The 56185-nt window shown below is 59.5% G+C and carries 57 protein-coding genes, 1 tRNA gene and 5 pseudogenes (1 of these 63 only partly in view); 28 read left to right on the plus strand and 35 right to left on the minus strand.

From position 1 onward, the window contains the following. Nucleotides 1-143, plus strand: a pseudogene (locus KQH55_RS11145) (sugar ABC transporter ATP-binding protein) (its annotated part extends 4 nt beyond the left edge of the window); the annotation flags it as partial. A 209-nt stretch (nt 144-352) separates the two neighbouring features. Then, nucleotides 353-859, plus strand: coding sequence for a homoprotocatechuate degradation operon regulator HpaR (gene hpaR, locus KQH55_RS11150; RefSeq protein ID WP_076786232.1), 507 nt, complete (start codon nt 353-355; stop codon nt 857-859). Nucleotides 860-963: 104 nt separating this feature from the next. Here the strand turns inward: hpaR and KQH55_RS11155 are convergent, their stop codons facing one another. Then, on the minus strand, nt 964-2181 hold the full coding sequence (locus tag KQH55_RS11155; protein WP_235090934.1) for a Bcr/CflA family multidrug efflux MFS transporter: 1218 nt from the start codon (nt 2179-2181) through the stop codon (nt 964-966). Between the two features lie 127 nt (nt 2182-2308). Here KQH55_RS11155 and hemL point away from each other — a divergent pair, with 127 nt between their 5' ends. The 3 genes from hemL to KQH55_RS11170 are packed head-to-tail and all read left to right on the plus strand — an operon-like array spanning nt 2309 to nt 5406. Next, nucleotides 2309-3592 carry a glutamate-1-semialdehyde 2,1-aminomutase gene (gene hemL / locus KQH55_RS11160; RefSeq protein ID WP_076787737.1) on the plus strand — a complete coding sequence of 428 codons (1284 nt, stop codon included), beginning with the start codon at nt 2309-2311 and terminating at the stop codon, nt 3590-3592. A 15-nt stretch (nt 3593-3607) separates the two neighbouring features. Then, entirely contained in the window at nt 3608-4756 is a 1149-nt protein-coding gene (gene ribD, locus KQH55_RS11165; RefSeq protein WP_235090944.1) for a bifunctional diaminohydroxyphosphoribosylaminopyrimidine deaminase/5-amino-6-(5-phosphoribosylamino)uracil reductase RibD, read from the plus strand. A gap of 14 nt (nt 4757-4770) precedes the next feature. Next, entirely contained in the window at nt 4771-5406 is a 636-nt protein-coding gene (locus KQH55_RS11170; protein ID WP_235091007.1) for a riboflavin synthase, read from the plus strand. A 17-nt stretch (nt 5407-5423) separates the two neighbouring features. Here the strand turns inward: KQH55_RS11170 and KQH55_RS11175 are convergent, their stop codons facing one another. Next, on the minus strand, nt 5424-5624 hold the full coding sequence (locus KQH55_RS11175; protein WP_235090945.1) for a hypothetical protein: 201 nt from the start codon (nt 5622-5624) through the stop codon (nt 5424-5426). A gap of 267 nt (nt 5625-5891) precedes the next feature. Between KQH55_RS11175 and KQH55_RS11180 the strand changes: the two genes are divergently transcribed. The 6 genes from KQH55_RS11180 (at nt 5892) to KQH55_RS11205 (ending at nt 10409) form a co-directional block, all read left to right on the plus strand. After that, a complete protein-coding gene (locus KQH55_RS11180; protein WP_076786227.1) occupies nt 5892-6239 on the plus strand; it encodes a hypothetical protein in 348 nt (115 codons plus the stop codon). Nucleotides 6240-6242: 3 nt separating this feature from the next. Next, a complete protein-coding gene (locus KQH55_RS11185) occupies nt 6243-6764 on the plus strand; it encodes a hypothetical protein (protein ID WP_235090947.1) in 522 nt (173 codons plus the stop codon). A gap of 198 nt (nt 6765-6962) precedes the next feature. After that, nucleotides 6963-8114 (plus strand): bifunctional 3,4-dihydroxy-2-butanone-4-phosphate synthase/GTP cyclohydrolase II, encoded by a 1152-nt coding sequence (gene ribBA, locus KQH55_RS11190; protein ID WP_076786225.1) that lies wholly within the window; start codon nt 6963-6965, stop codon nt 8112-8114. Nucleotides 8115-8197: 83 nt separating this feature from the next. Beyond that, complete coding sequence (gene ribH, locus KQH55_RS11195; RefSeq protein ID WP_076786224.1) at nt 8198-8716, plus strand: 6,7-dimethyl-8-ribityllumazine synthase; 519 nt, start codon at nt 8198-8200, stop codon at nt 8714-8716. Continuing rightward, a complete protein-coding gene (nusB, locus tag KQH55_RS11200) occupies nt 8713-9147 on the plus strand; it encodes a transcription antitermination factor NusB (protein WP_076786223.1) in 435 nt (144 codons plus the stop codon). Before ribH ends, nusB begins: the two co-directional genes overlap by 4 nt. 32 nt (nt 9148-9179) lie before the next feature. Further along, nucleotides 9180-10409 (plus strand): pyridoxal phosphate-dependent aminotransferase, encoded by a 1230-nt coding sequence (locus KQH55_RS11205; protein ID WP_235090949.1) that lies wholly within the window; start codon nt 9180-9182, stop codon nt 10407-10409. A gap of 46 nt (nt 10410-10455) precedes the next feature. Here KQH55_RS11205 and KQH55_RS11210 read toward each other — a convergent pair whose 3' ends face one another. Beyond that, nucleotides 10456-11622 (minus strand): lytic transglycosylase domain-containing protein, encoded by a 1167-nt coding sequence (locus tag KQH55_RS11210; RefSeq protein WP_235090960.1) that lies wholly within the window; start codon nt 11620-11622, stop codon nt 10456-10458. A 578-nt stretch (nt 11623-12200) separates the two neighbouring features. Here KQH55_RS11210 and KQH55_RS11215 point away from each other — a divergent pair. After that, entirely contained in the window at nt 12201-13775 is a 1575-nt protein-coding gene (locus tag KQH55_RS11215; protein WP_235090962.1) for a UbiD family decarboxylase, read from the plus strand. An 83-nt stretch (nt 13776-13858) separates the two neighbouring features. Here the strand turns inward: KQH55_RS11215 and KQH55_RS11220 are convergent, their stop codons facing one another. Together KQH55_RS11220 and KQH55_RS11225 are read right to left on the minus strand one after the other, a co-directional pair. After that, nucleotides 13859-14158: a hypothetical protein gene (locus KQH55_RS11220; protein ID WP_235090964.1), complete on the minus strand. Its 300-nt coding sequence runs from the start codon at nt 14156-14158 to the stop codon at nt 13859-13861. A gap of 632 nt (nt 14159-14790) precedes the next feature. Next, nucleotides 14791-14952, minus strand: a complete 162-nt coding sequence (locus tag KQH55_RS11225; protein WP_170872422.1) for a hypothetical protein — start codon at nt 14950-14952, stop codon at nt 14791-14793. A 247-nt stretch (nt 14953-15199) separates the two neighbouring features. On the opposite strand from KQH55_RS11225, the gene KQH55_RS11230 reads away from it, so the two are divergent. The 3 genes from KQH55_RS11230 to KQH55_RS11240 all read left to right on the plus strand — a co-directional run bounded on the left by KQH55_RS11230 (nt 15200) and on the right by KQH55_RS11240 (nt 17299). After that, nucleotides 15200-16159 carry a Rossmann-like and DUF2520 domain-containing protein gene (locus KQH55_RS11230; protein ID WP_235090966.1) on the plus strand — a complete coding sequence of 320 codons (960 nt, stop codon included), beginning with the start codon at nt 15200-15202 and terminating at the stop codon, nt 16157-16159. 57 nt (nt 16160-16216) lie between these two features. Then, nucleotides 16217-16780, plus strand: a complete 564-nt coding sequence (locus KQH55_RS11235) for a YggT family protein (protein ID WP_076796061.1) — start codon at nt 16217-16219, stop codon at nt 16778-16780. Between the two features lie 444 nt (nt 16781-17224). Further along, nucleotides 17225-17299 (plus strand) — tRNA-Gly (locus KQH55_RS11240). A gap of 305 nt (nt 17300-17604) precedes the next feature. On the opposite strand, the gene KQH55_RS11245 is transcribed toward KQH55_RS11240, so the two are convergent. Further along, nucleotides 17605-17859 (minus strand): hypothetical protein, encoded by a 255-nt coding sequence (locus KQH55_RS11245; protein ID WP_076796065.1) that lies wholly within the window; start codon nt 17857-17859, stop codon nt 17605-17607. 310 nt (nt 17860-18169) lie between these two features. Between KQH55_RS11245 and trmB the strand changes: the two genes are divergently transcribed. Further along, nucleotides 18170-18958, plus strand: a complete 789-nt coding sequence (gene trmB / locus KQH55_RS11250) for a tRNA (guanosine(46)-N7)-methyltransferase TrmB (RefSeq protein ID WP_076787733.1) — start codon at nt 18170-18172, stop codon at nt 18956-18958. Between the two features lie 10 nt (nt 18959-18968). Here trmB and KQH55_RS11255 read toward each other — a convergent pair whose 3' ends face one another. From KQH55_RS11255 to KQH55_RS11275, 5 genes and pseudogenes are all read right to left on the minus strand, one after another. Further along, the gene (locus tag KQH55_RS11255; RefSeq protein ID WP_235090968.1) at nt 18969-19814 is read right to left on the minus strand and encodes an undecaprenyl-diphosphate phosphatase; all 846 of its coding nucleotides are present in this window, start codon (nt 19812-19814) and stop codon (nt 18969-18971) included. Nucleotides 19815-19867: 53 nt separating this feature from the next. Beyond that, on the minus strand, nt 19868-20470 hold the full coding sequence (locus KQH55_RS11260; protein WP_076797258.1) for a DUF1439 domain-containing protein: 603 nt from the start codon (nt 20468-20470) through the stop codon (nt 19868-19870). A 66-nt stretch (nt 20471-20536) separates the two neighbouring features. Continuing rightward, a pseudogene (locus KQH55_RS11265) lies at nt 20537-20964 on the minus strand (YeeE/YedE family protein); the annotation flags it as partial. Next, a pseudogene (locus tag KQH55_RS11270) lies at nt 20961-21173 on the minus strand (ArsR/SmtB family transcription factor); the annotation flags it as partial. The pseudogenes KQH55_RS11265 and KQH55_RS11270, both read right to left, overlap by 4 nt. A gap of 121 nt (nt 21174-21294) precedes the next feature. Then, on the minus strand, nt 21295-21555 hold the full coding sequence (locus KQH55_RS11275; protein WP_076796069.1) for a YkgJ family cysteine cluster protein: 261 nt from the start codon (nt 21553-21555) through the stop codon (nt 21295-21297). A 188-nt stretch (nt 21556-21743) separates the two neighbouring features. Between KQH55_RS11275 and KQH55_RS11280 the strand changes: the two genes are divergently transcribed. Together KQH55_RS11280 and KQH55_RS11285 are read left to right on the plus strand one after the other, a co-directional pair. After that, a complete protein-coding gene (locus KQH55_RS11280) occupies nt 21744-22397 on the plus strand; it encodes a protein-L-isoaspartate O-methyltransferase (protein ID WP_076796072.1) in 654 nt (217 codons plus the stop codon). Between the two features lie 3 nt (nt 22398-22400). After that, nucleotides 22401-22724: a rhodanese-like domain-containing protein gene (locus KQH55_RS11285; protein ID WP_076786212.1), complete on the plus strand. Its 324-nt coding sequence runs from the start codon at nt 22401-22403 to the stop codon at nt 22722-22724. 113 nt (nt 22725-22837) lie between these two features. Here KQH55_RS11285 and KQH55_RS11290 read toward each other — a convergent pair whose 3' ends face one another. Next, the gene (locus KQH55_RS11290) at nt 22838-23908 is read right to left on the minus strand and encodes a hypothetical protein (protein ID WP_139337391.1); all 1071 of its coding nucleotides are present in this window, start codon (nt 23906-23908) and stop codon (nt 22838-22840) included. Nucleotides 23909-24407: 499 nt separating this feature from the next. Here KQH55_RS11290 and KQH55_RS16540 point away from each other — a divergent pair, with 499 nt between their 5' ends. After that, nucleotides 24408-24533 carry an urease accessory protein UreG gene (locus KQH55_RS16540; RefSeq protein ID WP_139337392.1) on the plus strand — a complete coding sequence of 42 codons (126 nt, stop codon included), beginning with the start codon at nt 24408-24410 and terminating at the stop codon, nt 24531-24533. Nucleotides 24534-24564: 31 nt separating this feature from the next. Here the strand turns inward: KQH55_RS16540 and waaA are convergent, their stop codons facing one another. From waaA to KQH55_RS11310, 4 genes are all read right to left on the minus strand, one after another. Next, the gene (gene waaA / locus KQH55_RS11295; protein ID WP_076796080.1) at nt 24565-25902 is read right to left on the minus strand and encodes a lipid IV(A) 3-deoxy-D-manno-octulosonic acid transferase; all 1338 of its coding nucleotides are present in this window, start codon (nt 25900-25902) and stop codon (nt 24565-24567) included. An 18-nt stretch (nt 25903-25920) separates the two neighbouring features. Beyond that, entirely contained in the window at nt 25921-26805 is an 885-nt protein-coding gene (locus KQH55_RS11300) for a Kdo hydroxylase family protein (RefSeq protein WP_076796082.1), read from the minus strand. Between the two features lie 12 nt (nt 26806-26817). After that, nucleotides 26818-27816 (minus strand): lipopolysaccharide heptosyltransferase I, encoded by a 999-nt coding sequence (waaC, locus tag KQH55_RS11305; RefSeq protein ID WP_076797259.1) that lies wholly within the window; start codon nt 27814-27816, stop codon nt 26818-26820. A 209-nt stretch (nt 27817-28025) separates the two neighbouring features. After that, nucleotides 28026-29408 carry a phosphomannomutase/phosphoglucomutase gene (locus KQH55_RS11310; RefSeq protein ID WP_076796085.1) on the minus strand — a complete coding sequence of 461 codons (1383 nt, stop codon included), beginning with the start codon at nt 29406-29408 and terminating at the stop codon, nt 28026-28028. 235 nt (nt 29409-29643) lie between these two features. Here KQH55_RS11310 and KQH55_RS11315 point away from each other — a divergent pair, with 235 nt between their 5' ends. The 6 genes from KQH55_RS11315 (at nt 29644) to KQH55_RS11340 (ending at nt 36015) form a co-directional block, all read left to right on the plus strand. Further along, complete coding sequence (locus KQH55_RS11315) at nt 29644-30900, plus strand: oligosaccharide flippase family protein (RefSeq protein WP_076786207.1); 1257 nt, start codon at nt 29644-29646, stop codon at nt 30898-30900. Beyond that, nucleotides 30897-31721, plus strand: a complete 825-nt coding sequence (locus tag KQH55_RS11320; RefSeq protein WP_076786206.1) for a glycosyltransferase — start codon at nt 30897-30899, stop codon at nt 31719-31721. The genes KQH55_RS11315 and KQH55_RS11320 overlap by 4 nt, the downstream gene beginning before the upstream one ends. An 8-nt stretch (nt 31722-31729) precedes the next feature. Then, the gene (gene galE / locus KQH55_RS11325; protein WP_076786205.1) at nt 31730-32752 is read left to right on the plus strand and encodes a UDP-glucose 4-epimerase GalE; all 1023 of its coding nucleotides are present in this window, start codon (nt 31730-31732) and stop codon (nt 32750-32752) included. 24 nt (nt 32753-32776) lie between these two features. Then, on the plus strand, nt 32777-33877 hold the full coding sequence (locus tag KQH55_RS11330; protein WP_076786204.1) for a glycosyltransferase: 1101 nt from the start codon (nt 32777-32779) through the stop codon (nt 33875-33877). A gap of 171 nt (nt 33878-34048) precedes the next feature. Then, the gene (locus tag KQH55_RS11335; protein WP_235091013.1) at nt 34049-34429 is read left to right on the plus strand and encodes a hypothetical protein; all 381 of its coding nucleotides are present in this window, start codon (nt 34049-34051) and stop codon (nt 34427-34429) included. A 371-nt stretch (nt 34430-34800) separates the two neighbouring features. After that, nucleotides 34801-36015, plus strand: coding sequence for an O-antigen ligase (locus tag KQH55_RS11340; RefSeq protein WP_235090970.1), 1215 nt, complete (start codon nt 34801-34803; stop codon nt 36013-36015). 563 nt (nt 36016-36578) lie between these two features. On the opposite strand, the gene KQH55_RS11345 is transcribed toward KQH55_RS11340, so the two are convergent. The 12 genes from KQH55_RS11345 to rfbB all read right to left on the minus strand — a co-directional run bounded on the left by KQH55_RS11345 (nt 36579) and on the right by rfbB (nt 48839). Then, nucleotides 36579-38471, minus strand: a complete 1893-nt coding sequence (locus tag KQH55_RS11345; protein ID WP_235090972.1) for a nucleoside-diphosphate sugar epimerase/dehydratase — start codon at nt 38469-38471, stop codon at nt 36579-36581. Continuing rightward, complete coding sequence (locus KQH55_RS11350) at nt 38458-39510, minus strand: glycosyltransferase family 4 protein (protein ID WP_235090974.1); 1053 nt, start codon at nt 39508-39510, stop codon at nt 38458-38460. Before KQH55_RS11350 ends, KQH55_RS11345 begins: the two co-directional genes overlap by 14 nt. A 5-nt stretch (nt 39511-39515) precedes the next feature. Beyond that, a complete protein-coding gene (locus KQH55_RS11355) occupies nt 39516-40472 on the minus strand; it encodes an NAD-dependent epimerase/dehydratase family protein (RefSeq protein WP_076786198.1) in 957 nt (318 codons plus the stop codon). After that, entirely contained in the window at nt 40469-41290 is an 822-nt protein-coding gene (locus KQH55_RS11360) for a glycosyltransferase family 2 protein (RefSeq protein WP_076786197.1), read from the minus strand. Before KQH55_RS11360 ends, KQH55_RS11355 begins: the two co-directional genes overlap by 4 nt. A 186-nt stretch (nt 41291-41476) precedes the next feature. Further along, nucleotides 41477-42496 carry a glycosyltransferase family 2 protein gene (locus tag KQH55_RS11365; protein WP_076786196.1) on the minus strand — a complete coding sequence of 340 codons (1020 nt, stop codon included), beginning with the start codon at nt 42494-42496 and terminating at the stop codon, nt 41477-41479. A gap of 399 nt (nt 42497-42895) precedes the next feature. Then, the gene (locus tag KQH55_RS11370) at nt 42896-43648 is read right to left on the minus strand and encodes an ABC transporter ATP-binding protein (RefSeq protein WP_076786195.1); all 753 of its coding nucleotides are present in this window, start codon (nt 43646-43648) and stop codon (nt 42896-42898) included. Between the two features lie 11 nt (nt 43649-43659). After that, nucleotides 43660-44442 carry an ABC transporter permease gene (locus tag KQH55_RS11375; protein WP_076786194.1) on the minus strand — a complete coding sequence of 261 codons (783 nt, stop codon included), beginning with the start codon at nt 44440-44442 and terminating at the stop codon, nt 43660-43662. A gap of 60 nt (nt 44443-44502) precedes the next feature. Beyond that, complete coding sequence (locus KQH55_RS11380) at nt 44503-45369, minus strand: glycosyltransferase family 2 protein (protein WP_235090976.1); 867 nt, start codon at nt 45367-45369, stop codon at nt 44503-44505. Between the two features lie 46 nt (nt 45370-45415). Continuing rightward, the gene (rfbD, locus tag KQH55_RS11385; RefSeq protein WP_076797260.1) at nt 45416-46312 is read right to left on the minus strand and encodes a dTDP-4-dehydrorhamnose reductase; all 897 of its coding nucleotides are present in this window, start codon (nt 46310-46312) and stop codon (nt 45416-45418) included. Between the two features lie 11 nt (nt 46313-46323). Continuing rightward, nucleotides 46324-46875, minus strand: a complete 552-nt coding sequence (rfbC, locus tag KQH55_RS11390; protein ID WP_076796102.1) for a dTDP-4-dehydrorhamnose 3,5-epimerase — start codon at nt 46873-46875, stop codon at nt 46324-46326. Further along, nucleotides 46860-47759: a glucose-1-phosphate thymidylyltransferase RfbA gene (gene rfbA / locus KQH55_RS11395; protein WP_076787726.1), complete on the minus strand. Its 900-nt coding sequence runs from the start codon at nt 47757-47759 to the stop codon at nt 46860-46862. The genes rfbC and rfbA overlap by 16 nt, the downstream gene beginning before the upstream one ends. 18 nt (nt 47760-47777) lie before the next feature. Next, a complete protein-coding gene (rfbB, locus tag KQH55_RS11400) occupies nt 47778-48839 on the minus strand; it encodes a dTDP-glucose 4,6-dehydratase (RefSeq protein ID WP_235090978.1) in 1062 nt (353 codons plus the stop codon). 148 nt (nt 48840-48987) lie between these two features. Between rfbB and KQH55_RS11405 the strand changes: the two are divergent. From KQH55_RS11405 to KQH55_RS11415, 3 genes and pseudogenes are all read left to right on the plus strand, one after another. Next, a pseudogene (locus KQH55_RS11405) lies at nt 48988-49338 on the plus strand (transposase); the annotation flags it as partial. A gap of 135 nt (nt 49339-49473) precedes the next feature. After that, a pseudogene (locus KQH55_RS11410) lies at nt 49474-49839 on the plus strand (IS30 family transposase); the annotation flags it as partial. Between the two features lie 266 nt (nt 49840-50105). Next, nucleotides 50106-50996 (plus strand): symmetrical bis(5'-nucleosyl)-tetraphosphatase, encoded by an 891-nt coding sequence (locus KQH55_RS11415; protein ID WP_255710775.1) that lies wholly within the window; start codon nt 50106-50108, stop codon nt 50994-50996. On the opposite strand, the gene KQH55_RS11420 is transcribed toward KQH55_RS11415, so the two are convergent. The 7 genes from KQH55_RS11420 to KQH55_RS11450 all read right to left on the minus strand — a co-directional run bounded on the left by KQH55_RS11420 (nt 50997) and on the right by KQH55_RS11450 (nt 56166). Then, entirely contained in the window at nt 50997-51872 is an 876-nt protein-coding gene (locus KQH55_RS11420) for a lysophospholipid acyltransferase family protein (protein WP_235090980.1), read from the minus strand. It abuts the gene before it with no gap. Next, nucleotides 51869-53158: a dihydroorotase gene (locus tag KQH55_RS11425; RefSeq protein WP_235090982.1), complete on the minus strand. Its 1290-nt coding sequence runs from the start codon at nt 53156-53158 to the stop codon at nt 51869-51871. The genes KQH55_RS11420 and KQH55_RS11425 overlap by 4 nt, the downstream gene beginning before the upstream one ends. 46 nt (nt 53159-53204) lie before the next feature. Further along, complete coding sequence (locus KQH55_RS11430; protein WP_076786188.1) at nt 53205-54299, minus strand: aspartate carbamoyltransferase catalytic subunit; 1095 nt, start codon at nt 54297-54299, stop codon at nt 53205-53207. A 111-nt stretch (nt 54300-54410) separates the two neighbouring features. Further along, the gene (pyrR, locus tag KQH55_RS11435; RefSeq protein ID WP_076797261.1) at nt 54411-54920 is read right to left on the minus strand and encodes a bifunctional pyr operon transcriptional regulator/uracil phosphoribosyltransferase PyrR; all 510 of its coding nucleotides are present in this window, start codon (nt 54918-54920) and stop codon (nt 54411-54413) included. Nucleotides 54921-54931: 11 nt separating this feature from the next. Beyond that, nucleotides 54932-55345, minus strand: a complete 414-nt coding sequence (gene ruvX / locus KQH55_RS11440; protein ID WP_076786187.1) for a Holliday junction resolvase RuvX — start codon at nt 55343-55345, stop codon at nt 54932-54934. Next, nucleotides 55342-55920: a YqgE/AlgH family protein gene (locus tag KQH55_RS11445; RefSeq protein WP_076786186.1), complete on the minus strand. Its 579-nt coding sequence runs from the start codon at nt 55918-55920 to the stop codon at nt 55342-55344. The genes ruvX and KQH55_RS11445 overlap by 4 nt, the downstream gene beginning before the upstream one ends. 66 nt (nt 55921-55986) lie before the next feature. Beyond that, a complete protein-coding gene (locus KQH55_RS11450) occupies nt 55987-56166 on the minus strand; it encodes a hypothetical protein (RefSeq protein WP_139337394.1) in 180 nt (59 codons plus the stop codon). Nucleotides 56167-56185: the final 19 nt, after the last annotated feature.

Below are 56185 nucleotides of genomic sequence, written 5' to 3' on the forward strand. Positions count from 1 at the left end.
TCTTCTCGCCGGTCAACGGCAAGCGGGTGGTGTCCCGCGTGCATCCGGCCTCCGATCCGCGGCCGCAGCAGTCCATGTCGCTACTGTTCAACCTCTCCAAGGCGGTGTTGTTCGACTCAAAGACCGAGCAGCGCATTGCATGACGGCTGGCGCACGACCATTGTTTTGTCATCCCACACAAATAAGCATCACCTGCCCGCATTGCTGCGCCGCGCGGCGCCCGGTGATGCGTCAGCTGCATTGCTGTTATCCCGATCGGCATGATTGTCGGCAAGATCAGACACCGCGCGTGAGCACCGCATCGTGGAACGTATAATAAGCCGCTTCGCTACACGCCTGACTCCACACGACGATGACCGGTGAATTCGACCATCGCAACCTTGCGATGCTCCTACTCCAGGCCCGCGAAAGCGTCATGAGCATGTTCCGCCCGATGCTCAAGCAATTCTCGCTGACCGAGCAACAGTGGCGAATCATACGCGCGCTGAACGACCATCCGCGTCAGGAAATGGAAGCTGGACAGCTCGCGAAAATTTGCTGCATTCTCAGTCCGAGCCTGACCGGGGTGCTTGAACGGATGGATCGGGACGGACTGATCCGTCGTTCGCGCGTCGCGTCCGACCAGCGCAAAGTGATCGTGAGCCTAACGCCGCAAAGCCAGGCCCTCGTCAAGCGGATTAGCCCGCTGGTTGACGAACAATACCGGTCATTGGAGAACAAGATCGGCGTGCAGACACTCGCCGAGGCCTACCGCCTGCTGGACACGTTGATCGAGACGCTGCCCGGCGATGCCCCCCCTGACAGTGGTGGCGATGCGTCGCGTTGGGCCAAGCGCCCGATGAGCGATACAGCTGACTAAAACCCGCCTGGCCGCGCTGTCGCCGGCCCCTTTCGCCGCTGCGCCCCTGTGCTCTGCGCTCCCGCTGCCGCGCCGCTGGTCGGCACGCGACCGCTAGCCGGCACTCAACCCATCGCCGGTAACCGGTGCGAGCGGGCCACAAGCTGATATCCGACATAGGTCAACACGCCGCAGACGCCGATCACGATCCCCATGGCGCGTGGCGAGCCATCCTGCAACGCACCGACCGCTAGGCTCGACAACGCGCCGAGCGCCAGTTGCATCGCGCCGAACACCGCCGCCGCTGCACCGGCGCTGCGTGGATAACGGTGCATCAGATCAGTTGTGCAGTTCGCGCCTAGCACACCGACCACGCTAACCACAAAAAATAGCGTCGCGACGATCGAGCGCAGGCCGCCCCAGCCGGTGGTGCAGGCCATGAACACTCCGAGCGAGGCGAGCAAGCACACCAGCGACGAGGCCGAGATCATGCGCAGCGCGCCGAGTGCGCCGACCAGCCGTACATTGAGGACATTTCCCGCCATGATGCCGACGATGTTCAGCGCAAAAAACAACCCATAGGCCTGCGCCGACACATGGAAGTAATCGATGTAGACGAACGGCGTGGCCGTAATGTACGCGAACATGCCGGCGAACGCCATGCCACCGCAGAGCATGTGGCCCCATGCCACCGGGTCGGTCAGCAAACGCCCGTACACGGCGAATGACGCGCTGAGCGCGTTCTCATGCCGCTTGTGCGACGGCCACGTTTCCGGAATCTTGCGCACCGCCGTGATGGCGCAGGCTGCGCCGAACAGCGCCAGCGACACAAACACCGCGCGCCAGCCGCCGAGCAGTAGCAACTGCCCGCCCACCAGCGGCGCGAGCAACGGCCCGATTGACGTAACGATGGCCAGCATCGACAGCACGCGGGCCGCATCGGTGGGGCCATGCGCATCTCGCGCAATCGCGCGCGCGAGCACCGACGCAGCGCCGGCGCCCAGCGCCTGCAGGAAGCGTACTGCGATCAGCCAGCCGATCGACGGCGCTAGCGCACAGGCAATGCTGGCCAGTCCATACAGCACGATACCGCCGATCAAGATCGGGCGCCTACCATAGGCGTCGGACAATGGGCCATACAGTAGCATGCCAATCGAGAAGCCGAACATGAAGCTGGTCAGCGTCACTTGTGCGGCCGACGCACTGATGTCGAACGCCACTGCCAGCGACGGCAGGCTCGGCAAGTACATGTCGATCGAGATCGGGCCACACGCGGCGAGCCCGCCAAGCAAGAGAATCAAGCGCCAATCGGGCCAGCGGCGAGCAGTCGGGGGATCGGGCATGGAGAGACTGCGGGAGGCCGCGCACACGGCCTTTCATCAATTAAGGACCTCATTGTACGCGACGGCGCCGCGCGCGCCGCTCCGGTACAATGCACGGATGTCATTGCTGCAACGCGGGATGGATCCGATGTCCAAGAGCCAACTTCTTTTCGAACGGGCCCAACGCATGATTCCGGGCGGCGTCAACTCGCCGGTGCGCGCTTTCCGCTCGGTCGGCGGCACGCCGCGCTTTATCGCACGCGCGCACGGCCCCTATTTATGGGACGCAGACGGGCAACGCTACATCGACTACATCGGTTCGTGGGGCCCGATGATCCTTGGACATCTGAATCCAGGCGTACTGGCCGCGGTACAGCGCGCGCTCGCCTCGGGCTTCTCATTCGGCGCGCCGACTGAGGCGGAGGTCGAAATCGCCGAGGAGATCTGCCGCCTAATGCCATCAATCGAGCAGATCCGCATGGTCTCGAGCGGCACCGAGGCCACGATGAGCGCGTTGCGACTCGCCCGCGGGTTTACCGGGCGCAGCCGCATTGTCAAGTTCGAAGGTTGCTATCACGGCCATGCCGACAGCCTGCTCGTGAAGGCCGGGTCCGGACTGCTGACGTTTGGCAACCCCACCTCGGCCGGTGTGCCGCCCGACATCGCGCATCACACCACCGTGCTTGAGTACAACAACGTTGAACAGTTGAACGAAGCATTCAGCGCATTCGGCACGCAGATCGCAGCGGTCATTGTCGAGCCGGTCGCGGGCAACATGAATCTCGTGCGGGCGTCGGCCGAATTCCTCGCCGCGTTGCGCAAGCAGTGCACCGAGTACGGCAGCGTGCTGATCTTTGACGAGGTCATGTGCGGTTTTCGCGTCGCGCTCGGCGGTGCGCAGCAGCTGTTCAATATCGTGCCGGACCTGACCTGCCTGGGCAAGGTGATCGGCGGCGGGATGCCGATTGCTGCGTTCGGTGGCCGGCGCGACATCATGGCGCACCTGGCGCCGCTGGGCGGCGTCTACCAGGCCGGCACCCTGTCAGGCAACCCACTTGCGGTCGCCGCCGGCCTTGAAACGCTGCGCCAGATTCAGGCGCCCGGCTTTTATGACCGCCTGTCCCAGCAAAGCGCGCGGCTCGCCGGTGGGCTGCAGGCCGCCGCGCGCGACGCAGGCGTGCCGTTCAGCGCGGACTCGCTGGGCGGCATGTTCGGCCTGTATTTCGCCTCGCAAGTGCCGCACAGCTTTGCCGAGGTGATGCGTTGCGACGTGCCCCGCTTCAACGCGTTCTTCCACGCAATGCTCGATGCCGGCGTGCATTTCGCCCCATCGGCGTACGAGGCTGGCTTCGTGTCGATCACGCACGACGACGCAGTCATCGACGAAACGCTGTCAATCGCCCGCACCGTATTCGCTGCGCTGCAACGCTGAGCACCGGCCCCTGCCATGTTCTCAGACTTTGATCGCCTGCAGATGCAACGCGCGCTCGTGCTCGCCGAGCGCGGTTTATACACGACGTCGCCGAACCCGCGCGTGGGATGCGTGCTCGTCAAGGACGGTGAAGTCATTGGCGAAGGCTTCACGCAGCCGGCCGGACAGGACCACGCGGAAATCCGCGCGCTGAAAGACGCCCGCTCGCGCGGCTACACTCCCGCCGGCGCCACTGCCTATGTGACGCTAGAGCCTTGCAGCCATTTCGGTCGCACGCCACCTTGCGCGAACACGCTGGTCGAAGCCGGCATGGCGCGGATAATCGTCGCGATGGAGGATCCGAACCCGCAGGTCAGCGGCCGTGGCCTGGCCATCCTGCGCGATGCGGGCGTAGACGTGCGCTGCGGACTGCTTGCGCACGAGGCGCAAGAGTTAAACATCGGCTTCGTGTCACGCATGACGCGTGGCGTTCCGTGGGTGCGACTCAAGATCGCCGCGACGTTAGACGGTCGCACCGCGTTGCCGAACGGTCAAAGCCAGTGGATCACGTCGAACGCCGCGCGCACGGACGGACACACATGGCGCGCCCGCGCGTGCGCGACCCTCACTGGCATCGGCACGGTACGCGAAGACGATCCGCAGATGACCGTGCGCGCGGTGCCCACGCCTCGCCAACCGCTGCGCGTGCTGGTGGACAGCCGTCTGGACGTGCCACTGAATGCAAGGATTTTAGCCGGCGCGCCACCGCTGGTCATCTGCGCGCGCGACGACGGAGAATTCGCCCCGCGTGCGCATGCGTTGCGCGCGGCCGGCGCCGAAGTGATTGCGTTGCCGAACCGGTCCGGCAAGGTTGACCTGCCGGCTGCGCTACGGCTGCTCGCTGCACGTGGCGTCAACGAATTGCATGTCGAGGCGGGCTACAAGCTCAACGGCTCATTGTTGCGCGAAGGCTGCGTCGACGAGCTGCTGCTTTACATCGCTCCGGCCCTGCTCGGCAACGCGACCGGCATGTTCAACCTCGAGCCGCCGCCGGCGCTCGATCGGCGGGTGCGGCTCCGATATCATTCGATCGAGCGGATCGGCGACGATCTACGGGTCCTCGCCAGGCTTGTGTCGGCCGAATCTGACAACGCACCGCAAACGGGCGATCCGCGCTCACAATGAAGGGATTCTCTCGTATGTTCACAGGCATCGTCGCGGCGATCGGCCGCATTGAATCGGTCACCCCGCTGGGCACGTCCATCGAGGACGGCGTGCGCCTGTCGATCGCCGCCGGCACGCTCGATCTGTCCGATGTCGGGTTGGGCGACAGCATCGCAGTGCAAGGCGCATGCTTGACGGTCGTGGACAAGACATCGACGCAGTTCGAAGTCGATGTGTCACGGGAAACGCTGAACTGCACCGCCGGGCTCGCACAACCCGGCGAAGTGAACCTCGAAAAAGCGCTGCATGCGCATGAACGCCTGGGCGGCCACCTGGTCAGCGGACATGTCGATGGGCTTGGCCAGGTCAGCCGCTTCGATCCGGTAGGCGAATCGCACGAATTGTGCATCGTCGCGCCATCGTCGCTTGCGAAGTACTTTGCGCACAAGGGGTCGGTCACGGTCAATGGTGTCAGCCTAACAGTCAATGCCGTGCAAGACCTGGACGATGGGTGCAAATTCTCGATCAACGTGATCCCGCACACGATACAAATGACCACGCTGCGATACCTGCGCGTTGGCGACGCGGTCAATCTCGAAGTCGATATGATTGCGCGCTATGTGGAGCGGATGCTCAGTGCGTCTCAGGACGGCTATAAATCATTGAAGTAATCCAATTTTTCAAGAGTTTATTGTTTGCCGGCGTCGCGCCTAAACCGGCTGTGGGAGGGAATCGAACCGCTCAATGGCCCCGCGGCGCACTTCTCAAAAGCAGTATTGACGATCATCGCGACGACGGCAAATGCGCAATCTAAGTCGCCGCTCTGCTGCACGCGCCGAAACGCCGGTTTAAAGTCACTTGCCGCCATAGCGACGGTGGTTAGAATCACCGGCCTGCTCAATAGTATCGCTAATTTACCAGGTCGGACCACGGCTTAACGACCAAATCACTTTGCCAGGCACGCGAGAAGGGGCAAAATTCGCCGTCACGATGCAAAATCCGAGCTTGATTTTGATGATAGACGACGCGCCCCTCGATCATAAGAGGATCCGGGCACTTTCTGCGTATCCGCAAGACCTTCCATGCTTCTCAGAACACTTAATTATGTATTTTACATAAATATGTGTTACGATGACTATAACTCAATGGAGGTACCATGGCTGAAACCGTTAACTTCACGGGCGCGGTTGACCGCGACCTGCTCAAGCGCGCTAAAGTTCTTGCGGCGAAATCGGACACGTCCGTCAATGCGCTTTTTAACACCGAACTTCGCTATCTAGTGGAGACGTTCGAAGCGGCCGAAGCCCGCGGCAACCAAAATTTCCGCACCTTGCTCGACTTCTCGCTCGGTCGCATTGACGACCGCCAGGCGATGCAAGCACTCGGTATCGAGAGCGACGAGGATTTGTTTCTGCTGATGGCTCAGGCACATCTGCCAATGCCGCGCCTGCCGGAGGCGAGTACGCGCCGCATGGTGGATGACCTCAACGCCTTGCTCAGTTAGTCCATGGCGAGCAACACGACCGTCACCCTGCTTCCTGATGCCGGCCCCCTGATTACGCTCGCCTATGCCGATGCACTCCATTTGCTTCTGAAGCCAGGCTGGTTGGTCGCACTGGTCGATATGATGCAGCATGAGGTCACGCGCAGCGAGACGCCGACCAGCACACGGATTGTTACATGGGCGCGCAATAACAGCATCCCGGTTCTCGAGACGAACCTCTATCACCGATATATGCAAGCGAATATGGCTTCGCCTGTCCGAAAAGCCAATCTCGGAGAACTTGCCATACAGGAAGCAATGAGTGGTTTCGGCCTTGCTGCCGAACAAACCGGCATCTTTCTGTTTGAAGATCACAAGATCGCGCGCGCCAGTTTCCTGCTACCGGATAACTGCCGCAAAGTCTCTACTCGCGCATTCCTGCTGTTTCTTGAGCAACAAAATTTGATTGACTCGGCTGTCGAGGTCGAGCGTCGCGCGGTTCTCGCGGGGAGGCAATTCTCCCAAATTCGGTTTCCGCCAGAATGACCAGCGACCAAAGAAACACGCGAAACATCTACCAGGCGTCCCACCACCCGGTGACGCGATCAACCGTCGCGAAGCGCTGCGCTCCCCATACCGACACACAAGCGGCCTAGAACCCGCACGGAACCGGCATAGAAATCGGCTCTTGACGCGGTGCTGACGTAAAATAGTGGTTTTCCTATCGCGCCACCATCGTCCACCATGACACTCGCTTCCACGCAAGAGATCATTGCCGAACTCAAGGCCGGCAGAATGGTCATCCTCGTCGACGAAGAAGATCGCGAGAACGAGGGCGACTTGGTGCTAGCCGCTGATTTCGTCACACCGGAAGCGATCAACTTCATGGCTCGCTATGGCCGCGGGCTGATCTGCCTGACGCTGACGCAGGAGCGCTGCCGCACATTGAATCTGCCGCTGATGACGCAGCGCAACGGCACGCAATACGGCACGGCGTTCACGGTCAGCATCGAGGCCGCGCAAGGCGTGACCACCGGCATCTCCGCTGCCGACCGTGCACGCACCATCCAGGCGGCCGTCGCACGCGACGCTCGAGCCGAGGATATCGTGCAACCTGGACACGTGTTTCCAATCATGGCGCAGCCCGGTGGCGTGCTGGTGCGCGCCGGCCATACCGAGGCCGGTTGTGACCTGACGGCGCTGGCCGGGCTTACGCCGGCATCGGTGATCTGCGAGGTGATCAAGGACGATGGCACGATGGCCCGCTTGCCCGACCTCGTCGAGTTCGCCGCGCAGCACGGTTTGAAGGTCGGCACGATCGCGGACTTGATCCAGTACCGCAGTCGCACCGAATCGATCATCGAACGCGTGGCGCAGCGCACGATGCATACCGTGCATGGACCGTTTAATGCGGTACTGTTTCACGACAAGCCGAGCGGCGCACCGCACCTGGCGCTGGTACGCGGGCAACCCTCACCTGAGGTCGAGACCCTGGTACGGGTACACGAGCCGCTGTCGATCCTCGACTTGATCGAAACGGGTGTCAGTACACACTCCTGGACATTGGATGCAGCGCTGCGCGAGATTGCCCAGCGGGAAACCGGCGTCGTGGTGTTGCTGAACGTGCACGAGTCCGGCGAGCGGCTGCTGGACGTATTTGAGGCATTCGAGCGGCAGGACAAGGCAGCCGCACTCAAGCGCCGTCCGGTCGATTTCAAGACGTACGGCGTCGGCGCGCAGATCCTGCATGATTTGCATGTCGGCAAAATGCGGGTCTTGTCGAATCCGCGCAGGATGGGCAGCATGTCGGGGTACGGCCTCGAGGTCACCGGTTTTGAACTCATGCCGGCAGCAGCAAACGGATTCGCGGGCAGCGGCCCGCGTTCGCACGAATAGGGCGACGCGCGCGTTATCTGCCTATTTTGGATCATGGCCCGGCGGCGGCGTCCCGCCTCGCCCAACACATCAACGGAACACTCATGGAAATCGGACAATATCAACCGAATCACGATGGTGACGGATTGCGTATCGGCATCGTCCAATCCCGCTTCAACGAGCCGGTCTGCAACGGGCTAGTCGACGCCTGTGTCGAGGAACTCGAGCGCCTTGGCATCGCGGGCGAAGACGTGCTGCTCGTCACGGTGCCCGGCGCACTGGAGATTCCGCTCGCGCTGCAAAAGCTCGCTGAAAGCGGCCAGTTCGACGCGCTGATCGCGCTCGGCGCGGTGATTCGCGGCGAGACCTATCATTTCGAATTGGTGTCCAACGAGAGCGGCGCGGGCATCAGCCGGATTGCGCTGGACTTTGGCGTGCCGATCGCCAACGCGGTGTTGACCACCGAAAACGACGAGCAGGCGATCGCGAGAATGACCGAGAAAGGCCGCGATGCGGCACGCGTTGCGGTGGAAATGGCAAACCTATCGTCCGCGCTCGACCAACTCGATCAAGATGACGACGAGGACGAAGAAGACGAAGCGGCAGACGAGGATCGGGCATGACAACGAGAAGTGCTCGCCGTCGCTCGCGCGAGTTGGCCACACAAGGGTTGTATCAGTGGCTGCTGTCGGGTGCAGCGCCAGGCGAGATCGACGCGGCCATGCGTGAGCAGCCCGGCTTCGACAAAGCGGACCGCGACCATTTTGATGCGCTGCTGCATGGCGTGATCAAGCAGTCGGCGACGCTGACTGAAGCGCTCATGCCATTTCTGGATCGCCCGATTGACCAATTGTCGCCAGTCGAACGGGCGGTGCTACTGATCGCGGCATACGAATTCCAGCATCATGTCGAGATCCCGTACCGGGTTGTGATCAACGAGGCCGTCGAGTTGGCTAAGACATTTGGCGGTGCCGACGGCTACAAGTATGTGAACGGCGTCCTCGACAAGCTTGCGGTGACCATGCGCGCCGACGAAGTCAAGACGCGCGGTTGAATGCGTGCTGCCGCATCCGCTAGGAATTCTGCATGATCGACACTGATTCGATGCCCAACCCGCTCAGCACCGCCCGGGCCGGTCGGCTCGCTTCACGCATCGACCAGATCGCGCCATTTCATGTGATGGAATTCGTCAAGCAAGCCACCCGCCTCGAGCAGGCAGGCCATGACGTGATCCACATGAGCATCGGCGAGCCCGATTTCACGGCGCCACCGGCCGTCGTCGAAGCGGCGGCTTCGGCCCTGCGCCGAGGCCTCACGCAGTACACGCCGGCGCTGGGTATCACGCCGTTGCGCGAAGCCATTGCAATGCATTACCGGCGTATATATGGCATCGATGTCGAGCCGGCCCGCATCATCGTGACGGCCGGTGCCTCTGCGGCGTTGTTGCTCGCTTGCGCAGCGCTCGTGGATCGCGACGACGAGGTGCTGATGACGGATCCGACCTATCCGTGCAACCGTCACTTCGTCACCGCCTTCGAGGGCCGGGCGGTTCTAGTGCCGAGCGACGCGGCGCAACGCTTCCAGTTGAGCGCGGCGCACGTACAGCAACATTGGGGCGCAAACACACGCGGCGTGCTACTCGCGTCGCCGTCGAACCCCACCGGCACATCGATCGACGCGGGCGAACTGCAACGCATTGTCGATACGGTCCGTGCCTACGACGGTTTCGCAATCATCGACGAAATCTATCAGGGATTGACCTATGATGCGCCGCCCGTCTCGGCACTGTCACTGCGCGGCGCACACGATCATGTCGTGACCGTAAACAGTTTTTCGAAGTACTTTAGCATGACGGGCTGGCGCCTGGGCTGGCTCGTGGTGCCGCCGCACTGGGTACCGGCCTTCGAGAAGCTCGCGCAGAACCTGTTCATCTGCGCGTCCGCGCTCGCGCAGCACGCGGCGCTCGCATGCTTCGAGCCCGCGTCACTTGAGATCTACGAGCAACGGCGGCTCGAGTTCAAGCGACGGCGCGACTTCCTGGTACCGGCGTTGCGCAAATTGGGTTTCGGCATACCGATCCTGCCGGATGGCGCGTTCTACGTCTATGCGAACTGCCGCGGCATCGCGCACCGGGCTGCGTCGGACAGCGCGGCGCTCGCATCCGTGATGCTTCAAGAAGCGAAGGTCAGCATGGTGCCGGGCCTGGACTTCGGCGTGCATGCGCCGCACGATTACCTGCGAATTTCATACGCGACGTCGTACGAGCGGCTGCAACAGGCTATCGCACGGTTGCACACCCTATTTGACGCGTCTTAAGCGAGCGCCGCCTCTTCCCCGCCGGCCGAGCGGCGCCTGCCACCGATCAAGCGCCGATGTCGGCCAACTGCTCGGTATGTTTTGACACGGTACTGGCGCCGGCGTCGTCCTGCGCATGCGTATCGGCGCCGGCAAGCGCTTTTTGTGTGACCACCGGGCGTTCAGTGCTCAGCTTGACTTGCACCCGTTGCGTCGATGCATTGGTCTGCGGCGGCGTCGATGCGAGCATTGGCGCCGGCGATTGCGGTGCGTTAACCGGCACCCTACGTCCGCGCGCGACATCCCGCAGCCGCGCGCGCTCGGCCAGCACCTTCGCGCCATAGCCACCGTCGTTCGGCGATGTCGAGCCGACGTAACGCCGCAAGCCACCTGCTACAGAGCCGCCACGGGCAATGCAGTCCTTGAGCACCAGGGCGCCGACCTTGATATTGGCCAGCGGCTGCAGCGCAGCGTTCTGTCCCCCGAAATAATCAAACTTGTCGGAATGAATGCTAGACATCACCTGCATCAGGCCCTTGGCGCCGACGCCACTTTCCGCATACGGGTTGAATCCCGATTCGATCGCCATCACCGCCAGCAATAGCAGCGGGTCGAGCCCAACCTCGCGGCCAGTGTTGAACGCCGCCTTAACCAACTGGCGGACCGGCTCCTGCGCGACGCGATAGCGCCGTGCAAGGTAAGCGGCAACCAGCGCTTGCTCATGCGTCGACACCAGCACGCGATCGTCTCGCGCATCGGAGGCAATACGCTCGGATGGGATGAGCCGGGCCAACGAGCCGACCGACGGTAGTGCGCGCGGATCGAGCCCATTGAGCGTGACCGGATCCAGGCCAGCCCCACCGGGCAGGTCGTCATATCCCAGCTCGAACGTCGCCGCGAGGAACCTTTTGCCGCTGGGCGTAGCGGATAAGGGCGTTATCCTCAGCGGGGCGGCGTCGCCCTCCGTTCTGGCGTGCGGCGCGAACGGCGGCAACGGTTGGCCGGACAGCAATCGCGCCGGGCCATTATGCACCGCATCCACGATCAACGGCATCACCTTCGCGGCCAAGGTGCCGCGCAGCGCCGGCTGCCACCACAACGCCAGGCTCGTGAGCACCGCCAGCGCGCCGACGAGGCTCAACAGCGTGGAAGAAAGCCGCGTGCCGCGGCGTAGCAGTTCGCGTACCGTTTGCACGACATCGCTCTTCGGTCGCCAGCCTAACCAAGTATTCATACTTCACAAGCTCCCATGGTTCATGGCCGGTCGCGCCGTGCTTTGCAGCGACGACGACATCCGTGCGAACACGCAAGCGCAGTCGCAGCCGATGTGCACGACAGGCCAAGGCGTCGCCTACGTTGGTTAGCCGCGGGACGAGGCCGGGAAGAGATGGCGAGCGCCATCTACGAGGACGGGGGCGTCAGGATTCGTGACACACGCTGCGCGCGCGTCAATCAAGCCGCGCGGGCCACCCGCACTAAAAAGCCGGCGTATTGCGGCCGGCCGATGTCAGTTTGCGCCGCCCTTAGCGGGAAGGGTCAGCGTGACGCGAAGCGCCAAACAGGATGGCGGACCACAAGGCGGTCCCGCCACTGACGAGGTCGGATTCTAACAGGGTTTTATAGATCGTCAAAACTAAGGATTCGAAAAATCAATACCTTTAGTTATAAAGAAAACGGTCAATCAATGGGTCTAAAGCAAGCCGCGTGCCCTGGCCGACAGGTGGTCCAGTTTGCAACCAATGTGTCGCGCACGCGCACAAGCTAAAATGTACCCCTTGTGCCCGGCACGGCCGGCGACGTCCGTATAGTGTGATGAAATACAAAGACCTGCGTGATTTTGCGAGCCGCCTTGAAGCATTGGGAGAACTGCGAAGGGTGCGTGCTGCCATCTCGCCAGTGCTCGAAATGACCGAGCTATGCGACCGCGTGCTTAATGCGGGCGGCCCCGCGCTGCTGTTCGAGAACCCGACTGGGCATACAATGCCCGTGCTCGGCAACCTGTTTGGCACGCCACGTCGCGTCGCGCTCGGCATGGGCGTTGATGCCGATGGCGACGACGCGGCCCTAACGTCGCTGCGCGATATCGGTCACCTATTGTCGTCGCTGAAGGAGCCGGAGCCGCCGAAGGGCCTGAAGGATGCGACACGGCTGCTTTCGCTAGCCAAAGCCGTCTGGGACATGGCGCCCCGTACGGTCAGCGCACCACCTTGCCAGGAAATCGTGATCGAAGGTGACGATGTCGACCTGGCGCGGCTGCCAGTCCAAACCTGCTGGCCGCACGATGCGGCGCCGCTGATCACCTGGGGCCTCACCGTCACGCGAGGTCCGAACAAGCCGCGTCAAAACCTGGGCATCTATCGGCAACAAGTGATCGGGCGCAACAAGCTGATCATGCGCTGGCTCGCTCATCGCGGCGGCGCACTGGATTTTCGCGAATTTGCGCTGGCCCATCCTGGCCAGCCCTATCCGGTCGCCGTCGCGCTCGGCGCCGATCCGGCAACGATTCTCGGCGCCGTCACGCCGGTACCCGACACATTGTCCGAATATCAGTTCGCCGGGTTGCTGCGTGGCGGCAAAACCGAACTGGCCCGCTGCTTGACGCCCGGATTGGCGCATCTGCAGGTGCCAGCCCGCGCGGAAATCATCCTGGAGGGGTTCATCCAGCCCGATGCAGGCGAAGCGCAAGACATCTCGGCACAGCCGGGACCTATGTCGCCGCGCGCTCGCGTGGCCGGCCCGGCCGGCCGCTACGAACATGCGCTGGAGGGCCCCTATGGCGATCACACTGGCTATTACAACGAGCAAGAGTGGTTTCCAGTGTTCACCGTCGAACGCATCACGATGCGGCGCGACGCGATCTACCATTCGACGTACACGGGCAAACCACCGGACGAACCGGCCGTGCTCGGCGTCGCGCTGAACGAGGTATTTGTGCCGCTGCTGCAAAAGCAGTTTCCGGAGATCACCGACTTCTACCTGCCGCCGGAAGGATGCAGCTACCGGATGGCCATCGTGCAGATGAAGAAAAGCTACGCCGGCCACGCCAAGCGCGTGATGTTCGGCGTGTGGAGCTTCTTGCGGCAATTCATGTATACAAAGTTCATCGTCGTGGTGGACGACGACGTGAATGTGCGCGACTGGAAAGAGGTAATCTGGGCCCTGACGACACGCGTGGACCCGAGCCGCGACACGGTGCTGGTTGACAATACGCCGATCGACTATCTTGACTTTGCGTCGCCGGTGGCCGGGCTCGGCTCCAAGATGGGCATCGACGCAACGAACAAGTGGCCCGGCGAGACCTCCCGGGAATGGGGCCGGCCGATCGTGATGGACGCAGCCGTCAAGCGGCGCGTCGATGCACTATGGACGGAGATCGGCCTGGGATAGCAATGGCGCCAGCGGGCGTGTATGCGGCAACCTATCATCACCACGACGGCGCAGTCACCACGACGGCTCAGGCTTGCCGTCCGCTACCAGCGCCGATAATAACCGCCGTGCCAATGAGGATGCGGATACCACGGCCGGTAATAGCCACCGTAGCCACCCACAACGACCGCGGGCGGCGGTGTGTAGACCACCGGCGGCGGAGGCGCGTAGACTACCGAAGGTGGAAGCGGCGCATAGACGACTGGCGGCGGCGTATAGATCGGAGTGGCATATACCGGACCGGGAATCCCGATCCCCACGCCGATCGATATATGCGCTTGCGCGGCGCTCGCCCCTGCCAACAGGGTGACGGCGCCGACTAGGATCGGGATGATCTTTTTCACTACTCTCTCCTGAACACAATGCCGCCTATTACGGCACCACCCTTGCAATGTACCGAAAATGCGCGCGGACGGCCGGGCCCAATTGTTGCAAAATGCAATGGGGCGCTGGCGCGACAGGGACCGCATGATAGGGACCGCATTCGTCTTGCCGCAAGTCTCGCCGTCATCGAAGACCGGACGCGAGCGCCGGCCAGCACGTGAGGGGACAGTGCGGGACCGACACGCCGCGTTCGCTGCGCAACATTTGTTGGTCTGATATCGTGCGTCGGTAAAGATTATTTACAAAGTCACTAAACCGTGCCGGACTCGCACGTCACCGCGTGGCGGCGCCGCGTCGCATTCATTGTGTTATCACGGCAGCACAGCCCGGCTCCGTAACGGGACGACCGGCGTCAGTGGCAGTGGCAATGGTTTGACGCACCCGCATAGAGTATGGTCCGAGCGCGGTGGCGTGGGCCGGGTTTCCCCTAAGAAATTGGAAACTCGGAGAAAATCTGACAAAGAACAGACAATGCAAGCACCAGGATCACAGCGTCGACAAACGCCACAGGGCTGGGCCGACTACAAGCGCTATGGTAGCTGCTCAGCGCATTGACCATTACGCTGCGCCACTTCAGTAAGGTACCGCACCGTCAACCCACCTTCACATACGCGAACTCGCGACTCACGTTCGGCGGCACGTACAGACCGCTGATCCGCACGCGCGGTGTCAAGCGCATCCTTTGCTCCCACCACAAGCGGCGCTGAGCCGCATTGAGGAATCGCAGGTGTTTCCGATACGAAAAGAAGCTCATGGCGCAAATCTCCTGGTCAGGTATTTTTTGATTGAGTTGTGGCCGATAACGGACCGCGACGCTACTCACCTGCCGCCGCCCGCCACCTGCGGCACACGACTCGCCCCTTGACAAACGCCTTGCATCGCAATATTCAACGCGCAACCGACGACAGAGGACGCAACAAGTGCGTCGCTACGACGCTTGACACGAAGCAATACATAGTTGGTCTATCATGGACCCTGTCCTCTTTACCTAAGCATGAATCATGCCTTTTCCGCTTCATCCGAGCATTGGCTTCATCGGCGCCGGACGGCTCGCCCAAACCCTTGCAGCAGCGTGGCACCGACGCGGCTACCAGATTGCCGCGGTCACGAGCCGCTCAAAAGAATCGTCCAGGCAACTTGCCGAGCGGGCAGGACAGTGTCAAATCGTCTCAGATCTGCAACATGTTATCGAGGCTGCGACGCTGGTCTTCGTGACGGTGCCAGATGATGCGATCGGCGCGGTGGCCGCCCAGCTGTGCTATTCCCCTGAGCGGGCCGGCTCGTGCGCGCTCGTGCACTGTAGCGGCGCATCCAGTGTCGACTTACTCGAGCCGGCCAGAGCCCAGGGCGTCTTGACGGGCGGTTTCCATCCGCTATATCTGTTCACCGGACAGGCAACCGACGTGGACCGGCTGGCGGGCTGCTCCATCACAATCGAAGCTCCGGCGCCGCTGAACGCCGCGCTGCGTACGCTCGTCGGCGCCCTGGACTGCGTGCCACTGTCGATCCCGTCTGGTGCGCGAATACTCTATCACGGCGCGGCGAGCTACGCGGCAAGCTTCGCGGTGGCGTCGCTGTACGAAAACGTCACACTTTGGAAACATATTGGGTTGGACGAGGACGCCGCACTGGCCGCATTGCTGCCCATGCTCGAGCGCACCCTACAATCGGTGCGCGACAAAGGTCTGTCCGGCGCGATCGCTGGGCCCGTGTCGCGCGGCGACGTTTCAGTAATCCGCAGCCAGCTCGACACCTTGGCCGCATTGGGCGAAGATCACATGGCGCTCTATGCAATGCTCACGCGCAGAGTGGCCGCGCTGGCGCGCCGACGCTCGCCGGCGCCGAGCGGGCTCGACGCGATCGAAGCCACTGTCAAAGCAGCGCTGCAGCGTGGCACGGACGCACCGGCGCCCAACGATAGCGCGGCGCATCGATCCGGCCGCGTGCCACCGCGCCCTTGACACGTCGCGTCCGGTACCTTACAACTCGTCGGCTGCGCCACTCGAAGGGAAAACAAGATGTTCGGGGATATTGCCCGCTTTCTGCTCAATACGATTTTCACGTTGTTCGGTGCCGCGCTGCTACTGCGCGCGTGGTTGCATGTGGTCAGGCTCACGCCGTACAACCCGGTCTCGCAGGGCATCTTCCAGGCAACCAACTGGCTCGTGCTGCCGTTGCGCCGGGTCATTCCGGCCGCGCGTGGCATCGACTGGACGAGTCTGTTCGCCGCCTGGCTCACCGCGATCGTGTTCATCATCCTGATGGTGGCCGTCTCCGGTGGCGACCCGGCCTCGCTGTTGCCCGCTGGATTCGTCATCGCGCTGTTGACGATGATCAAGTGGGCGTTGAACCTGACGATCTGGCTAACGCTGATCATGGCGCTGCTCTCGTGGGTCAACCCGCGCTCCCCGGCGATGGCGATCCTGCTGCAATTGACCGCGCCGTTGCTGAACCCGCTGCGCCGCGTAGTGCCCACGCTCGGCGGCATCGACCTGTCGCCGTTGGTGCTGCTTGTGATCGTCGAGGTATTATTGATGATCGTCACACGCATCACCGTGTCGGTGACGATGTTCGGATTTTGAGCGTGATGGCGCCCGTATTCTGAAAACGAATCGGGCGTGTAGAAAATCTGTATGCAATTGTTCGTGCAGCCAGTGCAAGGCTCGCGCGTGTCGCCGTGCTCGCGCCGGTACCAGTTAAGTTCAGCCGCTTGTCGATCAGCTCTTGCAGGCCGTCGGCCTTGTAGCGCCCAATCTGCCGCCAAAACGTGCGCTCAACGCCCAACCGCCGCGCCGCTTCCGCTGCGTGAGCCGCTTGTCCTGCCGGTCGCTGTAGACTGCTTCGCATCTCATTTTCTGGGTTTCCTGTCACCAACGTGCCCGGCTGATAAGTGGAAGTGGCTCCATACCATAGCCATGAAAGCGGACACATGACGTGCTGGGGACTTGAATAATTCATGTGCTCACGACACCGCTACAACGCTTTGCTCCCCAAGCCGAAAGAAACACTGTAGAATGATGCGCTTCGCGGGCGTCGTATAATGGCTATTACCCCAGCTTCCCAAGCTGGAGACGTGGGTTCGATTCCCATCGCCCGCTCCAGTATGGTTCAACCCTTGCCACATAAGACTCTCGGGGTTCTCTAACAGTCGCCGTACTGACAACCTGCTACTCACACCTGAACTTGAATTTGGGCTCGGAGCGTTCCATCGTGCCGGTCAAAACACCCAGGTTGCTCCGAGACAAGAAGTTCGGCGTCTACTCTCCCACTACAAGATCCCCTGATTTGATCTTTTTCTACACACGCTTGGAATGCCGTTTCGGAATGGAAAAGGTCGCCAGGCACGCATCATCCATCCGTTCCATCAAAGCTTTGAACTCTTCTTTAAGTTCATCTGTAGGCTCTGCTACACTGATTCGAGACGCCTGACGGTATAGAGGGCCAGTGGTAATGAAGTCGCTGCGCGGTGGTTGCTGCTCGCGCACCGCCGCCACGTCGAGCAACTCGTGGACGGACGCAATGGGTAATCGTGCTCGACGAACACATGCTCGAGTGCTTTGCACGACACGAGCCGCATGACCTTATCCAGCGCGCCGCAAACCGATTGCAGCATGGTGAATGCCAGCGGGTTCATTCGTGCACCATCGACTTGTGCCTGCATGGATCAAGGTTGTCGGCCAGCGTTGCCACCCTAACCGCGCGCCAAAACGCCAGGCGCACGCATCACGCCCGCCGGTGTCACGGACAAATAGAATTGTCCGGTTGACGGGATAGCCAAACCAAGCCACAATCTCCGCTCTTCGTGGAAGTTGTACTTCCGCCGGAATGCCCGGGACCATGCGTTCATGCCGCATCGCCCACTCGAAGACACTGAAAGCCGTTCAATATACGAACGGCTTTTTGCTTATCAGCCGCATGCCGACCCGACAACGCACGTGCCGCGCTGGACGGCCTGCCGCAAACGCTGCACGATGACTCACGACCCTTCCGATCGCCACAACGACGCGGCCGCGCACAAGCGTGCCGAGAATGAAGCCCAGGAGAACAGCAGCCACGGCGCGACACCCGCCAACGCTGCCCCCCCGCCGCTGCGCCGCATCCGCAGCTTCGTGACTCGAGCGGGACGTTTATCCAACGCCCAGCGACGGGCGCTGGATGAACTGGGCCCGCGATTCAAGCTGCCCTATACCGGCGCGCCGCTCGACTGGGAGGCAACCTTTGGTCGCGATGCGCCGCGCGTGCTCGAGATCGGCTTTGGCATGGGCACGACAACCGCTGATATCGCCGTACAACGGCCAGGCGACGACTTTCTCGGCATCGAGGTTCACGAGCCGGGCGTAGGGGCACTGCTGAAGCTGATCGGGGAAAGGCAACTGGACAATATCCGCGTGATTCAGCACGACGCGGTCGAGGTCATCGAGCATATGTTGGCCGAGGACAGCGTGGATGGCGTACACATCTTCTTCCCCGACCCGTGGCATAAGGCGCGCCACCACAAGCGTCGGCTCATCCAGCCACCGTTCGTCAAGCTGCTTGCATCGCGGCTGCGCACCGGCGGCTACTTGCATCTGGCGACGGACTGGCAGAACTATGCGGAGCAGATGCTCGACGTACTGCGCGCGGAATCGGCTCTCGCCAATGCGTCGGACGAGGCGAGCGGCTATGCACCGCGCCCCGATTATCGTCCGATGACAAAATTCGAGCGCCGCGGGCTTCGACTTGGCCACGGCGTATGGGATCTGCTGTTCACGAAGCGTTGAACACCTCGGGTCAGTGGTTGAACGTGACACCCGCCAGATAGCTAGCGACCAGCACCAGCAGTCCAAAGCCAATCCGGTACCACGCAAACACAGTGAAATCATGTGTCGCGATGTAGCGCAACAGCCAGCGCACGCACGCGAATGCGCTGACGAACGCAGTCACGAAACCGACCGTGAACGGGCCAATATCCGATACGCTCAGTGCGTCACGCGCCTTGACCAGTTCATACACGGTGGCGCCGAAAATCAACGGGATGGCGAGGAAAAACGAGAACTCAGTCGCAACACGTCGCTCTAGGCCGGTGAGGAGTCCTCCCACGATCGTCGCCCCCGAGCGTGACGTGCCGGGGATCAGTGCGAAGCATTGCGCGAGCCCGACTTTCAGAGCATCGACAACGGTCAGTTCATCGATCGACTGCACACGGGCAACATACACGGCGCCGCCATCGCGACGGCGATGCGCCGCCTCCACCCACAGCAGGATGATGCCGCCGACGATCAGCGCAATCGCCACCGGCACCGGCGAAAACAGCAGCGCCTTGATAGGCTTCTCGAACAGCAGTCCCATCACGACTGCGGGAAGACAGGCAACGATCACATTGAGCGCGAAACGCCGGGCTGGCGGCTCGGTGGCCAGGCCCCGCACCACTTGGCCAATACGCTCGCGATATTCCCAGCATACCGCAAGGATGGCGCCGAACTGGATCGCAACATCGAAGACCTTGCTGCCGTCGCCAGTAAAATCAATCAATTCACCGACAAGGATCAAATGTCCTGTACTGGATACAGGAAGGAATTCCGTCAAGCCTTCCACCAGGCCAAGCACCAGCGCCTTGAGCAACAGCAGCAGATCCATCCCATCGTCCTTTGAAGAAACAACCTGAGCCGGGGCGGCAGCGCGCGACGCCGCTACTTCTCGACGATCTGCACGCGTATGCCATCTGAAAGAATTGTAATTGTACCGGGTTCATATTGCTGTCCGGCAAATCGCAATTGTTCAGACTTGAACGTGTGGACTGGGTAGTCAGCCAGCAACTGAGCCACGGCAATCGATGCGGCAGCATGGATCTGTTGCGCGTACGGCGCCGCGTCGCCGCCGACGTCGACCCGCTCAATACTCGGGTTGCGCAGCACGACCGAGCGGCTAGGCGCATCGTACGCCAGTTCGCTGGACAAGCTCACGACACTGTCCACTGGACGCCCTAGCAACGGACTGGCCAAGTGCGCGTCGACCGTAACCACGACGCGGTTGACATCTGCGCGCAACGCGACAACAGGATTGGCCAGCGCCAGGTCCAGCAATGGGCCAACGCTGCGCTGATACGGAAACTTGCGTTCGATCGCACGCTGCACCTGCCGCTGCGAGAACGTGTAATGATCCGGCACGAACGGGAAAATTCCGGCGTGCGCGACACCGGGCGCCACGGCCATCGTCACCACCACGCCAAGCCCCGCGATCAACGACAGCGCGACCGCTGCCCGCACTAATGTGCGGACCACCGTTTCAATCATGCAATGCTCCTCTTTTGGCTCGCACGCAGCAGGCCGGCGAAACAGGCCGTCACGGCCACCATACCAACCTCCGAACAGGTGCCGCTGCACGAAGACGGGTAGCACGCCGGTCACCGTCCACGTCACAGTGGCGGTCAGCGAGCAGACCGAGCCGCGCGAAAGGCTGCACACGCCGTGGCCACTGGTGCAGCCGCCGGCGTAGCGGCTACCGACGCCGACCCGGAAGCCGGCGGCCAGGACCTCGCCCCCGCCCGATTCGATATCAACGACCACCGGCTTGCCGAACAGGGTCGCGATGACCGGTGCGCCGGCCAACCCCGCCAGGAACATGAACCGCCAGCCCACGTCATTGCGCGGCAGGCTCAGCAACCCGCCCAAGATGCCACTAATTCTGACAATGCGGCCGTCGGACACCACCCGCACGGCATCCGCGGCGCCGATGAGCAATCCGCCAGCGAGCAACCCCTCGGCGTGAAATTGGCGATGTCAATCAGCCTGTCGGCTCCTGGCTGGCATGGGCGCAAAACTGCTCATACAACACCGCCATGATCGCGAGTGCACTCGGACTCGGGCTCGGGCTCGCCACCGAATAGACAATGTTTTTGCCTTCGCGGCGGGTCGCCACCAGCTCATTGTCCCGCAGCACGCCCAGCTGCTGCGAAAGTGTCGGCTACCGGATGCCCAACTCCGCTTGCAGCGCGCCGCCCCCCTTGCGGCAACCAGCACGTCAGCCTATACCGTTGACACGCGTTTTGCACACGCCGCCGAACGCCCCGCTACGACTCTAACACCGCATTCACCGACATGCCGGCGCAACACCTTCATTACGTCGAGGGGACGGTCAGTTGCTCGAGCTGCGTCAGCCAATGCAGCGCATGGGCGCGGGAGCGTCCGCACATTTCCTCAGACGCCTGCAGGCCGCTGCAGCACCGCGGCCTGTCAGGCGCACCAAAAATCCGGCAACGCATGTCCGCATCCAGTTGAACACACGCCACGCCCGCGGGCTTACCGCCCGGCATGCCGGGAATCGAACCGGAAATGGAAGGCGCGATGCAACAGGCACCGCAGTTGGGACGACAGTTCATGAGATCCGGCAATGGACGATCGGCGATGCCGCCGGCGCGCTGGAGCGGTACCGCACGCGCGGCCTACAGCACCAATTTGCCACAGAGACCGGCAAAACCAAGCCTGCGACGGGGGAAACGGCAACGCCATCAGAGGGTCGAGTATAATTACAACGCTTATCTTCGTCGATTCGAACCGTCAAGACACCATGAACATCGAGCAAGCACGCTTTAACATGATCGAACAGCAAATCCGCCCATGGGAGGTGCTGGACCAGGACGTGTTAAACCTGCTGGCGATCGTCAAGCGCGAGCATTTCGTACCTGCTGCTTATCGCAACATTGCGTTCGCCGATCTTGAGGTGCCGCTGCCGGCGGGCCAGCACATGCTGTTGCCGAAGATCGAGGCGCGAGTGCTGCAGGAACTGGCCGTGAAAAAGCACGAAGTGGTGCTGGAGATCGGTGCCGGCTCCGGCTACATGGCGGCGCTGCTCGCGCATCGCGCGCGCTCGGTGCTGACATTGGACATTGTCCCGGAGCTGGCGGAGTTGGCCCGGGCCAACCTGGCGGCAAACGGCGTGACCCATGCACAAGTCGAAACCGGCGACGGCTCACGCGGCTGGCCCACACAAGGGCCGTATGACGTCATCTGCGTATCGGGCGGGCTGCCGATGCTGCCGCAAGAAATGCTGGAGCAATTGAAGATCGGCGGCCGGCTCGCGGCATTCGTCGGCGTGGCACCGGTCATGCGCGCCCAGATCATCACCCGTGTCGATGACAAGCAATACCGGATCGCCGACATCTTCGAGACGTTCGTCACGCCCCTCACCAACGCGGTCGAGCCGCCTCAATTCAAGTTCTAAACAATGCAGAACCTCACTGCCTCCGATCTCGCCGCCTGGCTTGCCGACTCGTCTCGGGCCGCACCCGTGTTGCTCGACGTGCGCGAGCCCTGGGAGGTATCGACAGCCCGGCTCGACGGTATCGTGCATATCCCGATGAAGGACATTCCGGCGCGCAGCGAAGAACTCGATGACGACGCGCAGATTGTCTGCATCTGTCATCACGGCGCCCGCAGCGCGAGCGTGGGCATGTTCCTCGAGGCGCGCGGCTTCAAGCACATCTATAACCTGCAAGGCGGTATCGATGCGTGGTCGCGGCAAGTCGATCCGTCGGTGCCGACTTATTGAACTACCCTCGCATCGACAATCGTACGTGGTGGTCGGCCATGTCGGAGAAAAGGCCGATCAAGTCGAGCATCCTCAATCATCGTCCGGCGCGATGACAAATTGCAGGGGCTAGGCTATTTTGGAACGCCCCAACCGTTCACGGCGAAAAGGTACCGGCGTACGCGCGGATCGATGTCCACGACGGTATCGACTTCGCGCTGGGGAGGGCGAGTGATGATGTTCGCGGCCGCCTCCGTTGCATGATGACTTTGTCCGACAATTTTTTCATTTAGTGCACCTACATATCGGTCATACTGGTCCCTGAACGGTGCCCACTTTCCACCATCGGCCACGTCTTTTTCAAATGCCTCGACGTCTTTCTTCCATCTGTCGACCGCAGCGGAACCGCCGTTTGTCACACAAACCTTTTTATAAGCTGCACATAGAACAACGAAAAGAGGCAGTGTTGGGTCATTTTTTTCTTCCGCCCATTTTGCCGTGCGCACCAGCCCTGGGATAGCTGCCTGTACGTCTTCAACGTCCTTTAGTTCTTTCGGCGGCGTGCTAAGCAACTGACGGTATTGAAGATCCATCTGCTTGCGTAGTTCGGCGTATGAGAGGGGCAGGGGGTCAGATTTAGAGCGAGTTAGCCGGGGCAGGCGTTTTCGCAATGAGGCCATTGAATTCGAACGCTCCAATTTCTTCCATACGCCCGCAGTCCAATTCTGCATTCGCGTCGCATTAGTCTTGTCGCTGTTTGACAATGAATTCTTGCTGTCTTCTACTTCGGTAGCCGAATCATTGCTTCCCACCCGCCCAAGCTGCGCCGAAGTAGCAGAATGCGACGTCCATGTTACCGTTGAGCCCGCATTCTTAATCGATGACGAGGTGGCACGGGTGCTACGAAGCGCTGGTTTCACGTTAAAGCTCGATGCCGCTAGTCTGCCTCGCTTAATCTGTACCCCATCTTCGTTATTATCCTCATGTTTTAAGAGTACAGTATAATTGTTCATCCTTGGGGTTTCTGGTCTAGTAAGGCATAGTTGTCCTAGCATCGCCAGACCATTCAGCTTACCGCTAGCGGCGGGTGTGCTGGCATCGATGCTCGGTTTCTTCAGCTTACAATCTTTGCCGCTTTTTCTTGTTTTTTTGACGAAGGATAAAAAGGGGGTGAAACAACCGGTCATCTTTAAATCGGCTGTCATAAAGGCCTCCTTGGCACACCACGCCACCACGTTGTATAACTTCCGTCGAGCGTTGGAAGAAATCCGCATGCAGCGAACTGGCTTGCACTATCACACCATACTTCCACTACACGGAATTGGTGAGAGTAAGACGAATCCTTAACATAACGAGCGCAGCCAGCAGATATTGGGACGCGCACCTATTTCATATCCGCCATATTCGAGAGCATTTTTGCCAACGCTTTTTCAGTAATACTCATTCGCATGACCGGCATGCTGCGATAAGACTCCATTGCCCATCGCATGACAGCATAGCAACGTGAACGAGCACCATTACAATATCAACAATTAAGGATCATTAAGCGTCATTTTGACGAGGCGACAGGCTGCCTGCTTTGATGAACATTGCGTAGAACGCAAGTGCGTATCGGACCATCACCCGTCATTAAAATGTACAGCTGACGCTGCGCCAGCAAGGGAACACGCCGAGGATTTGAGTGCCCTGCCGGCCCGTGCCACCATGAAGTCTGGCTTACTAACCATCGATAAGGCGGATCTCGCGCCGATGGCTAGCGCATCGCTCGACGCGATGATACTGAACATCCGCAACATTCACGATGACAAGCCATCCGTGATAGCGAATTGAACGAGCAAAGCAGACTGAACGAGGTGCCCCTTTATCGGGAAGAACGGCCTGTTCGCGGCTTAACGGGCGGCAACAGCGCCTCCAGCGCATCGATCGTGCGACGGGTTGCGCCACGGTGACGGGCCGCGAACGCGGCCCCGGCGGCGCCCATCGTCACACGGCGCGCGCGATCGGTCAGCAATGTGCGCACGGCCTGCGCCAACGCGGCCGGATCCTGCACCCGCAGTGCAGCACCGGCCGCGATCGCGTCGGCGCTCGCCTGGGCAAAATTGAACGTATGTGGGCCGATCACGACCGGCACGCCGACGGCGCAGGCCTCGATCAGGTTCTGGCCACCGAGCGGCAGCAAGCTTCCGCCGATGAAGGCCACGTCCGCCGCCGCGTAATAAGCGCGCATCTCGCCCAGCGAATCGCCGAGCAGCACTTGTACGTCAGCCGGCAGCGGCGCGATAGCGGCCACCTCGTGTGAGCCGCTCGCCGCCGATGCACCGGCCCACTGCGAACGGCGCGCCAGCTTGAGTCCGGCGCGCTCGACCAGCGCCGCGACCTCGGCAAAGCGCTGCGGATGGCGAGGCACCAGCACCAGCAGCACATCGGCGACGCCGAGCCGGCGGTATGCGTCCAACACGAGCGCCTCCTCGCCGTCGCGCGTGCTGCCCGCCACCCACACCGGCCGCGAGCCGATCGCCGCATGCCAGGCGCGGCCGCGCTCAGCCAACTCCGCCGGGGCCGCCATATCGAACTTCAGGTTGCCGAGCACCGCGACATCACGGGCGCCAAGCGCGCTCAGGCGCTGCGCGTCGGCCGGGCTCTGCGCCAGCACGCGCGTAAAGCCGCCGAATACTTGCCGCACCGCCGCGCCAAAACGCGACGCGCGCCGGTATGAGCGCTCCGACATGCGCGCGTTGGTGAGCACCAGCGGCACGCCCGCATGGCGGCACTCGTCGATCAGCGTCGGCCACGCCTCGGTTTCCATCACGATGCCCAACGTGGGACGCCATGCGCGCAGAAACCGCCGTACCGGGCCGGGCATGTCATAGGGCAGATAGCAGCGCAACACGCGCGAGCCGAATAGCTGCTCGCCGGTCGCCCGTCCGCTCGGCGTCATGTGCGTGAGCAGCACCCGCGCGTCGGGACGCTCGTCGAGCAACGCCTGCACTAGCGGTTGGGCGGCACGCGTTTCGCCGAGCGACACGGCATGGATCCAAACCAGCGGGGCATTGTCGTGCGCCGCGCGGCCTGCCGCATGGCCGAACCGCTCGCCAATGTGCTCGATGTAGCCACGCTCGCGCCGTGAGCGCACCACCAGGCGCACAACGGCCAACGGTGCGACGAGGTACCAGAGCACACGATACAGAATCCTTAGCATCGATCGTCGGCCCACCGGTCAGACAAGCGCGTGGCCCGCGAGGCGCTCCAGAATGCCTAGCGGCGCGCGCTGCGGCTGCACCATTGAGCGCACCGGCAGGAAAAAGGTCTGCTCGAGCATGAATTGGCCGGACATCACGGCATGCGACGCCTGGTCCGAAAAGCAGACCCAGACGCTGCCCGGCGGAAACGGCATCGTCTGCTGCGGCGCGTTGCGCTGGTAATCCAGGTCGGCCTTCATCGCGTCATGCAGGTGCAACATCAGATGGTCGTACTCGCTGCGCCGCGTCTTGGTCACGTGGAGCAGCTTCAATAGCCATGCGGCGCCGGGCACCGGTTTAGGCAGTTGAGGCAGAAACCGGCGCGCCACCTCCTCGAACGGCTCGCCGACCCGCCACACGCGCGGCTCGCCGTGTGGGTTGACGTTCGTGAACACGCGCAGGATTCGCTCGCCGCCGTTCGGCCGCGACGGAAATGCGTCCACGTGCAGCCGACTGTCGTCCTTGCGCCATGACGTCTTGCGCGCTTCGACGCGATGCAAGCGCAGGCTGGTGGGCGCAACGCGAAGCTGACCCGTATATTCCGGGAACAGTCCATCGACCAGCTCGCGTGCCTTAAGCTGGTAGCGCGACACCAGCGCACGCACGGCCGACTGCGTGACCGCATCGCCCGACACGCCGTGCAATGCGCCGTCGTTGGGCGCCAGGCTGATGTTCTTGCGCTTCGGATCGGCGATTGCCGGATCCAGCAGCCCTGGTTCGCCCCCTTCAATTGCAAAGCGCAAGCGAGGGAAATACAGCACTTTGCCGGACTCTACCGCGGCCAGCAATGTCTCGCGCGGCACCGACAGGTGTTGCCCGTGCCAATCGGCGGTCTGGACCTCGATGATTTGTGATTCGCTCATAGGAAAATATCGCTACAGCAATCCGAAGCGGGCCAGCGCACGCTTGACGTCGGCCAGGCTCGGCGAGGCGCCCACCGTTCCCAGGTTGACGATGGCAGGCGACCAATAGCCGCCGGTGCGCCACGCCGTCGCAAAATTGTACAACTCGACCGTCGGGCGCTTGAGCGCTGCGGCGATATGGACCAGACCGGTATCGACGCCGACGGTCGCCGCCGCGCCATCGATGAGCCCCGTCACCGCCGGCAGCGACAAGCGCGGCGGCACGAGCGCGGCGGCACCGAACGGCTGCGCGAGCCGTTCGCTGGTCGCACGCTCGGCTTCATTGCCCCACGGCAACACGATCGACGCGCCGCGGCGGATGAGCGCCTGGCCCAGCTCGATCCAGCGACTCTGAGGCCATTGCTTATCGTCACGCGAGGTCGCGTGCACAAACACCACGTACGGCACCGGCAGGTTCAGCCCCGTACGCGCCAGTTCGAGCGCCGCGCGGCGCCGGTCAATGCCGAAGTCGATATCCGGTGCATCGGCTCGCGGCGGCGGATCACCGAGTGCGCGCGCGACCAGCTGCCGGGAGCGCTCGACCACGTGCGTGCGCGGCTCGATCGGCACACACGTGCGGTAGAACCAGCGTACCGGCCACTCATAGCCGGCTCCGTCGGTGCGATTGCCCAGCCCGACGACGTGGCCGCGCGCCCAGCTCGCGACCCATGCGCTCTTGACCAAACCCTGGCAATCGATCACCACGTCGTACTGCTCGGCGGCCAAGGTGCGCCTGAATTGCCGCACTTCGCGCCACGTCGCTGCCGACAGCGGCCGCTTGCGCCAGCGGCGCAGACAGAACGGGATGGCGCGACGCACGCCTTGAACGAGCTCGACAAGCTCGACGAAATTCTCCTCGACCAGCCAGTCAATGATTGCATCGGGATGGCGCCGCCGGATGTCGGCGACCACCGGCATGTTGTGAACGATGTCGCCCAGCGACGATAGCCGAACGATTAGGATTTTTTGCACGCGGATCAATACGCTACGGGAACCACACCAGCCATATCGCCGGCGAAAGAGGATCGCCGGCGGGCTCTCGACCGCCGGGCGAAAAGTAGCGAATTGTAGCGCGGATAGACACAGCTATCGCGTCGGACCCGAACATCGTCGGTAGGCTGGCCCCACGCGGCGCCGATAGACGGGTCGCGCGACCCGACGGCCGCGGTGTGCCGGACCGCCTAGAATGGGAGTTTTGCGTCCGGCTTCTGCGCGAGGATCACGCGCCTAAAGTCCTCCTGGATCCGCTTGAGCGCGACATCATTGTCAGCCTCGAAGCGCATCACGACCACAGGCGTGGTATTAGATGAGCGTGCGAGCCCAAAGCCGTCCGAATACTCCACGCGCAAGCCGTCAATCGTGATCACGTCGTCGGCGCCGTCGAACGTCGCATGCTTTTGCAGTTGGCCAATCAGCTCGAAGTTCTCGCCCTCGTTGAGTTTGAGCTGCAATTCGGGCGTCGAGATCGAGTTCGGCAAGCTATTGAGCAACTGACTCGGGTCAGCCACGCGCGACAGAATTTCCAGCAGCCGTGCACCAGTATAGAGACCGTCGTCGAAACCGTACCAGCGGTCCTTGAAAAATACGTGTCCGCTCATCTCGCCGGCAAGCGGCGCGCCGGTTTCGCGCAGCTTCGCCTTCACCAGCGAGTGGCCGGTCTTCCACATCACTGGCTCGCCGCCCTGCTCGCGTACCCACTTGGCCAGATTGCGTGTGCACTTCACGTCATAGATAATCTGCCCGCCCGGGTTGCGCGACAGCACCTCTTGCGCAAACAACATCAATTGCCGGTCCGGATAGATGATCTGGCCGTCCCTGGTCACGACGCCGAGCCGATCGCCGTCACCGTCGAACGCAAAGCCGATCTCCGCGTCAGTCTCCTTCAGCGCACGAATCACATCCTGCAAGTTTTCGGGATGAGCCGGGTCCGGATGGTGGTTCGGGAAATGGCCGTCCACGTCGCAGAACAGCTCGACCAGTTCGCATCCGAGTGCCTTGAACAGCCTCGGCGCAAGTGATCCCGCCACGCCATTGCCTGCATCGACGACGATCTTCAGCGGCCGAGCCGGCTTGATGTCGGACACGATCCGCTCGACGTAGGCATCGCGCACGTCATGTTCGCTGTAGCTGCCGGCACCCGTGGCGAAATTGCTGTCGACGATGCGCTTATACAATGCCTGAATCTGCTCGCCGTAGATCGCGGCGCCGCGCAACACCATCTTGAAGCCGTTGTAGTCCGGTGGATTATGGCTGCCCGTGACAACGATGCACGAATCCACCTGCCGCCCCGCGAGCGGCACGCTGGCCGCAAAATAGCCGAGTGGCGTCGGCACCAGGCCAATATCGATCACGTCCACGCCCGCCGCGCGCAGGCCATCGGCCAGCGCGGCGGACAATTGCGGGCCCGACAAGCGCCCGTCGTGACCGATCACCACCGCATCGCCACCTTGCGCACGCACTTCGCTGCCGAACGCGCGGCCGATCTGCCGTGCCACATCGGCATCGAGCGTCTTGCCAATGACACCGCGAATGTCGTAAGCCTTGAAAATCGATTGAGAAATCATGAGTGAGTGCCTGTTGGAAACGAAAATTCGAGGGGCCGCCAAAGCGTGGCGCAACAAACCTACGCCGTCTGTTCGCAGTGCCGCTCACGGGTCGCCGGTTCGGGACCGGATCCAATCTATAATTGCAGCTTACTCAGACCCCTTTGTCTGGTCATTTTAACGTGGTTAAAGGCCATGATCGCCGAAATGGCCGTCCATACCACGTCAGGACGCGTACTTTTCGCCCCGCCGGCGCATGCTAAACCGAATCAAGAACAATCCGGATGTCGTCCGTGCGGTCGCTAACCTCTGTTGGCTTGGCCTGGAGCGGCTCACACAAATTGGGGCCGCGATCCTAATCAGCGGCCTACTCGCCCGCTACTTCGGTGCGGAGTTGTTCGGCAAGTGGCAGTATGCCAACACGCTACTGCTCGTGCTGGCGCCGCTGACCTGGGTATGCGGCGCGGAGATCCTAGTCCCCATGATCGTGCACGACGGCGAGCAGCGCCTGGGCACGATCCTCGGCAGCGCGTTCGCGCTGCGCTTTGCAATATCGGCACTCGCGCTCGCGCTGACGTGGGCCGGCATCGCTGCTGGGCTGACTGAGCCGACCGTCGGCGCGATACTGGCCGCGCTAGCCGTGACGCTGCTGTTCCGCGAGCCACTCATCGGCGTGATCAATTCGTGGCTGCAAAGCATCACCTATGCCAAACCACAGTTGATCACGAGCACCGTCACCGCGCTAGCCAAAGCCGGCGGCGTCTGGCTGCTGGTGCACGCCGCCACGTCGGCGGCCAGCTTTGCATGGCTGTGGGCGATGGAGGCGGCGATCGTCGCCGCCGTGCTGCTCGTCTATTACCGCGCGCGCCACGGACGTTTGGATTGGCGTGTGGAGCGCACGTTGCTGCACACGTTCGGCCGCGCCGGAACGGTTTTCTGGCTCGGACTCGTCTGCATGTACTTGTTCCTGAAGCTGGACCGGCTGGTGCTGGAGCGCTACGTGTCATTTGCCGACCTGGGCCGCTATGCAGCCGCACAGCAATTGAACGAGAACTGGATCGCGCTCGCGCTGATGCTTGCGCAAACGCTTGCACCGGCGTTCGTCTATCGTGTCGCCGACGTATCGCAGCTGCGACGCAATATGGGGCAGCTGCTGTGGATGGCAGCAGCGCTGATGAGCGCCGGCGCGCTGCTGCTGGATCTAACGGCGGACCTGGTCGTGCGGATCGTGTTCGGACCTGGTTTCGACGGCGCTGCACAAATCCTGCGCGTGGCGGTCTGGCTGTCGGTGCCGGCCGGCATCGAGGCGATCAGCAATCTGGTCGTGCTCAAATACCAGGCCAAATTCGTCTTGCTAGCCAAATGGGTGTTGGCACTGGTCGTCGCGCTCGCGCTGGACTTCGTATTGATCCCGGCATTCGGTGCACGCGGCGCGCTAGGCGGCTTGGCCGCAGGCTACATCACAGCGGCTGCGGTGAATTTCTACTATATCCGGCTCAAGCTCAAGCCATGAACGATGTTGATCACGACGCGCTCGCGAGCGTGAGCGTGCTGATCCCCGCCTACAATTGTCAGGCCGACCTGGAGCGCACGCTTCGCTCATTTAAAGAGCCAGCGCCGGTGCACGTGCTGATCGTCGACGACGGCAGCACGCCGCCGATCACCGCGCCCGCTATCGATGGCCTGTCGGTCGAAATCCTACGCCTGGCGCGCAATGGTGGGATCGAACGCGCGCTGGCCGCTGGCATCGATACGCTGGCGGCACGCTCGGTGCGCTACGCGGCCCGTATCGACGCTGGCGATCTTGCCTGTGCACGCCGGCTGGCGAAGCAAGCCGCCTATTTGGATGCGCATCCGCGCGTGGCCGCGGTCGGCATGTGGGCACAGGTCGCCACGCGCAACGGCGCGCCGCTGTTTACGTTGGCCCCGCCAAGCAAGCCGGCCGACATACGGCGGCAACGCTTTGCGCGCACCGCATTGATCCATCCGGCAATGATGTTGCGCGTGGACGCGGTCCGGCAGGCCGGCAACTATCGCGCGGCGTACCGCGCGGCCGAGGATTTGGACCTGTTCCTACGGTTGATGCGCACGCATGACTGCGCGAACCTGCCCGAAGTCGGGTTGGTTTACGAACTGAACGAAGGCAGCATCAGTGCTACAAAGCGACGCACGCAGATCGTCTCGACGCTGCGACTGCAGCTTGCCTACTTTGAGGCGTTCAATCCCTATTGGTGGCTCGGTCTAGGCAAGCACCTGCTGCATTGCGTAACGCCGTACCCGGTGTTGCAATCCATCAAGCGCGCACTGTTCCGTGCGCGTGCCCGTCAAACATGAGGACAACGATGACGAATCAAGGCACGATCCTGGTCACCGGCGGTGCGGGCTTTATCGGCTCGCATACCTGCGTGGCGTTGCTCAACGCGGGCTACGATGTCGTGGTAATCGACAATCTGGTCAACAGCAAAGTCGACGCGGTGCGCCGCGTCGAGCAGATCACCGGCAAGACGATCCAGTTCCACCAAGCCGACTCGCGCGATGACCGCGCGCTTCGGCAAGTGTTCGAACACCGCCCGATCCGCGCCGCGATTCACTTTGCCGCGCTCAAGGCAGTAGGTGAATCAGTGCAAAAACCGATGGAGTACTATGCGAACAACCTGGACAGCCTGCTGGCGCTGCTGCGCGTGATGAATGAGCATGATGTCAAGCACATCGTATTCAGTTCGTCCGCCACCGTGTACGGCGTCCCACAAAGCGTGCCGATCGACGAGTCATTCCCGTTGTCCGCGACTAACCCTTACGGCCAAACGAAGCTAATGGCCGAGCAAATCCTGCGCGACCTGGCGCACGCCGATGCTGGCTGGAAGGTCGCCATGCTGCGCTATTTCAATCCGGTGGGCGCACACGAGAGCGGGCTGATCGGCGAAGACCCGAATGGCATCCCGAACAACCTGATGCCATTCGTTGCGCAGGTGGCCGTGGGCAAGCTGCCGCGTCTGCGAGTCTTCGGTGGAGACTATGACACGCCGGACGGCACCGGCGTGCGCGATTACATTCATGTCGTCGACCTCGCGCGCGGACACCTTGCCGCACTTGATACACTGTTCGCGCAGAGCCGCAGCTTTACCGTGAACTTGGGCACCGGCAAGGGCTACAGCGTGCTGGACGTGGTGCGTGCCTTCGAGCAGGTCAGCGGTCGCAAAGTCCCGTACGAAATTGTCGCGCGCCGTCCCGGCGACGTCGCGTCCTGCTACGCGGATCCGACGGCGGCCGAGCGGGTCATCGGCTGGCGTGCCGAGCATGGCATCGAAAGGATGTGCGCGGATCATTGGCGCTGGCAGGTCAACAATCCGAACGGCTACGCCTAAGCCCTGCGAGGAGATGCGGCACCCATGCTCAGCTTCGCCATTGCCTTCTTGATTTCGCTGCTGGTCACGCTCGCCATCGTCCGTTACGCGAACACGCACCAGCGCCTGTCGACCGATACCGATCTGGGGGGCGTACAAAAATTCCATGTTCGGCCCGTGCCGCGCATCGGTGGCATTGGCATCCTGCTCGGGCTGGTGGGCGGCGCCATGCAGTTGCGCGGCGCGTATCCATCGGTAGCCGATGGCATTTTGCTGCTGGCCGCCTGCGGCTTGCCCGCGTTCGCCTCCGGGCTGATCGAGGACTTGACCAGGCGCGTGAGTCCCTTTACGCGGCTCGTCGCGACGATGGTCGCCGCGGCACTCGCGTATTGGCTGCTCGACGCGGCCATTACCCGTATCAGCGTGCCATGGCTGGATTTCGCGCTCGCGTATCCGTGGGTATCGGCGGTGATCTCGGTGCTCGCGGTCGCCGGGTTGGCCAATGCGATCAATATTATCGACGGCTTCAACGGACTCGCGTCGATGGTCGGCTTCATGATGTTCGCCTCACTCGCGTATGTCGCATTCCAAGTCCATGACCCGATCGTGCTGTCTGGCTCGCTGGTCATGATGGGGGCAATCATTGGCTTCTTTTTGTGGAACTTTCCGGCCGGACTGATCTTTCTGGGAGACGGCGGTGCGTATTTCATCGGCTTCATGCTGGCGGAGTTGGCCATTCTGCTCGTGATGCGCAACCGCGACGTTTCCGCTTGGTATCCGCTGCTGCTGTTCATGTATCCGATCTTCGAGGTCTGTTTTTCAATCTACCGTAAGCGATTCGTGCGCGGCATGTCACCTGGCATTCCAGACGGCGTGCATTTGCATATGCTCGTCTACAAGCGACTGATGCGCTGGGTGGTCGGCGCACGCACCGCACGAGAGCTAACCCGGCGCAATTCGCTGACCTCGCCATACCTGTGGTTGCTCTGCCTGATCGCCGTGATCCCGGCAACGTTGTTCTGGCGGCACACCGTCCACCTGTTCTGTTTTGTCGTGCTGTTCGTGGCAACTTATGTGTGGCTGTACGTGAGCATCGTGCGCTTCAAGGCCCCCCGCTGGCTCGTGTTCCGCAAGCGTCCGCGTTGATTTGTGGCGGGGTGGCGGCCGCCATTGCCAGCCAGCGGCCAACGGCCTCGATCAACGCCGCCCGGTTCGGCGTGGTCAGCGTCGTACCGCGGTCACGCTCCCGTCGCGCGGCACTGCGCTCTTCGTGGCAACGGCGCGCGCCCGTCGCCGACGATCGACACGGCACGGCATATGGCCGCTGGTCAGCGCCAAGCACATCGACCTCCCTCCATTGCGGCTACGGCGGAGCCGACGTACACGGGCGACGGCACAGGCGATACGGACATCACGGAGCCAGCGCATGGCGAAGCATCGCACGCCGATTCAGCTGCGCCCTGCCAAGTCCGTGCCGATGGCTCACTGATGACGCGCGCGTTGATCAATTTGCTGAGCAACACGGTCAAGTACAGCCTCACACATCCACGCGTCGAGTACCGGGTCCACGTCGATCCGTACTCGTTATACCGTATAACGACATGGCGGCTACATCAGCGTGAACAGGGGCCCGAGCCGACGGGGCGGGCTTCGAGCAAGCAGACACGCCGTGTGCTGGCGCGGCCACCATCGACGTGATCCTCAGCGCGCATGCCTTCTCGGCGCCGATCAACGGCGTGCATTTGCGCGTCGAATTGCCGGCGCAATACTGTGGCGTCACTCAACAATAGCGTCTGCCGCGCCTGGCGTGCAGCGCGGCCCGCGCCAGGTTGCAAACGATTTGACACATATATCGGGAAATAATCCGAGGGTTGGCCAAGATTGCCGATCGGTGCAGGGGGCGACAGCTATAATGAGCGCCGGCGCGCAAAGTGCCGGGGCATGCTTCACTGAGGGTGCCATCGCCAGTGCGCTGTGCCGAAGAACCACCCACAGCCTCCGTATCAATGTACCCAAACCGTTTTGTCACAGGGATCGCCGCAGCCGCTATTATTCTTTCACCAACGTTGATGCTGTCGATGAAAGGAGGAACAGGCTACTGTTTCTTTGTCGTTCTCGCGCTGGCACTGGCCCATCTGGCCGTGGCGGACAATCGCCGCCGCGCGCTGGCAGTGCTGCGCACGCATCGGCTCTATGCCATCGGCATGTCCACCTTGCCGGTGGTCATTGCTTTCCAGGTGCTGGTGCTGCGCGAAGGTCGGCTCGCCGCGCTCGATCCGATGTTGCGGCTCGTGCTCGTTATCCCGAGCTTCCTTTTCCTTGCGTCGTTGCCGTCGCACTGGCTGCGCCAGGTCAAATGGGGGTTCGTGGCCGGCGCGCTGCTCACCGGTATGTGGGTGCTATACGTACAGGTTAATCCCGGCGCGTGGCATGACCCCAGGCGCCTTGGCAATCCTTTCACGAACCCGATTCCGTTTGGCAACACGGCGCTGCTGCTCGGATTCCTCGCGCTCGCGTCAATAGAGCGGGGTAAACATGTGGGTGGCGTGGAATTGGCCCTCAAGATCCTGGCACTGCTGGCAGGCTGCCTGGCGTCGTACCTTTCCGGCTCGCGTGGTGGGTGGATTGCGCTGCCGTGGTTGATCTGGACGACCGTGAGCGGGCGGCACTGGGTATCGTCGACACGCGCGCGTATCGTGCTCAGCGCCGTGCTGATTGGCTGTTTAGCGGGGGCCAGCACGACGTCGATGGTACGTGAACGGATCGACGCGATCGGCACCGACCTGCATAAATTCGAGCAGGGTGAAGTGATGACTTCGACGGGGCAACGGCTCGAGCTGTGGCGAGCTTCGCTGCAGCTGTTCGCCGAGCATCCGGTGCTCGGTGTCGGCAAGGGCCGTCTGGAACCCGCGCTAATCGCGCTGGCCGATCGCGGCAAGATGCCACGCATCATTGCCAACGAACATGCGCATAATGAATTCTTCTCGATGCTGGCGGAAGTAGGAGCGGCCGGTACGATATCGCTGATCCTACTCTACGCCGGGACGTTTCGATCGTTCTGGAGCGAGCGAAAGCACGACGACACGACGATTTCCACCGCCGCCTATCTCGGACTGTCCTTAGTTGGCAGCACGATCATTTTCGGGTTGACGATCGACATGCTGCCGATCGTGATGAACGCAGCGTTCTTTGCATTGACGTCGGCCACCCTGCTAGCGACGATCGCTAGTCGGAAGAGAGAATTGGCCAGGCAAGTGACGACGAGCGAGAGGCTAGTACTATAGCGATAGTCAGTGTTACGTAGGAGCAGCTCAAGATACTGAGCCAAGTAGGCGCGTTGGCGTAGTCGGACGGACAAGCCTTATAATCGCGCACTTTTGAACTGACCGTCCAACATACAACCTACATCCTACGTGCACCAGGTATGCACCTCCCGGGCCTTTTTCCTTATCGGGCAACAACTTGGGGATGGGTAGGTCGCAGTGGTAGTGCCCTGCTACACGAGGTCGCAGCGATCGACGCCGTTGTACGCGACTTCGGCACGCGTTGCCGCAAGCCGAAATTTACGTATTTGGCAACGATTCAAGTAACGGTGCCGAGCAGCGCGCCCGGTTAACCGGCGCATAAATACGCTCGGTGCAGTATCGAGGCAAGGGTAATGTAATCCATCGCATATTCGCTGGCATCGATTTGGACGCCCAGGACGATAAGGGAAACTGGCGATGCGGACAGACGAATTTGCATCCGGTACCAAACCGGAATTGGGACGGCGCGCTAATGTACCAATGGTGCAATGTATTGTTGCACAAGCAACGTTAAACCCACCGCTAATGGACCACGTCCAGGGTCACGCTATGCTAGAGACTTCACTGGTTGAGGAGGGTGGTAGGCTACTCAACTGGGCGCGCAGCATCGGGCGATATTCGGGTACCCAGCGGCGCAAATCCTGACGCACCTCGTCATCGGACGGCACACGATGTTGCATCAGCCACGGCAGTAACGCATCCAGCAAATTCGCCTGCACCTCACGCGCCTTGGCAATACGCAGCTTTGGGTGGGGCGTGCGAATCGTCGTTTCCTCATCGGCCAGCAGCTCCTCATAAAGTTTTTCCCCGGGCCGCAAACCTGTGAAAACAATCTTGATCTGCTCTTCACTGAAGCCATACAAACGAATCAGGTCACGCGCCAAGTCGGCGATACGTACCGGCTGGCCCATGTCAAGCAGGAAGATCTCCCCGCCTTGACCCATGCTCGACGCTTGCAACACCAATTGCGACGCTTCGGGAATCGTCATGAAAAAGCGGGTAATGCCCGGATGCGTGACAGTCACCGGTCCGCCACGCGCGATCTGTTCCTGAAACTTCGGTATCACGCTGCCCGTGCTGCCCAGCACGTTGCCAAAGCGCACTGTCTCAAGCTTGGTTACATGCGTGCTCTGCTGCAATACCTGGCAGACCATTTCCGCCATCCGCTTGCTAGCCCCCATTACGTTGGTTGGATTAACGGCTTTGTCGGTTGATATCAGCACGAAACGGCACACCTTGTGCCGGATCGCGGCACTGGCAACGCGATACGTGCCGAGCACGTTATTGCGTATTGCTTGCCATGCGTTAAGCTGCTCCATCAGCGGAACATGCTTGTATGCAGCGGCGTGAAAAACGATATGAGGCGCGTACCTGGCCATAACCTGATCTAACAGCAAAGAATCTTTGGCGTCGCCGATTACCGGTTTGATCGACACGTCTGGGTAATGGTCGTGCAACTCTTCGCTGAGTCGGTATATCGCGTATTCGGACAAGTCAAAAGCAATCAGTTGAGCGGGACCGAAGCGCAGGATCTGCCGACACAATTCTGACCCAATTGATCCGCCAGCCCCAGTCACCATCACCACTTGGCCCTTCAATAACGCTTCAACATGTGCGGTATCGATCGACACCGGATCGCGTCCCAGCAGGTCTTCCAAATCAATTTGGCGGACTCTGGACAGCGGCGACTGACCTTGAGTCAGTGCAGTCAGTTTTGGCAAAACAAAGGCTTGGACTCCTGCCCTCACGCACGCGGTCGCGATACGTCGATGCACGTCGACCGACGCAGACGGAATGGCAATGATAACGTGCCCAACCTTCAGTTCAGTGGCAAACCGCTTCAGTTCGGATAGAGGTCCAAGCACTGGATAGCCGTAAAGCTCCCGCCCGTGCTTCACAGGATCATCATCCAGCAAGCCAACCAGCCGCCACTCTCCCGACCGTTTTAGCTCACGGACAATACTTGTTGCCGCATTGCCAGCTCCCAATACGAAAACTGGTTTGCCTTGACCGACCAGCCCACCGTATAGATAAAATTCCTTTGTTGCACGATAGATCGCACGAGCGCCGCCCATTCCCAGAAAAAGCAACATCGGCGAGACAGCCAACACAGATCGGGGAATGATAGGAATCGGCTGGATCATCACGGACGCAATCATCACCAGCACGGCGCCGAAACAGATCGCTTTGGCGATCCGCACAAGATCCGGCAAGCTCGCGAACACCCACATGCCGCGATATAGGCCAAGCAGTCGAAACATGGCGCCATACAGTGGCAGCACCCAAACCAGTGCATGCAACGCGCCGGTGCGGAAATCGTCCGGAACCGCTCCATTAAACCGAATGATGTAGGCGCATGCCCAGGCCAGCGCAACCGAGCATAAATCAAATGCAAAAGCACTGGTCGAAAGCCATGAGGCTTTAAGTTTGATCATTGGCGTCAAGACCTTTAGGAAAAGTAGACCTGGCTACATAGCTGCGCCAACGCCGGTCAACCCAATAACCCATCGCCACGAGCACCAGCACCCAGCTGAACACTGCCATCCACTGATAGAGTGGGGTAAACCGCAAAGCGACAATGGCAAGCATTATGCCAGCCACTATCACCCAATACCAAATTAGCGCCGTAGTCGCATGTCCCAACCCCGAACGCACCATCCGTTGATAGTAATGCTCTCTGTGGGCGTGCCAAAATCGCTCGCCACGCCACAACCGCTTCAGCAGCGTCACAGAAGCATCGCCAATGAAGGGTGCGAATGTCAGCGCCGGAAACCACACAGGCCAGACTCCGCCTCTCCATCCCCAATAGCCCAGCGCTCCAGCAAGAAACCCCAGCGGGATCGATCCGGCATCGCCAAGGAAGACCCGGGCCGGATGGAAATTGAAAAGCAGAAAACCGGCTGCAGCACCGGAGATCACTGCACTCGCGACAGCAAGTTGCACGTCCGGATGGTTGACGGAAAGCGCTGCGTATGCATAGCCGCCAAATCCAAATAACGCCATACCTCCCGCTAGACCATCTGCACCGTCCATAAAGTTGTAGAGATTGATTAGCCACAACAGCAAGAATGCGATGAGCGCCAGCTCCCACCAGGGGACAGGCGTCCGATAGGCAAGCACTAACGACACCACCGCAACCAGATGACCAGTAAAACGCATCCGAGCAGGTAAGCCGCGCCGGTCATCAATCTGTGACAGCGCCGCCAGCAAACCGGCCGCTGCGGCCGGCATCCACAGCTCTGGTGCGCTCACCCAGATAAGTACCACCACGACAGGAACGATACCCCATCCCCCGACGCGTGGCGTTGGCCGTATATGTAGCGAGCGGTCGTTCGGCACGTCTGTGGCAAGACGCCACGCAAGGCCGGTTTGGAGCAGGTAAGCCAAGATGGCAGTAACAGCGACCAGCCCGGCCACGGCGAGCAGCACACACGCCTCTAAAGGGGGGAGATTCAAAACTTGCACAGGAGACATTCGTTTCAGTGGGCTGCTCGATACCATATAGCGGTTTTCAGCAAACCTTCTTCAATGGAGTATGGAACACGCCATCCTAAAACTTTGCTGATATGCGATATATCGAGTCGCAAGTCGTTGACTAGACGCTCAACCGCTTCTGAGCGGCCAGTAAGTCGGCCCGCAATCCGCAGCATTAGCACCGGAACCGGAATAAGCCGCGCGGGTACATTCAACTGCCGTGAAAGCATCCGCACCAATTCTGCCACCGTCAAATCCAAGCCATCGCTCACATGAAACGTTTCGCCTGCGGCAGATGGGTGGAGTGCACAACGCACCAATGCGTCTACAAGGTTATCTAAGAAGACCATGCTGCGGCGCGCGTCGACGGAACCAAGTGGCAATGGAATCCCGCGGTCAATCGCTGTCATTAATTGCAAAAAATTGGCGCGCACACCTGGTCCATACACTAGCGGCGGGCGCACAATGACAATTTCCATCCCGGTGCTGCGTCCGAACGTGGTAAGCGCCCGTTCTGCCTCCAGCTTTGACAAGCCATAGGGATCAACCGGCGCAGGAGTGACCGTTTCCTTTAACGGGCTACCGCCATCCGTTTCACCCGCTGCCTTGACGCTGCTGACGAAGACAAAGCGGCGCGCCCCTGCGGCGCGCGCCGCTTCTGCAACGCGAACTGTGCCATCGACATTCGTCGCGCGATACGCGGCAAGCGAGTCCGCAGCCTCATCGCGCATAATATGAACGCGGGCAGCGAGATGGATTACGCAGTCGCTGCGGAGGAGACGCGGCCAAATACGTTCCAGCCCCTCAAAATCGTTTCCTACACTCAACCAGTTATGTATGCCTTCGCAAGCAGACTGACCATGACGAGCCACTCCGGTGACCTGACCACCGAGCCCGAGCAACGCTTGACACAACCGCCGGCCAATGAATCCATTCGCTCCTGTGACAACGAAACCAGTCATACCCACTTCCAGCCAAAGCGGCGGTAGAATTTAAACGCTGATTGGGCAAACATGCCGATGTGCTTAACGCCTTTACGAGACGCTCCGCCGCCGTGATGCACGATGCGCACGGACGGCACGTATGCGATCCGCGCAACAGCGTGAGTACGCAGGCTCAAATCGTAATCCTCAAAGTACAAGAAATAGCGTGGATCGAAACCGCGAAGTCTCTTGAGAATGTCAGTTCGGAATAGCATGAAGCAACCACTTACGATCGGTGGATCCCAAACGACGTCGTGGTCGTTAATAACTTCTCGCATCTCATAGTTAGCAAGACGATGATCAAACCACCTTTTAAGAGATATAGGAGTAAAGCCACGCAATAGCAAATCAGTAACGGCGGGATATCGGCGGCAGAGGTACTGCTGTATACCGTTGCCACCAAAGATCAACGGCGTTATAAGACCGACATCGGCATGCTTGTCGAGGAAATCAATTGCATTCCAAAGCGCATCTTCATCAATTTCAACGTCTGGGTTCAATATCAAGTGAAAACGCGATCTTGCGCCATTTATAACAAGGTTATGTCCTCGCCCATAACCTACATTACCGTGGCCAGAAAATACCAAAACTTCTGCATTGGAATTTTCAAGAGCGGATGTATAGTCTGAACCGCGTAAGTCTGTACCATTATCCACCAGTGTCAGCATAGCGTAAGGCTGACGCCCCGACACGCCCAAACCTTCCAATCGTCTCAACGCAGCACCTAGGCTCGTAAGCGTATTCCGCAGCACATGCGACGACTGACGATAGGTGACAATTGAAACGGAAATCAGCATGAAAATCCACAAAATTTAAGTTTAAATCGCCCCACGATAAACACCGCTTTTCAAGAGCATATCACAAAAATTTATATCTCCAAACACCACAGCCTTTTAAATTACCCCCATCAGGAAACAAGGCCATTATTTTTGACACAAGGCCGCACCCATAACATGAAACAAGCTTAGACAAAATTTATTGCACTATATCAACAGGCGCCGAATGGCAGGAAGCTTTGCAATAATGCTTATTGCAGAAACGAAGCTAGGCGGGCAGGAAGTCAGAAAAAATGTCATCATCCATAACTTTACTTTGTGTTTGATACCGATATGGGGATTAACGTAGACCATCGACGCGTACTTTCTCAAAATCGAATCAACTTCATGCCGATATTCGCTACGTTTTATCACTGCATTGAATGCATCGACAATAAAAATTTTACCGAATCGAGGGACTAAACAATCGCGGAAATAGAATCGCTGCTTACCCTCTTCGTCGCCAAAGGTTTCAGCAAGCTTTTGAAAGTAGAGGAAGCGGCTACGACTCATGCGGATTGTATAGGAGGTACTTTCCGAATGGATGCACCAAACATACACAGGACGATCGACGAAATAATTTGTATAACCTTTACGGAAAATGCGCAGAAATAAGTCATCATCTTCATAGCCGGTTAAGCGTGAGTCAAAGCCGCCGACCGAAAGAAACGCTTTACGACTAATAAGTGACGCTGAAGGCAAGACAAACATATCCTGCCGCAGCAGTTCAAAGATTGCGCGCTTTGGATGGACTGGATTATGCTCCTTGATCATGGCCGTGCGTACAATATTTCCGTTGCCATCGGCTTCTATTGCATCGCCATAGACAAAACCGAAGCGACGATCCTTTCTCGGAATTGCATGTACCAATACTTCGATATGGTCATGAAGATAAAAATCATCTTGATCAAGGAAACAAATATATTCAGAGCTAGCAGCTTCTACGCCAGCATTGCGCGCCGAACCCTGGCCACCGTTAGGCTTGTCAATGATACAAAAATGATATTTCTTGGATAACTCATATAGCGCCGCTTGTTCATCAACACGAGAGCCGTCATTCACAACAAAAACTTCGTTGGCCAATACGGTTTGTTCGGTAACACTCACAAGCGCACGCTCGATCCATTTCGAACCATTGTAAAACGGAATTATGACGGCGACAGTTGGAGCAACGCAGTCGTTCGGCATTTAATTTCTCCAACAAAAGGGGATTTACAAATCAATATCGTGATACAAGATTTTACGTCGAACGGAACACACTCCTCCAATAGAAAATATCGGAAGCTGTGCCCCGCCCCACCTACCACTACTCAATTATTTTACGGGCATCGGCTAACGTATTGAATCAATGAACATTTAGTCGTCCGCCAGCCGCGCCCCATTTAAATATTCTGCGCAAGTGTTATAGATTGATTTATCGGAAAGCTAGATGCAAACTCGACCTGCTTAAAATTTTTATTAAAGATCATTTTTACCCGCGACACTTATCAGGCAAGCGGCACAACTTAATCCAATGATTTTTTACAGTCACATTATGTGTAAAATTCTGCGTTGCAATTTTTTGAACTGGCACGTTCCCCCCTTTACTTAGTTTCCTATTTGCTGCTCGTAAGCATTTACCACTTCCTCGACAGGGCCGAATGCACGCACATGACCGCGCTCCATCCACAAAGCCTTGTTGCAAACACGTCGGATCGCGCTATTCGCATGCATTGCAAAAACCACAATCTCTGCACGACTATGAAAATCCGCAAGACGCTGCTCCGCTTTGTGCATAAAGGAGGCATCACCGACACCCATCACTTCGTCAAGCAATAAAATTTCGGCATCTACTGCGGTCGACACCGCGAATGCAAGGCGCATACGCATCCCACTAGAATATGTACGTAATGGCAGGTCAAGGTAGTCTCCCAGTTCGCAGAATTCCGCTATCGACTGTTGTTTTGTACGGATCTCCTGATCCGACATGCCGAGCAGCAGCCCACGCAGCCGAATATTTTGCATACCAGTCGAGTTTTCGTCCATTCCAAGATTGATATCAAGTAGCGGAACGGTCTTGCCGTCGGTTACGACCTGTCCTTGGGTGGGCGCATAAATGCCCGCCATCATTCTTAACAATGTAGATTTACCCGCACCATTGTGGCCTATGAGACCGACACGATCCCCGCTCTCGAGACGCAAATCAATATTGTCCAATGCCCGGACTACAATGACTCCGTCGTGGTTCTCGGCAATGCTGTTCCTCCTGCCTATCCGCATCAGCTTCTTTTTTAGTGAGCGACCTTGTACATCATAAATTGGAAGGTCGAGGGTAGCACCTCGGAGTTCGATATATGCCATGTTGCTTTCTTTCAAACCCAATATGGAATGCGTTTCAAGTAGCGACCACTCAAGGCCAGCGCGACGAACCAGCCTAACACAAGCATGCTGATTGCCACTCCCCATGTCGTGATACTAGGCATCTGGCCGATCAACGGTGCGCGCACGAGTTCAATCAGGTACGCGAAAGGATTTAGTTCTACAATGAATGAAAATCGACTTAACGCATTTGGACGGTAAATGATAGGTGTTACATAGAAGGCGACCTGCATAACTGCCGCGACAATCTGCGGCAAATCGCGAAACCTAGCCGATAGCAGGCTAACCACCATCGCAATCCAAAGCGCGTTGAGAATAAACAACACAAAGGCTGGAACAAAGAATGGCAACGTCGTCCAATCCTTGATTCCAAACGCAATAAGTAATAGCAAAACAATTAAAAAGTTGTGCGCAGATATTACTAAATTTCGCCAGGCAGCCTGCAATACATAAATAAGCTTTGGCGTCGATACCTGGCGGATATATTGGCCACTGCTGATGTACGCAGTACTACCGTCAACAATAGTCTGCGAAAAAGCACCCCACATAACGAGGCTAACAGCAAGAAATGGCAGATAATCCCTCATCTGTTGGCCAAATAGCGTACCGTAAACGATGCCAATTGATCCGATCATCACGCCCATGCTAATAGTCAGCCAAAATGGGCCAATCCGCGAGCGTGCGTAACGCTGTCGTACTTCTAGCCAACCAAGCAAAGTCCAAAGCCGCCATGAGGCGGCACTTTGCTTTAAATCATTAAATATAAGTTTAAACATTTTGACACTAGATTTTAAATAAATTTGGCAAATCAAGCATGCCGCAAATTATACAGTACGTTATGACTTTTTTAATGGCCCCGTCCGGCCTATCAACCCATGCCAAAGACCAACAAAGGACATCCATAGATGTTTTAGGCGTGGCCTCATAAAAAAACCATAAATCAAAAAACGGACAGGAATTTTTACAAGTTCTGTCGATTTCCAGTTACATGGTACATAGCGTCGCTTGATTAGCGCGACAGTATTGCGAGATATGTAATAATGACGCAATGGGCTATGACTTGGATAAGCACGACCGAACACGCGAACCGGCTCATCGCCTAATTTATGCGCAAGACGCAACATCGGCGCACCAAGCACCAAATAGCCTTTTAATTGTGCCCTGATGCACCATTCCAAGTCCACCAAATCGATAAAAAGGCTTTCGTCCATAGGGCCAATATTTCGCCATGCAGCGAGATTTATGCACGAACCCGAACTGATTAAATAATCGACTTCAATAGGTTGCGTACCCACCGGCGTGATGCGTTGCAGCTTCCAATATTTAAAACGTACGAAAGGGGCCACGCCACCGAACCGCATGTCTTCAAAGGCAGGGCCCATCAATGCGACCGGCGTGCCATGATTCAACTGCTTTTCGAGCAGGCACGGCAAGTCCCGAATAAGCTGGCTCGATGGTTCGCTGTCTTGGTCAAAGATAAAAGCGCTTGTACAACCCGCTTTAATTAGTACTTCTATACCTTGATTGATTGCTGTCGCGATGCCCAGGTTTGCGCCATTGGCGATATACACGACATCATCTTCTAAACCAAGGTTTGACGCACTGCTAGCCTGCTCGGTATTGTCAATGATCACGCAATGCGCTATCTCCGCAAGAGCGTTCGCACGCTGCACGCAACCTGCGTCGGGATGATAGAAAACCACGACGGCGCCAGTCAGCTCGTGCTTCGTCCTGCCATGATTCCATACGTTAGTCAATCATGCAAAGGCGTAGCGCCTCCCTCCATTCAGGCGCTCGCAATCCGAACACGCGCGCCAGTTTTTCATTTGACATCCGTGAATTAGCCGGACGCTTAGCTGATGTTGGATATTCGGACGTCGAGATCCGCTCCACCACAGGCCGCTTTTCAAGTTTTGACAATTCAAAAATTGCCGATACAAATCCATGCCACGACGTTGAGCCACCTGCACTCAAATGATATACGCCAGACCGCTGGTGCCACCAATGTTCTTGATCTTTTTCCATTAATGCCTGCGCAATGACATGTGCCGTCAGCGTCGCAATCGTATTGCTCCATGTCGGCGCTCCAAACTGATCAGCTACTACTTTCAGCTTCGACCGATCTGCACCGAGCCTTAGCATTGTCAGCAAGATGTTCTTGCCGCGTCTGCCATATACCCAACTCGTTCGAAAAATTAAATAATTCGCACCGCTCGTCGCAATTGCCTGTTCGCCAGCAAGCTTCGTGGAGCCATACACGTTCTGCGGATCAGTAGGATCGCCCTCGACATATTCCCCGTCCTTCTCGCCATTAAATACGTAATCGGTCGAATAGTGAATTAGCGGGATGCCAAGCTTCTTAGCCTCGTCAGCGAATACACCCGGCGCTTGACCATTAATAATCATTGCCAGATCGGGTTCGCTCTCGGCTTTATCAACGCTGGTGTATGCGGCCGGATTCACAATCAGCGTGGGCTGCACGCTGTGCACAATCGAGCGTATCTGCCCAAGGTCTGATAGGTCCAGCATTGATCGGTCGGCCGCTACCACTCTACCAAGGCCTTGTAGCGTACGCGTCAGTTCAAAACCGACCTGACCGTTTACACCAGTAATCAGTATCGTGCGTTGCTTGTTTTTCAAACTCATCAACGCCTCCATTAAGCAAAAACTTCCGCTTCTGCTAGGCGCCTACTCACAGCATCCTTTGCTGCAATCAGCAGCTCACCATCATACGGCCACTTGATACCAATCTGCGGGTCGCTCCAGATAATGCTGCGTTCAAACTCTGGAAACCAGTAATCAGTTGTTTTATACAAAAATTCCGCCGATTCCGACAGGGTTACAAAACCATGCGCGAAACCTGCCGGCACCCAAAGCTGTCGCTTGTTTTCGGCTGACAAATACACGCCAACCCATTTCGCAAAATTCGGTGAGCTTTTTCGAATATCCACTGCTACATCAAACACTTCGCCTTGCACGACCCGTACAAGCTTGCCCTGCGCGTGTTCGATCTGATAGTGCAGACCACGCAACACGCCCTTTGCGGAACGCGAATGATTGTCCTGCACAAACACCGCATTCGAATCGACAAGCTCAGCAAATTCACGTACGTTAAAGCTTTCAAAGAAAAAGCCTCGCGTGTCGCCAAATACCTTTGGCTCAATGATCTTTACTTCCGGTAATTCAGTCGGTATTACTTGGATGGCCATGCAACTTGGTCCGTTAAAATAGTTTGTAGATATTTTCCGTAGCCATTTTTCGTGAGCGGAGCAGCTAATTTTTGCAATTGCTCAGCGTCAATCCAACCGAGCCGATATGCAATTTCCTCTGGACATGCAACGACAAGCCCTTGCCGTTTCTGTAACGTTGCAATAAATGTCGCCGCTTCAATTAAGGAGTCGTGCGTTCCGGTGTCAAGCCATGCGTAGCCACGGCCCATGATTTCAACGTTCAAGTTGCTTTGCGCAAGATAAACAGAATTGACATCGGTGATTTCTAGTTCACCGCGCGGCGATGGCTTGATCGTCGCTGCGATGTCGCACACGCTGTTGTCATAGAAGTACAAACCTGTGACAGCATAGTTTGAGCGTGGTTTCGCCGGCTTTTCTTCGATAGAAAGCGCACGAAACTGACGATCGAATTCGACCACCCCGTAACGCTCTGGATCGTGCACGTGATACGCAAACACGGTGGCACCGTCTGCTCGCTCGTTCGCCCTCTCGAGCTGCTTGACAAGATCGTGCCCATAGAAAATGTTGTCACCGAGAATCAACGCAGAAGGAGCCTTACCGATGAACTCGCGCCCAATGACGAATGCCTGGGCTAGCCCATCCGGTGAGGGCTGAATCGCATAATGAATATTTATGCCCCATTGGTGCCCGTCACGCAACATCGCTTCGAAACGCGGCGTGTCCTCCGGCGTCGAGATCACCAGCACGTCCCGAATACCGGCCACCATCAGCGTGGAAAGCGGATAGTAAATCATCGGCTTATCGTATACTGGCAGTAGCTGCTTGGAGACGGCATGCGTGATTGGATAAAGTCGCGTGCCGGAGCCACCAGCGAGAATAATGCCCTTACGCCCACTGTGCATCATCATTGCCCTCAATTGTCACGCGCGTTGTGCATAATTTAATTCAACCCATTTGCGATACTCACCCGACTGCACATCGTTTACCCAGTCTTGATTGTCAAGGTACCATCGAACAGTCTTTTTCAGGCCGCTTTCGAATGTCTCGGCAGGCTTCCAGCCAAGGTCGCGCTCGAGCTTTCTTGCATCGATTGCATAACGGCGATCGTGGCCCGGACGATCAGTGACAAACGTGATTTGGTCGCGATACGAGCCGGCGGCCTTTGGATTAAGTTCATCCAGCAAATCGCACAGTGTGTGCACAACCTCAATGTTCTTTTTTTCGTTCCAACCACCTACATTGTAGGTCTCACCAGGTTTGCCACGCGCGAGCACCTCACAGATCGCCGCACAATGGTCGCCGACATACAACCAGTCGCGCACATTCTGCCCGTCACCGTACACCGGCAACGGCTTGCCAGCGAGCGCATTGGCAATCGTCAGTGGAATCAGTTTCTCAGGGAAATGGTACGGCCCGTAGTTATTCGAGCAGTTTGTCGTCAGCGTAGGTAGGCCATAAGTATGATGGTACGCCCTCACCAAGTGGTCAGAGCCAGCTTTAGTGGCCGAATATGGGCTGTTTGGCGCATACGGTGTCGTTTCGGAAAATGGCGGATCGCTTTCCAATAGCGAGCCAAATACCTCATCGGTGGACACATGCAAGAACCGAAATGCAGCCTTCGCATCAGCATCCAGCTTGTTCCAGTAGGTGCGAGCGGCCTCCAGCAACGTGAAAGTGCCGATCACGTTTGTCTGTACAAATTCGGCTGGCCCATGAATCGAGCGATCAACATGGCTTTCCGCGGCAAAGTGCACGACCGCACGCGGCGCATAATTTGCAAAGAGGGTACCGAGTGCTGCGCGATCGCAGATGTCCACACGCGCAAACAAATGGCGTGCGTCACCCTCAAGCGACTTCAACGTGCGTAGGTTGCCTGCGTAGGTAAGCTTATCAACGTTAAGAATAGCTTCATCGTTGCTATGCAACCAGTTGAGCACGAAATTGCTGCCGATGAACCCGGCACCACCCGTTACGAGAATCATGCAAATTCCTTACGGTTCAAAAACAGACCCGACTCGCACAAACGTTCCCGGGGACATGCACCCGGTGGCGTCAATCGGGGAACGCCGAATTATAAATGAATAGCCCTGGCAAACGGGGCCGTCATCAATTTTGTGTGTAAGGCATAACATGTGGACTAAGGAGCATGCATGCCACCACGCAAGAACAATACGACCGGCCAGGCACAAGACGGCGCTGCCGTCGATTCTAAAGGAGTTAATAGACCGTAGACGGTTCTTGACCGGCTTGATGAGCGCGGAGACGATGCAGACCGCATCCATGGCATTCAAGAAGGTGCTGATCGAGCGCGCGCTGGGAGCCGAGTTCGGCCACCATCTGGCTACGCGCCGGCCGAGCGCCGCGCGGCCGGAATATGTGACCAAACATCGCAATGGCAAGACCCGCAAGACGGCGCTGACAAAAGACGGTCCGTTGAGGCTGGAAACCCCGAGCGATCATGGCGGCAGCTTCAAGCCAGTCCGACTTACCGTCTTTCCATCTTCGCCACAACAATACCTTTTGTTCGGCGGATAACCCACACCGCTTTTTCTTGCTCACCTAATCTACGTTTTGGGGAACACTAGATCAGAAGGTGTTGCGATGACCAGTTAAATGCGCCAGGATACTGAGAGCGTCGTTTCAGCGTTAAGCAAACAAGTCCGAAAGCTTCCCATAAAATTGCGCCAATCGATCGCATGGGACCGCGGCATAGAGCTCGCCCAGCATAAGAAGTTTAACTTAGCAACCAACGTTCGAGTCTACTTCTGGGATCCACAAAGTCCATGGCAACGCGGGACCAACGAGAATACCAACAGCCTGCTTCGCCAGTATTTCCCGAAAGGCACTAACCTCGCAGGCTATTCGCAAGCAAATCTGAACAAGGTCGCCAAGCAGCTAAATCAACGGCCGAGAAAAACATTGGTATTCACAACGCCAGCAGATAAACTAAACGCCAGCATCGGTGTTGCATCCACCAGTTGAACCTGCGGGGCCTTATTTTGCCCAGAGTCGTCTGTCATGCACTGTGATATAAGATTTGCTACGCGGCAATCACCTACACAGATTGCTGTAAGCTGGAATAGCTGCTTTGCCCATATGCGAAATAGCTTGAGTTGCTTCTACCATTAAATTTCTTGTCAATGCCCAACCGGTTGTGACGTCCCGCTTGCTGGCTGATGCAAGGTTTGCCGTGAGCGTCCGTCTTGCCATCCTCGTGCTTCGCCGAAACGATGAAGGATCTTGATATATTGAAATCATGCATAGCTCACTGCGCGATTGAACCCGCCGCAGCCACCGCTGCCGTTATCAACACGGCCAGCGCAACACCAATCGCCATCGGCGACGTACAAGGCTGCTGCAATGCACTGGAGCGGCTGCTCGACAAGCTCGGACCACCGACCGACACGCCGTTATGGTTCACTGGCGACTTGGTGAACCGCGGCCCCGCGTCGCTTGCAGCATTACGCCGCATCGCCGGGCTCGGCGAGCGCGCCGTTGCCGTACTTGGCAACCACGACCTGCATTTGCTGGCCATCGCAGCAGGCGTGCATCGCCCAAAGCGCGGTGACACACTTGACGACATCCTCGGCGCACCGGACGCAGCCGACCTAATCGAGTGGCTACGACATCGCCCACTGGCCCACTATGATGGGTGCAGGCTGCTCGTACACGCCGGCGTACTGCCACAGTGGGATGTCAGCACCGCGCTTGCACTTGCTCGCGAGGTTGAAACACGGCTACGCAGCACTGACTGGAAAGCATTCCTTCAGCACCTATGGGGCAACGAACCCAACACATGGCACGACAAACTGTCCGGTAATGACCGCTCGCGCGTGATCGTCAACGCGATGACACGCATGCGTTTCTGCGACGTGCACGGACGGATAGAATTCAATGCAAGCGGCAGTCCGAACAGCGCACCGGTCGGTTTCATGCCGTGGTTCAACGTGCCAGGCCGCCGCACCGCTGATGCACTGGTCGTGTTCGGCCATTGGGCAGCACTGGGCCTGCAAGTGCGCGACGACGTGATTGCGCTAGACTCAGGCTGCGTATGGGGCGACAAACTGTCTGCAGTACGGCTCGATACGGATCCCAAGAGACGGACTGTAGTACAAATCGATTGCAGCAAGCAGCGCTGATCAATGCACGCGATCCCACGCATCCTTCATGGCATCTGCAGCGTCGGCTTGCGACATTAGAAGTCGAGCACTGACGGACCGTTTCATGTATGTAGGAGCATCGGATAGCACCTGCCGCGTCAATGGCGGTTGCACGTGCCGCTGCATCTCACGCAGTGCTTCACCGACCACATGCTGCGCATCATGCGCGGCAGTTCGTCGCTCGGTGGCTTTAAGCGCCGCACCGACGTACAAATGGACCGTTAACGGCCCGTCACGCAACAATGCGTCCAGCGATTGCCCAAGCGTAATATCACCCACATACGCGGGCGCGGTGGACTGGCACCCGTGCGCATCCTCGTACATCAGGCCAATCGGTTGGACCGGCGCGCCGGCCGACACCGCAGCTTGGAACAGGTTCGCATGAAAAGGCAGCACCTCGACGCCGTCGGACGTCGTGCCCTCCGGAAACACGCAGATCGACCGCCCGCCTTGGAGCCGCTGCGCCAGTTCGTGCATGATCCGATTTGCATCGCTGCGCTTGTCGCGCCGTACGAACGCGGTGTCGAGCTTGGCGGCCAGCCAACCGATCACGGGCCAGTTGCGCACCTCCGCCTTGGAGACGAACGGTGTCGGCCGCCAGGCATTGATCACATAGATGTCAATCCACGAGACATGATTGCCGACCACCATCGTGCCCGCATCGATGCGACGCTCGTCATGGTGCACGACGAGCCGCACGCCAGCGAGCGCGAGAAAGCGCAGGCTCCACTGTCGCGTCAATGCCCGGCGGCCATCGTCGTCGGTGCGCGAGAAGCGCGTGGCAACCGTCCACGCGCCTTGCAGCACGTGCACGACAAGCCGCGCCTTGCGCCATGCGACTGAAAACCGGTTCACGCCTGCCGGTCTCGGCTGTCGTACGCAACGCGCCCGGCCACGATCGTGGTGCGCACTCGCGCTGGCAATTCGTATCCCAGGAACGGCGTATTGTGCCCTTGGCTTTTTAGCGCCCGTGGCTCGACATGCCAATGCGTGGCGGGATCAAACACGCACAGGTCCGCAGTGGCGCCGGGCTCGAGCCTGCCCGCCGGCAACCCGAGCAATCCAGCCGGCGCACAGGTGACCTTGGCCAGCGCATGTGCCAACGACCGCTTCTCCTCAGCCGCCCACTTGAGCGTCAACGATAGCAGCAGTTCCAGTCCGCTCGCCCCGGGCGACGCCTCGCCGAAGGGCCGCAGTTTTTCGTCGTCGTCCACGGGCGTATGATCCGAGCAGATCGCATCGATGGTGCCGTCAGCGAGCGCCGCGCGGATCGCATCGCGGTCGCGCTGCGAGCGCAGCGGCGGATCGACGCGAAATTGAGCGTCGAAGTAGCCGATGTCCACATCGATCAAGTGAACATGATTGATCGTGACGTCGCACGTGACCGGCAGCCCTTCTCGCTTGGCTGCGCGCACCAGTTCGAGGCCCGCCGCCGACGACAAGTGTTGCAGATGAACCCGCGCACCCGTCGCGCGCATCAGCTCGAAGATCGTATGCAGCGCGATCGTCTCGGCGGCCACCGGCACTCCCGGCAGCCCGAGCCGCGACGCGACCGGTCCGCTGGCGGCGATACCGCCGCGGCCCAGATACGGGTCCTGCGGCCGCAACCAGACCGTGTAGCCGAACGTGTTCGCGTATTGCAGCGCCCGCAGCAGTACCGTAGTGTTGACGATCGGTCGCTCCGCCTGCGTGAAGCCGACGCACCCCGCCTCGGTCAACTCGGCCATCTCGGTGATAACCTCACCCTTCAAGCCCACCGTCAGTGCCCCGAGCGGATACACATGGACTTGGTCCAGATTGCGAGCACGGAACTTCAACATTTCAACCAGCCCCGGCTCGTCCAGCGGCGGGTCGGTATCGGGCGGACACACGAGGCTAGTTACGCCGCCGGCCAGCGCCGCCGCCATCTCGGACTCCAGCGTCGCGCGATACTCGTACCCCGGCTCGCGCAGCCGAGCGCACAAATCGACCAGTCCCGGGGCGATCGCTAGCCCCGTGGCATCGAGGGTTTGGACATCGTGCCATGGCGCCGTAGCGGCGCCAATCGAGACAATGTGGCCATCCGCGATCCAAACATCCGCCTGTTGCTCGGTGCCCGCCACCGGGTCGATAACGCGACCACCCTTGATATGAATCTTCATGCTCGTAGACGTGTTTTCGAATGCTTGCCGCTGCATTTACTGCGTTTCAGTCATTGTTGCCTGCGACGATGCCCATCACCGCCATACGCACCGCGATACCGAACGTGACCTGGTTTAGGATCACGGCCTGCGGGCCGTCCGCGACGCTTGATTCAATCTCGACGCCGCGGTTCATCGGTCCCGGATGCATGACGATCGCATCGGGCTTGGCGTACGCGAGCCGCTCCGACGTCAGGCCCCACGTCTTGAAGTACTCCTGCGCGGACGGCAACAGTGCGCCACTCATGCGCTCGTTCTGCAGGCGCAACATGATGATCACGTCAACGTCGCGCAAGCCCTGCTGCATGTCGTGGAAAACGCGCACGCCGAGGTGCTCCAGTCCGCCAGGCAGCAGCGTGCGGGGCCCGATCGCACGGATCTCAGGCACGCCCAGCGTGGTCAACGCATGGATATCGGAGCGCGCGACGCGCGAATGCAGGATGTCACCGACGATGGCCACCCGCAGCTGCGTGAAGTCGCGCTTGTAGTGACGAATCGTATACATATCCAGCAGCCCCTGCGTCGGGTGCGCGTGGCGACCGTCTCCGGCATTGATCACATGTACGTGCGGCGCGCAGTGCTGCGCGATCAGGTACGGCGCACCGCTTTGCGCATGCCGCACGACGAACATGTCCGCATGCATCGCCGACAGATTGTTGATCGTGTCCAGCAGCGACTCCCCCTTGCTCGTCGATGACGCATTAATGTTCAAATTCAGCACGTCCGCGGACAGCCGCTTCGCGGCAATCTCGAACGTCGTGCGCGTGCGCGTCGAATTCTCGAAGAACAGGTTGAACACCGATTTGCCGCGCAACAATGGCACCTTCTTGACGTCGCGGTCCGTCACGCTGACGAATTGGGCCGCAGTATCCAGGATATGCGTGACCACCGCGGGAGGCAGGCCTTCGATCGTCAGCAGATGTTTAAGCTCACCATGACGGTTCAATTGCGGGTGGCCGCGCAGGAAACCCGGGCGGAATGCGGCGGGTGCCGGCGCGGCGGCGCGCTGCCCCTCAGTATGCGGCGCGGCCGGACGTTGTTCTTCAGCGGGCGGCGCAGCAGCGCGCGTCGGTTCGGCGGGCTCTGGGGTGGCGGTATTCATGGATAACGCGGTTCGATCATGAACGTGGTGACAGCCGCACAGCCGTCACTGGATGAAATAAGCAATGCAACACCGGCCAACGCCGGGTACGCCCATGCGCGCGACGCCGTGTCACGCTTGCGCTTCGGTGACGAACGCCAGCGCACCGTGGCAGTCACGCCGCAGCACAAGCCTCTCGTTCACCGGCACGTCGATCACCGCGCCAACGAAGCGCGCGGCGATCGGCAATTCACGGCCGCCGCGGTCGACCAGCACGGCCAACTCAACGCACGCCGGGCGACCGTAGTCGTATAGCTCGTTGATTGCGGCACGGATCGTGCGCCCGGTGAATAGCACGTCATCCACCAGCACAATGCGCCTGCCGTCAACGCCAAACGGCAACGACGTGGGTTGCGCCTGGCTGTGCAGGCCTTTTTTCGCATAGTCGTCGCGGTGCAGCGCGACATTGACCACGCCAAATGAAGCCGCGCCCAGGTCTTGGGCAAGCCGCTCAGCAATCCACGCGCCGCCGCTATGGATTCCCGCCAGTGCGGTCGTGCCTGAGCGTATCGCATCGCCCAGCGCGGCCTGCAACGGGTCGCGCATCGCGCGATACAACTGTTCCGCGTCAATCGACGCGATGGCGGCACTCATCATCGGCTCTCGGATAGCGGTTCATCAAAATACTGCTGAAGAATGATGCAGGCTGCCTGTGCGTCCACGACGGCACCCCGCGCTCCTGCCGCTTCGGCCTCGACCGACGAATAGCGCTCATCGACCCAGGTCACTGGCAGGTTGAAACGCCCATTGAGTTGGTTACCGAAACGCCGCGCCTGCTGCGTCATCTCGTGCGGTGCGCCATCGGGATGCACTGGCAGCCCGACGACCAGCCGCAGCGGCTGCCATTGGTTGATCAACTCGCCCACCGCAGCGAAACGGTATTCGCGATTGCGGTTTTCGACGGTTGTGAGTGCCCGAGCGCAGCGGGTCAGCGTGTTGCCAATCGCCACACCGATGCGCTTTTGTCCGTAGTCGAACGCGAGCAGCGTGGCCGCCGCCGTACTCATGCGTGGCCTGCCTCGCCGGAGAGCATCGTCGATGAGATGCCCAGCAGCGCGAGCGCCGCGTCAAAACGTTGCTCGGCCGGCACGTCAAACACGATCTTCGGATCCGCCTCGACGGTCAGCCAGCCATTCTTCGAAATCTCGTCCTCCAGCTGCCCCGCGCCCCAGCCGGCATGCCCGAGCGTTAGCAGGAAGCGCTTGGGTCCGTTACCGTTCGCGACCGCTTCGAGCACGTCCTTTGACGTGGTCATCTCCAGCCCGCTGGGCACCGACATCGACGACGTATAGTTGCCGCTGCCGACCGGGTCATGCAGCACAAAGCCGCGCTCGGTCTGCACCGGTCCACCGAAATAGACGGGTACGTGCAACAGCGGCTCAATCTCTAACTTTAGGTCGATGCGTGAAAACAGCGCCTGCAGATCGATATCGGTCGGCCTGTTGATCACCAGCCCGAACGCACCGCGCTCGCTGTGATCGCAGAGGTACACCACCGTTCCGGAAAAAGTGGGATCGGCCATGCTTGGCATGGCGATCAGGAACTGGTTGGTCAGGTTGATGCGATCAGTGGTCTTTGACATGTTTCGGATTTTAGCAAAGACCCGAGGGTCTCTAGCGACTTCGACGATGGCACTTTGCCGACTCCACTATAGCCCGGCCACGCGCCGGCTGCCTTCGATTGCACTGGCCAGGTCGAACAGCACGGCAGCTGGATCGGGCAGCGGAATGCAGCCGACGGCGATCTGGACCAACCGCCGCTTGAGCGTCTCGCCCGTTCCCCGCATAGCCCAGCGCGTACGTTGCCACGCCACGCGCGTGCTGAGCAAGCAGCAAGTCCAATCGTGC

The sequence above is a fragment of the Mycetohabitans sp. B3 genome (assembly GCF_021498065.1).
Classification (GTDB): Bacteria; Pseudomonadota; Gammaproteobacteria; order Burkholderiales; family Burkholderiaceae; genus Mycetohabitans.

Coding starts and splice junctions, on each gene's coding strand:
- hpaR (WP_076786232.1), top strand. CDS start 353: ATGACCGGTGAATTCGACCATCGCAACCTTGCGATGCTCCTACTCCAG.
- KQH55_RS11155 (WP_235090934.1), bottom strand. CDS start 2,181: ATGCCCGATCCCCCGACTGCTCGCCGCTGGCCCGATTGGCGCTTGATT.
- hemL (WP_076787737.1), top strand. CDS start 2,309: ATGTCCAAGAGCCAACTTCTTTTCGAACGGGCCCAACGCATGATTCCG.
- ribD (WP_235090944.1), top strand. CDS start 3,608: ATGTTCTCAGACTTTGATCGCCTGCAGATGCAACGCGCGCTCGTGCTC.
- KQH55_RS11170 (WP_235091007.1), top strand. CDS start 4,771: ATGTTCACAGGCATCGTCGCGGCGATCGGCCGCATTGAATCGGTCACC.
- KQH55_RS11180 (WP_076786227.1), top strand. CDS start 5,892: ATGGCTGAAACCGTTAACTTCACGGGCGCGGTTGACCGCGACCTGCTC.
- KQH55_RS11185 (WP_235090947.1), top strand. CDS start 6,243: ATGGCGAGCAACACGACCGTCACCCTGCTTCCTGATGCCGGCCCCCTG.
- ribBA (WP_076786225.1), top strand. CDS start 6,963: ATGACACTCGCTTCCACGCAAGAGATCATTGCCGAACTCAAGGCCGGC.
- ribH (WP_076786224.1), top strand. CDS start 8,198: ATGGAAATCGGACAATATCAACCGAATCACGATGGTGACGGATTGCGT.
- nusB (WP_076786223.1), top strand. CDS start 8,713: ATGACAACGAGAAGTGCTCGCCGTCGCTCGCGCGAGTTGGCCACACAA.
- KQH55_RS11205 (WP_235090949.1), top strand. CDS start 9,180: ATGATCGACACTGATTCGATGCCCAACCCGCTCAGCACCGCCCGGGCC.
- KQH55_RS11210 (WP_235090960.1), bottom strand. CDS start 11,622: ATGAATACTTGGTTAGGCTGGCGACCGAAGAGCGATGTCGTGCAAACG.
- KQH55_RS11215 (WP_235090962.1), top strand. CDS start 12,201: ATGAAATACAAAGACCTGCGTGATTTTGCGAGCCGCCTTGAAGCATTG.
- KQH55_RS11225 (WP_170872422.1), bottom strand. CDS start 14,952: ATGAGCTTCTTTTCGTATCGGAAACACCTGCGATTCCTCAATGCGGCT.
- KQH55_RS11230 (WP_235090966.1), top strand. CDS start 15,200: ATGCCTTTTCCGCTTCATCCGAGCATTGGCTTCATCGGCGCCGGACGG.
- KQH55_RS11235 (WP_076796061.1), top strand. CDS start 16,217: ATGTTCGGGGATATTGCCCGCTTTCTGCTCAATACGATTTTCACGTTG.
- KQH55_RS11245 (WP_076796065.1), bottom strand. CDS start 17,859: ATGCAGGCACAAGTCGATGGTGCACGAATGAACCCGCTGGCATTCACC.
- trmB (WP_076787733.1), top strand. CDS start 18,170: ATGACTCACGACCCTTCCGATCGCCACAACGACGCGGCCGCGCACAAG.
- KQH55_RS11255 (WP_235090968.1), bottom strand. CDS start 19,814: ATGGATCTGCTGCTGTTGCTCAAGGCGCTGGTGCTTGGCCTGGTGGAA.
- KQH55_RS11260 (WP_076797258.1), bottom strand. CDS start 20,470: ATGATTGAAACGGTGGTCCGCACATTAGTGCGGGCAGCGGTCGCGCTG.
- KQH55_RS11275 (WP_076796069.1), bottom strand. CDS start 21,555: ATGAACTGTCGTCCCAACTGCGGTGCCTGTTGCATCGCGCCTTCCATT.
- KQH55_RS11280 (WP_076796072.1), top strand. CDS start 21,744: ATGAACATCGAGCAAGCACGCTTTAACATGATCGAACAGCAAATCCGC.
- KQH55_RS11285 (WP_076786212.1), top strand. CDS start 22,401: ATGCAGAACCTCACTGCCTCCGATCTCGCCGCCTGGCTTGCCGACTCG.
- KQH55_RS11290 (WP_139337391.1), bottom strand. CDS start 23,908: ATGACAGCCGATTTAAAGATGACCGGTTGTTTCACCCCCTTTTTATCC.
- KQH55_RS16540 (WP_139337392.1), top strand. CDS start 24,408: ATGAAGTCTGGCTTACTAACCATCGATAAGGCGGATCTCGCGCCGATG.
- waaA (WP_076796080.1), bottom strand. CDS start 25,902: ATGCTAAGGATTCTGTATCGTGTGCTCTGGTACCTCGTCGCACCGTTG.
- KQH55_RS11300 (WP_076796082.1), bottom strand. CDS start 26,805: ATGAGCGAATCACAAATCATCGAGGTCCAGACCGCCGATTGGCACGGG.
- KQH55_RS11310 (WP_076796085.1), bottom strand. CDS start 29,408: ATGATTTCTCAATCGATTTTCAAGGCTTACGACATTCGCGGTGTCATT.
- KQH55_RS11315 (WP_076786207.1), top strand. CDS start 29,644: ATGCTAAACCGAATCAAGAACAATCCGGATGTCGTCCGTGCGGTCGCT.
- KQH55_RS11320 (WP_076786206.1), top strand. CDS start 30,897: ATGAACGATGTTGATCACGACGCGCTCGCGAGCGTGAGCGTGCTGATC.
- galE (WP_076786205.1), top strand. CDS start 31,730: ATGACGAATCAAGGCACGATCCTGGTCACCGGCGGTGCGGGCTTTATC.
- KQH55_RS11330 (WP_076786204.1), top strand. CDS start 32,777: ATGCTCAGCTTCGCCATTGCCTTCTTGATTTCGCTGCTGGTCACGCTC.
- KQH55_RS11335 (WP_235091013.1), top strand. CDS start 34,049: ATGGCCGCTGGTCAGCGCCAAGCACATCGACCTCCCTCCATTGCGGCT.
- KQH55_RS11340 (WP_235090970.1), top strand. CDS start 34,801: ATGCTGTCGATGAAAGGAGGAACAGGCTACTGTTTCTTTGTCGTTCTC.
- KQH55_RS11345 (WP_235090972.1), bottom strand. CDS start 38,471: ATGATCAAACTTAAAGCCTCATGGCTTTCGACCAGTGCTTTTGCATTT.
- KQH55_RS11350 (WP_235090974.1), bottom strand. CDS start 39,510: ATGTCTCCTGTGCAAGTTTTGAATCTCCCCCCTTTAGAGGCGTGTGTG.
- KQH55_RS11355 (WP_076786198.1), bottom strand. CDS start 40,472: ATGACTGGTTTCGTTGTCACAGGAGCGAATGGATTCATTGGCCGGCGG.
- KQH55_RS11360 (WP_076786197.1), bottom strand. CDS start 41,290: ATGCTGATTTCCGTTTCAATTGTCACCTATCGTCAGTCGTCGCATGTG.
- KQH55_RS11365 (WP_076786196.1), bottom strand. CDS start 42,496: ATGCCGAACGACTGCGTTGCTCCAACTGTCGCCGTCATAATTCCGTTT.
- KQH55_RS11370 (WP_076786195.1), bottom strand. CDS start 43,648: ATGGCATATATCGAACTCCGAGGTGCTACCCTCGACCTTCCAATTTAT.
- KQH55_RS11375 (WP_076786194.1), bottom strand. CDS start 44,442: ATGTTTAAACTTATATTTAATGATTTAAAGCAAAGTGCCGCCTCATGG.
- rfbD (WP_076797260.1), bottom strand. CDS start 46,312: ATGAGTTTGAAAAACAAGCAACGCACGATACTGATTACTGGTGTAAAC.
- rfbC (WP_076796102.1), bottom strand. CDS start 46,875: ATGGCCATCCAAGTAATACCGACTGAATTACCGGAAGTAAAGATCATT.
- rfbA (WP_076787726.1), bottom strand. CDS start 47,759: ATGCACAGTGGGCGTAAGGGCATTATTCTCGCTGGTGGCTCCGGCACG.
- rfbB (WP_235090978.1), bottom strand. CDS start 48,839: ATGATTCTCGTAACGGGTGGTGCCGGGTTCATCGGCAGCAATTTCGTG.
- KQH55_RS11425 (WP_235090982.1), bottom strand. CDS start 53,158: ATGAAGATTCATATCAAGGGTGGTCGCGTTATCGACCCGGTGGCGGGC.
- KQH55_RS11430 (WP_076786188.1), bottom strand. CDS start 54,299: ATGAATACCGCCACCCCAGAGCCCGCCGAACCGACGCGCGCTGCTGCG.
- ruvX (WP_076786187.1), bottom strand. CDS start 55,345: ATGAGTACGGCGGCGGCCACGCTGCTCGCGTTCGACTACGGACAAAAG.
- KQH55_RS11445 (WP_076786186.1), bottom strand. CDS start 55,920: ATGTCAAAGACCACTGATCGCATCAACCTGACCAACCAGTTCCTGATC.